General features: G+C 65.8%; 45 protein-coding genes and 2 pseudogenes (1 of these 47 cut by a window edge). 19 read left to right on the forward strand and 28 right to left on the reverse strand.

Translation table 11 applies throughout. The features are described 5' to 3' along the window. The 10 genes from ACI2KK_RS14540 to ACI2KK_RS14585 all read left to right on the forward strand — a co-directional run. On the forward strand, positions 1-188 hold the 3' portion of the coding sequence (locus ACI2KK_RS14540; protein ID WP_404669404.1) for a hypothetical protein. Its footprint begins 49 nt before the window's first position; only the last 188 of its 237 coding nucleotides appear in the window; its start codon lies off the left edge, out of view; the stop codon is at positions 186-188. Positions 189-386: 198 nt separating this feature from the next. Then, entirely contained in the window at positions 387-596 is a 210-nt protein-coding gene (locus ACI2KK_RS14545; protein ID WP_404669405.1) for a DUF1737 domain-containing protein, read from the forward strand. Between the two features lie 5 nt (positions 597-601). Continuing rightward, a complete protein-coding gene (locus ACI2KK_RS14550; protein WP_404669406.1) occupies positions 602-1,060 on the forward strand; it encodes a GNAT family N-acetyltransferase in 459 nt (152 codons plus the stop codon). A gap of 225 nt (positions 1,061-1,285) precedes the next feature. Then, a complete protein-coding gene (locus tag ACI2KK_RS14555) occupies positions 1,286-1,765 on the forward strand; it encodes a DUF2589 domain-containing protein (protein WP_404669407.1) in 480 nt (159 codons plus the stop codon). 18 nt (positions 1,766-1,783) lie between these two features. After that, on the forward strand, positions 1,784-2,413 hold the full coding sequence (locus ACI2KK_RS14560) for a DUF2589 domain-containing protein (protein WP_404669408.1): 630 nt from the start codon (positions 1,784-1,786) through the stop codon (positions 2,411-2,413). A gap of 74 nt (positions 2,414-2,487) precedes the next feature. After that, a complete protein-coding gene (locus ACI2KK_RS14565; RefSeq protein ID WP_404669409.1) occupies positions 2,488-2,760 on the forward strand; it encodes a hypothetical protein in 273 nt (90 codons plus the stop codon). Further along, positions 2,757-3,062: a hypothetical protein gene (locus ACI2KK_RS14570; protein WP_404669410.1), complete on the forward strand. Its 306-nt coding sequence runs from the start codon at positions 2,757-2,759 to the stop codon at positions 3,060-3,062. The genes ACI2KK_RS14565 and ACI2KK_RS14570 overlap by 4 nt, the downstream gene beginning before the upstream one ends. Before the next feature lie 246 nt (positions 3,063-3,308). Next, complete coding sequence (locus ACI2KK_RS14575; protein WP_404669411.1) at positions 3,309-3,707, forward strand: hypothetical protein; 399 nt, start codon at positions 3,309-3,311, stop codon at positions 3,705-3,707. A 137-nt stretch (positions 3,708-3,844) separates the two neighbouring features. Further along, positions 3,845-4,573: a glycoside hydrolase family 19 protein gene (locus ACI2KK_RS14580; RefSeq protein ID WP_404669412.1), complete on the forward strand. Its 729-nt coding sequence runs from the start codon at positions 3,845-3,847 to the stop codon at positions 4,571-4,573. Between the two features lie 97 nt (positions 4,574-4,670). After that, a complete protein-coding gene (locus ACI2KK_RS14585) occupies positions 4,671-4,970 on the forward strand; it encodes a hypothetical protein (RefSeq protein WP_404669413.1) in 300 nt (99 codons plus the stop codon). A 7-nt stretch (positions 4,971-4,977) separates the two neighbouring features. Here ACI2KK_RS14585 and glpT read toward each other — a convergent pair. From glpT to ACI2KK_RS14625, 8 genes and pseudogenes are all read right to left on the reverse strand, one after another. Beyond that, positions 4,978-6,326, reverse strand: a pseudogene (gene glpT, locus ACI2KK_RS14590) (glycerol-3-phosphate transporter); the annotation flags it as partial. Between the two features lie 172 nt (positions 6,327-6,498). After that, the gene (locus tag ACI2KK_RS14595) at positions 6,499-7,785 is read right to left on the reverse strand and encodes a PQQ-dependent sugar dehydrogenase (protein ID WP_404669414.1); all 1,287 of its coding nucleotides are present in this window, start codon (positions 7,783-7,785) and stop codon (positions 6,499-6,501) included. Beyond that, positions 7,782-8,186 carry a DUF2231 domain-containing protein gene (locus tag ACI2KK_RS14600; protein ID WP_404669415.1) on the reverse strand — a complete coding sequence of 135 codons (405 nt, stop codon included), beginning with the start codon at positions 8,184-8,186 and terminating at the stop codon, positions 7,782-7,784. Before ACI2KK_RS14600 ends, ACI2KK_RS14595 begins: the two co-directional genes overlap by 4 nt. Positions 8,187-8,285: 99 nt before the next feature. Next, complete coding sequence (locus ACI2KK_RS14605) at positions 8,286-8,810, reverse strand: hypothetical protein (RefSeq protein WP_404669416.1); 525 nt, start codon at positions 8,808-8,810, stop codon at positions 8,286-8,288. A gap of 76 nt (positions 8,811-8,886) precedes the next feature. Then, positions 8,887-9,192, reverse strand: coding sequence for an NIPSNAP family protein (locus tag ACI2KK_RS14610; RefSeq protein WP_404669417.1), 306 nt, complete (start codon positions 9,190-9,192; stop codon positions 8,887-8,889). A 61-nt stretch (positions 9,193-9,253) separates the two neighbouring features. Beyond that, positions 9,254-9,811: a lipocalin family protein gene (locus ACI2KK_RS14615; RefSeq protein WP_404669418.1), complete on the reverse strand. Its 558-nt coding sequence runs from the start codon at positions 9,809-9,811 to the stop codon at positions 9,254-9,256. 542 nt (positions 9,812-10,353) lie between these two features. Then, a complete protein-coding gene (locus ACI2KK_RS14620; RefSeq protein WP_404669419.1) occupies positions 10,354-11,940 on the reverse strand; it encodes a rhodanese-related sulfurtransferase in 1,587 nt (528 codons plus the stop codon). Beyond that, positions 11,937-12,539 carry a cysteine dioxygenase gene (locus ACI2KK_RS14625; protein ID WP_404669420.1) on the reverse strand — a complete coding sequence of 201 codons (603 nt, stop codon included), beginning with the start codon at positions 12,537-12,539 and terminating at the stop codon, positions 11,937-11,939. The genes ACI2KK_RS14620 and ACI2KK_RS14625 overlap by 4 nt, the downstream gene beginning before the upstream one ends. A gap of 276 nt (positions 12,540-12,815) precedes the next feature. Between ACI2KK_RS14625 and ACI2KK_RS14630 the strand changes: the two genes are divergently transcribed. Further along, complete coding sequence (locus ACI2KK_RS14630) at positions 12,816-13,769, forward strand: ABC transporter substrate-binding protein (protein WP_404669421.1); 954 nt, start codon at positions 12,816-12,818, stop codon at positions 13,767-13,769. A 131-nt stretch (positions 13,770-13,900) separates the two neighbouring features. After that, positions 13,901-15,220 (forward strand): LLM class flavin-dependent oxidoreductase, encoded by a 1,320-nt coding sequence (locus ACI2KK_RS14635; protein ID WP_404669422.1) that lies wholly within the window; start codon positions 13,901-13,903, stop codon positions 15,218-15,220. A gap of 537 nt (positions 15,221-15,757) precedes the next feature. Here ACI2KK_RS14635 and ACI2KK_RS14640 read toward each other — a convergent pair. The 4 genes from ACI2KK_RS14640 to ACI2KK_RS14655 form a co-directional block, all read right to left on the reverse strand. Beyond that, entirely contained in the window at positions 15,758-17,398 is a 1,641-nt protein-coding gene (locus ACI2KK_RS14640) for a methyl-accepting chemotaxis protein (RefSeq protein ID WP_404669423.1), read from the reverse strand. Between the two features lie 397 nt (positions 17,399-17,795). Then, entirely contained in the window at positions 17,796-20,207 is a 2,412-nt protein-coding gene (locus tag ACI2KK_RS14645; protein ID WP_404669424.1) for a TonB-dependent receptor plug domain-containing protein, read from the reverse strand. 34 nt (positions 20,208-20,241) lie between these two features. After that, the gene (locus tag ACI2KK_RS14650) at positions 20,242-20,736 is read right to left on the reverse strand and encodes a RidA family protein (protein WP_404669425.1); all 495 of its coding nucleotides are present in this window, start codon (positions 20,734-20,736) and stop codon (positions 20,242-20,244) included. Between the two features lie 20 nt (positions 20,737-20,756). Next, the gene (locus tag ACI2KK_RS14655; RefSeq protein ID WP_404669426.1) at positions 20,757-22,319 is read right to left on the reverse strand and encodes an NAD(P)/FAD-dependent oxidoreductase; all 1,563 of its coding nucleotides are present in this window, start codon (positions 22,317-22,319) and stop codon (positions 20,757-20,759) included. A 397-nt stretch (positions 22,320-22,716) separates the two neighbouring features. Between ACI2KK_RS14655 and tssI the strand changes: the two genes are divergently transcribed. The 5 genes from tssI to ACI2KK_RS14680 all read left to right on the forward strand — a co-directional run bounded on the left by tssI (position 22,717) and on the right by ACI2KK_RS14680 (position 29,296). Then, positions 22,717-24,678, forward strand: a complete 1,962-nt coding sequence (gene tssI / locus ACI2KK_RS14660; RefSeq protein ID WP_404669427.1) for a type VI secretion system tip protein TssI/VgrG — start codon at positions 22,717-22,719, stop codon at positions 24,676-24,678. Next, complete coding sequence (locus ACI2KK_RS14665; RefSeq protein ID WP_404669428.1) at positions 24,675-25,496, forward strand: DUF4123 domain-containing protein; 822 nt, start codon at positions 24,675-24,677, stop codon at positions 25,494-25,496. Before tssI ends, ACI2KK_RS14665 begins: the two co-directional genes overlap by 4 nt. A gap of 13 nt (positions 25,497-25,509) precedes the next feature. Then, positions 25,510-26,280: a hypothetical protein gene (locus ACI2KK_RS14670; RefSeq protein WP_404669429.1), complete on the forward strand. Its 771-nt coding sequence runs from the start codon at positions 25,510-25,512 to the stop codon at positions 26,278-26,280. Next, positions 26,255-27,112, forward strand: a complete 858-nt coding sequence (locus tag ACI2KK_RS14675; protein ID WP_404669430.1) for a hypothetical protein — start codon at positions 26,255-26,257, stop codon at positions 27,110-27,112. The genes ACI2KK_RS14670 and ACI2KK_RS14675 overlap by 26 nt, the downstream gene beginning before the upstream one ends. 87 nt (positions 27,113-27,199) lie before the next feature. Further along, positions 27,200-29,296, forward strand: a complete 2,097-nt coding sequence (locus tag ACI2KK_RS14680; RefSeq protein WP_404669431.1) for a lipase family protein — start codon at positions 27,200-27,202, stop codon at positions 29,294-29,296. A 393-nt stretch (positions 29,297-29,689) separates the two neighbouring features. On the opposite strand, the gene ACI2KK_RS14685 is transcribed toward ACI2KK_RS14680, so the two are convergent. From ACI2KK_RS14685 to ACI2KK_RS14735, 11 genes and pseudogenes are all read right to left on the reverse strand, one after another. Continuing rightward, entirely contained in the window at positions 29,690-30,775 is a 1,086-nt protein-coding gene (locus ACI2KK_RS14685) for an LLM class flavin-dependent oxidoreductase (RefSeq protein WP_404669432.1), read from the reverse strand. 156 nt (positions 30,776-30,931) lie between these two features. Then, positions 30,932-32,266, reverse strand: coding sequence for an LLM class flavin-dependent oxidoreductase (locus ACI2KK_RS14690; protein WP_404669433.1), 1,335 nt, complete (start codon positions 32,264-32,266; stop codon positions 30,932-30,934). Positions 32,267-32,525: 259 nt separating this feature from the next. After that, on the reverse strand, positions 32,526-33,353 hold the full coding sequence (locus ACI2KK_RS14695; protein ID WP_404669458.1) for an ABC transporter ATP-binding protein: 828 nt from the start codon (positions 33,351-33,353) through the stop codon (positions 32,526-32,528). Beyond that, positions 33,351-34,145 (reverse strand): annotated as a pseudogene (locus ACI2KK_RS14700) (ABC transporter ATP-binding protein); the annotation flags it as partial. The gene ACI2KK_RS14695 and the pseudogene ACI2KK_RS14700, both read right to left, overlap by 3 nt. Next, positions 34,142-35,056, reverse strand: a complete 915-nt coding sequence (locus tag ACI2KK_RS14705; RefSeq protein ID WP_404669434.1) for an ABC transporter permease — start codon at positions 35,054-35,056, stop codon at positions 34,142-34,144. The pseudogene ACI2KK_RS14700 and the gene ACI2KK_RS14705, both read right to left, overlap by 4 nt. Before the next feature lies 1 nt (position 35,057). Beyond that, the gene (locus ACI2KK_RS14710) at positions 35,058-36,008 is read right to left on the reverse strand and encodes an ABC transporter permease (RefSeq protein ID WP_217842825.1); all 951 of its coding nucleotides are present in this window, start codon (positions 36,006-36,008) and stop codon (positions 35,058-35,060) included. Beyond that, positions 36,005-37,624, reverse strand: a complete 1,620-nt coding sequence (locus ACI2KK_RS14715; protein WP_404669435.1) for an ABC transporter substrate-binding protein — start codon at positions 37,622-37,624, stop codon at positions 36,005-36,007. The genes ACI2KK_RS14710 and ACI2KK_RS14715 overlap by 4 nt, the downstream gene beginning before the upstream one ends. Before the next feature lie 155 nt (positions 37,625-37,779). Beyond that, positions 37,780-38,574 carry a class II aldolase/adducin family protein gene (locus ACI2KK_RS14720; RefSeq protein WP_404669436.1) on the reverse strand — a complete coding sequence of 265 codons (795 nt, stop codon included), beginning with the start codon at positions 38,572-38,574 and terminating at the stop codon, positions 37,780-37,782. Positions 38,575-38,591: 17 nt separating this feature from the next. After that, the gene (locus ACI2KK_RS14725) at positions 38,592-39,536 is read right to left on the reverse strand and encodes a D-isomer specific 2-hydroxyacid dehydrogenase family protein (protein WP_404669437.1); all 945 of its coding nucleotides are present in this window, start codon (positions 39,534-39,536) and stop codon (positions 38,592-38,594) included. Further along, positions 39,533-40,666, reverse strand: coding sequence for an acyl-CoA dehydrogenase family protein (locus ACI2KK_RS14730; RefSeq protein ID WP_404669438.1), 1,134 nt, complete (start codon positions 40,664-40,666; stop codon positions 39,533-39,535). The genes ACI2KK_RS14725 and ACI2KK_RS14730 overlap by 4 nt, the downstream gene beginning before the upstream one ends. A gap of 578 nt (positions 40,667-41,244) precedes the next feature. Next, positions 41,245-42,135, reverse strand: coding sequence for a LysR family transcriptional regulator (locus ACI2KK_RS14735; RefSeq protein WP_217842830.1), 891 nt, complete (start codon positions 42,133-42,135; stop codon positions 41,245-41,247). A gap of 326 nt (positions 42,136-42,461) precedes the next feature. Here ACI2KK_RS14735 and ACI2KK_RS14740 point away from each other — a divergent pair, with 326 nt between their 5' ends. Beyond that, a complete protein-coding gene (locus ACI2KK_RS14740) occupies positions 42,462-43,427 on the forward strand; it encodes an ABC transporter substrate-binding protein (RefSeq protein ID WP_217842831.1) in 966 nt (321 codons plus the stop codon). Positions 43,428-43,443: 16 nt separating this feature from the next. Next, positions 43,444-44,403, forward strand: coding sequence for an aliphatic sulfonate ABC transporter substrate-binding protein (locus ACI2KK_RS14745; RefSeq protein ID WP_404669439.1), 960 nt, complete (start codon positions 43,444-43,446; stop codon positions 44,401-44,403). A 212-nt stretch (positions 44,404-44,615) separates the two neighbouring features. Here the strand turns inward: ACI2KK_RS14745 and ACI2KK_RS14750 are convergent, their stop codons facing one another. The 5 genes from ACI2KK_RS14750 to ACI2KK_RS14770 form a co-directional block, all read right to left on the reverse strand. Continuing rightward, positions 44,616-45,185, reverse strand: coding sequence for a hypothetical protein (locus ACI2KK_RS14750; RefSeq protein ID WP_217885633.1), 570 nt, complete (start codon positions 45,183-45,185; stop codon positions 44,616-44,618). Positions 45,186-45,352: 167 nt separating this feature from the next. Beyond that, positions 45,353-46,366: an XdhC family protein gene (locus ACI2KK_RS14755; RefSeq protein ID WP_404669440.1), complete on the reverse strand. Its 1,014-nt coding sequence runs from the start codon at positions 46,364-46,366 to the stop codon at positions 45,353-45,355. A 167-nt stretch (positions 46,367-46,533) separates the two neighbouring features. Next, positions 46,534-47,874, reverse strand: coding sequence for a c-type cytochrome (locus ACI2KK_RS14760; RefSeq protein ID WP_404669441.1), 1,341 nt, complete (start codon positions 47,872-47,874; stop codon positions 46,534-46,536). Between the two features lie 9 nt (positions 47,875-47,883). Then, a complete protein-coding gene (locus ACI2KK_RS14765; RefSeq protein WP_404669442.1) occupies positions 47,884-50,136 on the reverse strand; it encodes a molybdopterin cofactor-binding domain-containing protein in 2,253 nt (750 codons plus the stop codon). Continuing rightward, the gene (locus ACI2KK_RS14770) at positions 50,136-50,591 is read right to left on the reverse strand and encodes a (2Fe-2S)-binding protein (protein ID WP_404669443.1); all 456 of its coding nucleotides are present in this window, start codon (positions 50,589-50,591) and stop codon (positions 50,136-50,138) included. Before ACI2KK_RS14770 ends, ACI2KK_RS14765 begins: the two co-directional genes overlap by 1 nt. Positions 50,592-50,880: the final 289 nt, after the last annotated feature.

The raw sequence follows: 50,880 nt of genomic DNA on the forward strand, positions 1-50,880 counted from the left end.
CCCTGATCCAGGCCACCGAGTTCACCCGCTGCGCCCTGGCCGTGGCGCACCAGTCCGCATTGGCTTCACCACCCCATTCACTGGGCTCCACTCTGGCCCTCACGGCAGTGCACGAAATCGAATGCCTGCGCACGCTGCTGGAATCGGCGCTGGCGCAAGTGCAACTGGAAGGTCAGACGCAGCATTGAGGCCGCGTTTACTTTTTTGAAGTGCGCCTGGCGCAGCGGCCTCATCGCTGGCAAGCCAGCTCCTACAGAGGGGCGCGTAAGCCTGCCAGGTAATCCAGTATCTACCAGCCAACTGAGCCAGCACGTGCCAGGCCGGGTATGCCATGATGCCCGGCCCCGGCGTATCAAAGCGCCCGCACCCAGACGAGGCCCCCGCCAATGCCCAGCACCCCACCCGACGGCCTGCCGGTCTACCGCCTGATCACCGGCAAGGACGACGCCGCCTTCTGCAAGCGCATCAGCGAGAACCTCGCTCTCGGCTACCAGCTGTACGGCTCGCCCAGCGTCACCTTCGATGCCGTGCAGGGCCACGTGGTCGCCGCCCAGGCCATCCTCTGGCCCGGCCATGGCACCCCCGCGCAAGGCTGAGCCCCATGCCCGCCACCCTGCACCGGGCTACCCTCGAGGACGCTGACGCCATCGCCGCGCTGGTAGCCGAGGCCTACAGCCCCTACATTCCCCGTATCGGCCGCAAGCCCGGGCCGATGCTGGATGACTACGCTCAAGTAGTGCGCGACGACGAGGTCTACGTTGCCCGGCAAGCCAGGCGCATCGTCGGCTTGCTGGTACTGCGCCACCAAGGCCGTGAGCTGCTGCTGGCCAATGTGGCCGTGTTGCCGGCCTGCAAAGGGCAGGGCATCGGCCGCCTGTTGCTGCAGGCCTGCGAAGCACAGGCACGGGCCGCAGGCTGCGAGGCCATTCGCCTGTATACCCATGCGGCGATGACCGAAAACCTCGCCCTCTACCGCAAGCTGGGCTACCGCCAGACCCACCGCGCCATCCAGGATGGCTTCCCCCGGGTATTCATGCGCAAAGCGCTGATCAGCGCCTGACCACGCAACCGACACGGCCGTGCTGCGCCTGCGGCGCTGGGGCCACTTGCAAGTATTTCCCTCTCTGACCCATCGCGCCACCCCGGCACTATAGCGATCGAACCCCCTTGGCCAAGGTCGCGAAGCTTTTGCGCGACTGTCCGCCCGGTTTGCCCATGGCCCTCTGTACGCGGGGCCAGCAGGTAAGCCGCACAGGTAATCTGACCCGAAAAAGGAGCGTCCGCCTTGGCGAACCAGTCCTTCCAGCAACTGATCCAGGGCATCGCCGGCGCGGTCGCCGAGGCGCAGGACAAGATTCAGCGCTTGCAGATGTCCACGGTGCGTCAGTACTTCGACGAGGACAACCGCCCGGTGTGCATCGATGTGCGCCTGCCAGTGCCCTCGGCGGTGGCTGGCGAGGAACGCCTGGTGCGGGTGCCTTTGCTGTCGTTGATCGGGGCCAGGCTGCTGGCCGTCAAGGACATGGAAATCGCTTTCGAGGTCGGCCTGAACGCGCAGACCAGCTCGACGCCGTCTGAGACCTGTGCCCAGAGCCTGGATGCCCAAGGCTGGCCGACTGAATGCCATAACCCCCTGAGTGTCGACCTTGGTGTCCGGCGCACGGGGGAAGGCGGGCCTCTGGCCCGCGTGACCCTGCGGGTCGAGACCCAGCCTGCGTCCGAAGGCATGGCCCGGCTCGTGCAAAACCTCGACAAACTGATCTGAAAACCAGGAGTAACAGCCATGTCCAATTTCGTAATGGGTAACCAGTTCCGCGGCCTGCCAATGGGCGATCTGATCGGTGGCCCGCTGACCGCTGCCTGCGATGCCCAGGTGCGCCTGGCCAACGCCACGGCCGAGTTCATCAAGGTGGTGGGTTTTCTGCCGCCGCAGGATGCTGAAGGAAGCGACCCCAACGGGGTCGGTGATGTCCGTACCGTGAGTTTTCGTTTCGACCGGCCCTCCGCTGCCCCGGCTGCCGACGGTGGCACGGCGATGGAGCGGGTAGAGCTGGAAGTACCGCTGCTGTCGGTGGTCAAGGTGCCGAACCTTGCCATCAACAATGTCGGTATCACCTTCGACATGGAGGTCAAGCACTCCGAGAACCTGCGTGATGCCAGCAGCGCGCAAGCGGCGATGTCTGCCGAGGCCAAGGTGGGCTGGGGCCCGTTCAGCGCCAAGGTGAACATTTCCGGCTCGGTGTCTTCGCACAAGGAGCACACCCGCTCCACCGACCATTCGGCGCGCTACCACGTCGAGCTCAATGCCACCGACAGTGGCATGCCGGAAGGCCTGGCACGGGTGATGGACCTGATTTCCCAGTCGGTCGCTCCGCGCGCCATCACCCAGCTCGGCGACAGCTCGGCCGCTTGATGCCAGCCACGCCGTCTCCCGGCCAGGCTCTGCCTGGCTGACGCCACCCGCCCTTGGCAGCGAGGCCCCACACGATGTTCGACCTCACCGATGTTGGCTATGTGAAGCGCATCGTCGTCGGCAGCACCGATCCGGAAAAGCTGACGTCGCAAGCGCTGATCCAGCAGCAGACCGCACTGCTCAACCGCTGCCTGAGCGAGCTGCCCAAAGGGCGCATCGTCGGTATCGAGAAATCCTTCAACCTGCTCAATATCGGCGAGCACCAGGTGGTGCTGCAGGCGCTGATCTACCACGTGGGTTTCGCCCGGCGGCCGTACTGGCTGGGTGATGAGCCGGAGGGTCAATGAGCGAGCACCTGGAGCAATTCGTGCGCACGCTCGACCAGGCCCTGCACCAGGCCCGCGACGCTACCGCCAGGCAATGGCCGGGCACCCGTGTCGGCTCGCTGGCGCTGGAGCTGCTGGCCACGGTGGAGCCGGGTGACTCGGCACAGACCCTGGCGCTGCGCCTGGGGGGCACCCCCGGGCGCAAGCAGGCGAGTTATGAACTGAGCATCGAGCTACCAGCCGACGACGGCGCCATCGTGGTGCGCGTCGATGGTCAGCCCATTGGGCATTTCACCAGGGGGGGCGATGGGCAGCAGGCATGACCCCACGATTCTGCTGCTGCTGACACCCGAGCAGAGCGTGGCGCTGCGCGCACTGCTCAAGGAGGCGCCCAGGAGCAGGCGTCGATGGCTGTCGATACGGCTGCGGCGCGCCCTTGGCCTGGCTCTGCTGGTAGGCCTGGTAGGGCTGGGCGGGTTGGCCGCACTGCACTTGGACACCCTCCCTGATTGGGCCGGGTGGCACTTGGCTGAACCGAATGACGCAACCTTCAATTATGGAGAACAACCATGAAACCAACACTGGCCTTGCTATCGGGCGCGATTGCGCTGGTAGCACTGACATCGGCCCATGCCGACAGGAAATACGAAGGCATCCTCGAGGACAACGGGCGCAATGTGCCGATACTGCTCAGCATCAGCCAGACCCTGAAGCTTGGCGAGAACGCCGGCACCATTCGCTTCAACGGCGACTGGAAGTGCGGCTTCGCGCTGGAGTTCGCCGGCACCGTAGGAAAGGTCAACAGCTACAGCCTGCAAGGCCCCGGGCCTGGCCGCTGCACAACGCTGGTCTCCGGTTACCTGCGCAAGCGCTCGGGCACCGATGGTCTGCAGATCGAGGTGCTCAACAAGGCCAACGACACGGTCTACGACTTCACCTTGCGGCGTGCGGGTTTGCGCGACGGCTGACGCCCTTCAAACCCTTTCCCTCGATGCACGGGCACGCCGCAGCGTTGTCTGCAGGCTGCGGCTTGCCCGTGCGCAGGAGTTGAATTATGTGCATCTTGCAAACCGTTGGACCCGGGGGCCGTAACACGACGGCAGATGTGAAGAGCCTGCAGTTGCTGCTCGGCCTGAGCCGCGGGCAGCACGGCGTGAGCCAGTCACTGGCCATCGATGGCGTCTGGGGGGCCACATCAAGCAACGCCCTGGCCAGCTTTCGCCAGGGCATGGGTATCGCTGAACAAGGGTTGTTGGCGCCAGCTGACGTGACCCTGGACGCCCTGCGTGCCGGCCTGCCGGACGGGGTGCCGGCAGCGCTGCTGTGGGCGGTGATGATCAACGGGTCCGCTGCCCGCATCGAGGCGTTCCACCAGCCCCTGCTGGCGGCGCTGGAACGCTATGGCATCGACACCCCCCTGCGCATCGCGCACTTTCTGGCGCAGGTCGCCCATGAGAGCGGCTGCCTGCGCTACACCGAAGAAATCGCCAACGGTCAGGCCTATGAAGGGCGCAAGGACCTGGGCAACCTGCAGCCGGGCGATGGCGTGCGCTTCAAGGGCCGCGGGCTGATCCAGCTCACCGGCCGTGCCAATTACCGCGCCTATGGCCAGCACTGTCAGCGTGACTTTGAAGCCGACGACCCGGCCCAGGTCAGCCACGAGCCGGCCCTTGCCGTGGATGTCGCCGGCTGGTTCTGGTGGCGCAATGGGCTCAACGAGTGGGCCGACCAGGACGATCTGCGCCAGGTCACCCGGCGCATCAACGGCGGCTACAACGGCCTGGACGATCGCGCATTCTACCTGGCCCGGGCCCGCTGGCTGTTGCGCGGCTGAGCGCAGCGCCTGGCGCTGGCAAGCTGGCGAGCAGAGCCTATTCTGCCTGTTGGAGCCGCACACCACTGTGTGGTTTCACCGACAGAAGGAACCTGCCATGTCCCATCTCGACGACGCCACCGACACCCTGCAGCGTTTCATCGACGAGGAAGCCACACCCGATGCCGTGGCGCACCTGCTGGAGCGAGCCCGGGCCACCTTGAGCAACCGCGTGGTAGAGGATTACCTGGGGGATGCCCACCGGGTCAGCTTCGATGACGAGGATGTCGTGATCGAACCCTACAAGGCTGGGCGTGGCCAGGCCTTGCACCTGCCGCTGAACGATTTCATCACCGGCCTGCAGGCCTGGCTGGATGCCCATGGGGGTATCCGGCCAGGCCCTGCGCAACGGCGCTGAGGGTCAGGCCAGCGTCTCTCGGGCAGCGCTTGGCGCATGGGTGTAGCGCAGGGTCGGTAGCAGGAAGGCGATCGCCAGCAGGCAGGCACTTACCAGCATGACGAAGCCGCCGTCCCAGCCAAAGTGGTCAACGGTGTAACCCATCGCTGCACTGGCCGCGACCGAGCCGCCCAGGTAGCCGAACAGCCCGGTGAAGCCTGCGGCGGTGCCGGCGGCTTTCTTCGGTGCCAGCTCCAGCGCCTGCAGGCCCACCAGCATGACCGGCCCGTAGATCAAAAAGCCGATGGAGAACAACGCGACCATGTCGATGGTCGGGTTGCCTGGCGGGTTCAGCCAGTACACCAGGGTGGCCACGGTCACCAGGGCCATGAACACGATGCCGGTCAGGCCGCGGTTGCCGCGGAAGATCTTGTCGGACATCCAGCCGCACAGCAGGGTGCCGGGAATACCGGCCCACTCGTAGAAGAAATACGCCCACGAGGTGGTGTCGACGCTGAAGTGCTTGGCCTCTTTCAGGTAGGTCGGCGCCCAGTCCAGCACGCCGTAGCGCAGCAGGTAGACGAACACGTTGGCCAGGGCGATGTACCACAGCAGTTTGTTGCGCAGCACGTACTCGACGAAGATCTGCTTGGCGCTGAATTCCTGCTCGTGGCTCTCGTCGTAGCCTTCGGGGTAGTCGTTCTTGTACTGCTCCACCGGCGGCAGCCCCACCGACTGCGGGGTGTCACGCATGGCGGCAAAGGCGAACACCGCCACCAGCACGGCCACGGCAGCCGGCACGTAGAACGCTGCGTGCCAGTCGTTGGTCCAGCCCAGGCCCAGCAGGAACAGCGGGCCGATCAGGCCGCCGCCGACGTTGTGGGCGACGTTCCACACCGACACCACGCCGCCGCGTTCCTTCTGCGACCACCAGTGCACCATGGTCCGCCCGCTCGGCGGCCAACCCATGCCCTGGGCCCAGCCGTTGATGAACAGCAGGGTGAACATGATCGCTACGCTGGAGGTGGCCCAGTGTGCGAAACCGAAAATGAACATCACCCCGGCCGAGATCAGCAGGCCGAAGGGCAGGAAGTAGCGGGGGTTGGAGCGGTCGGACACCAGCCCCATGAGGAACTTGGACAGCCCGTAGGCAATGGCGATGGCCGAAATGGCCAGGCCCAGCTGGCCGCGGGTGTAGCCCTCTTCCTCGATGAGGTAGGGCATGGCCAGGGAGAAGTTCTTGCGCAGCAGGTAGTAGCCGGCATAGCCGAAGAAAATCCCGGCGAAGATCTGCCAGCGCATGCGCCGGTAGGTGCTGTCGACGTGCTCGTCGGGCAGCGGCGCCTTGTGCAGGGCAGGGCGGAAAAAGGCAAACATGTGAAGCTCCCGATTGTTATAGGTATGCGAAAGCGAATATTACATTTTCGTTACAGAAAAAATATCGCTTCGATCGGGAGAATTTGTTGGTTTTTGAAAGGCCATCGCGGGGCAAGCCCGCTCCCACGTTGTTGTGCTACCCGTGGGAGCGGGCTTGCCCCGCGATGCGCTGTCACTGCACCCGCGTCACCCGCCACAGGGTATTGGCCAGGTCATCGGCAATGATCAGCGCCCCGCGCGGGTCCACCGTCACCCCCACCGGCCGGCCGCGGGTCTTGCCGTCGTCACCGCGAAAACCGGTGGCGAAGTCCACCGGTTCACCGGCCGGTTTGCCGTCCTTGAACGGCACGAAGATCACCTTGTAGCCCACCGGGTTGGGCCGGTTCCAGCTGCCGTGCTCACCCACGAACACGCCGTCTGCGAACTGCGGGCCCATGGCCGCCGTGGAGAAGTCCACCCCCAGCGCCGCCACATGCGAGCCCAGGCTGTAGTCGGGGGCGATTGCCGCCTTGACCTTGTCCGGGTTCTGCGGGCGTACCCGGTCGTCGACGTTCTGCCCCCAGTAGCTGAAGGGCCAGCCATAGAACGCGCCTTCCTTCACCGAGGTCAGGTAATCGGGCACCAGGTCCGGGCCCAGTTCGTCACGCTCGTTGACCACTGCCCACAACTGCCCGCTGCCGGGCTGCACGGTCAGTGCGGTGGGGTTGCGCAGGCCGGTGGCGTAAGGGCGGTGGGCGCCGGTCACCGCATCCACCTCCCAGACCATGGCGCGGTCCACCTCGGCCTCCATGCCGCGCTCGGTGATGTTGCTGTTGGAGCCGATGCCCACGTACAGGTGGCGCCCGTCGGGGCTCACTGCCAGCGACTTGGTCCAGTGGTGGTTGATCTCGGCCGGCAGGTCGGTAACCTTGGTCGGCGGGCCACCGGCCTTGGTCTGGCCGTCCTGGTAGTCGAAGCGCACCAGCGCGTCCTGGTTGGCCACGTACAGCTTGCCGCTGTCGAAGGCCAGGCCGTAAGGGGCGTTGAGATTTTCGGCGAACACCGTCTGCATTTCGTACTGTCCATCGCCGTCGGCATCGCGCAGCAGGGTCAGGCGGTTGCCACCCTTGACCTGGGTGTTGCCCTTGGCCTTGATCTGGCTGGCGATCACGTCCTTGGGCTTGAGCTTGGCGGCATTGCCACCGCGGCCTTCGGCCACCAGGATGTCGCCGTTGGGCAGCACCAGGGTCTGACGCGGGATCTTCAAATCCTTGGCGATGGCCGTGATGCGATAACCCTCGGGCACCTTGGGCATGTTGTCGCCCCAGGCCGCAGGCTCGGCGATTTTCATGCTCGGCAGCAGGCCGCGTTCGGGGGCCGGCAGTTTCGGCTCGGGGCCGCGGCTCTGGGTCGGCTCACCCTCGCCGCCGCAGGCGCTGAGCAGCAAGGCCATGCTCAGGGCGCTCAGTGCAAGCTTCATGGCGCCACCTCTGTACGCAGGCCCAACCAGGTAGCCACGCAGGCCAACAGGCTGACGATGACCGACAGCACCAGCCCGGCAGGCATCACCGCCCAGGCGTCCTTGGCGTGTTCGAAGGCGTTGACCAAACCCAGCAGCCAGGCAGCCAGCAGCAGCACGAAGTACAGCTTGCGCGCGCCGCGCAGCAGGCCAGCCAGGGCGAACAGCAAGGCCAGGCCGCTGAACAACAGGCCGCCGGCGATCAGCCAGGAGGCGAAGTTGCTCCATTGGATCTGAAAGCTCTGGTAGTAGGCGATGTCGCTGATCAGGCCGCCGAGAAACAGCGGCACGCTGCCGGCCAGCAGGGTCGTATGCAGCACACCAGGGGTGCGGTAGTAGAGGGGGGCGGTGGTGGTGGTCACGGGCACTCCTTATCGTTCGGCGATCCTTGGGGCGATGGCGCAAGTCCATCGGGCGCGCGCAGGCGCTCAGGTGAAGGATCACCAACCGGGAGTGTTGGTTCAGTCGGATGTGTCGTCGTCGCTCAACCGGCAGGTGGCGTTGCCCTTTACGCCGCTGGCATGGGCACTGACATGGCGTACCTTGAAGCCGGGTTCGCGCACCGTGGCCGCGGCGCTCCAGCCCTCGCCGTTGTCCATCTGGTAGCTGATCGATCCGTCGGCGTGCCATGCCACGCGCAGGCCGTAGCGGTCATTGCGGTTGGGGCCGGTCAGCGGCCATTCCCTGATCACTGGCTTTGCGTCGACGAGGGTACGCAGCGCGAACACTCGCTGGGTACCTTCCTCGACCGGGTAACTGGAAAGGAACAGCGTCGAGTCTTCCTTGTCGTCCTCGGCAGCCGCGAGAATCACCGAAGGCACCCACTTCTCGCCCCGGCGGTTCTCGTCGATGCGTACCTGGCAGGTCAGCTGACCCTGAGCGCCCACAGGCTCGCGCATGAAGGTCTCGAAGAATCCGTATTCGATATCGAAAGTAAGCTGCTTGTCCGGGCTGCAGCCCAGCATCAGGGCTACAGCGAGTGCCATGGAGCATTTGAATCCGTTCACGCAGAGTTCCTGAGTGTGACTGGGCGTTATTTACAGGGGCGCAGCAAAGCAGTTTTCAACCCAGCACCGGCCGCAGGAAGTTGCGCTCATAGCTGATGATGAAGCGCTGCTCGGTGGCCAGGGCAAACGCCGCAATGCACTCAGGGTCGCTTTCCGACGCCGTGCGATAGGCCTCGTAAGCCGCAAGGCTGGGGAAGCTGAACAGCGCATAGGCCACGTTGTTGGCCCCTTCGCTGGGCAGGAAGTAGCCGTGGTGGCTGCCGCCCATGCGGTTGACGATGGGGATCCACAGCTTGGCGTAGGCCTCGAAGGCCGGTACCTGGTAGGGGTCGATAAGGTACTTGAGGTGGCAGGTGACCATGTGCACGCAATCCTTTGGGTGAGCCGGGGGAGGCTCACCTTACAGGCAGTGCCGGCAGGCGTCACGGGGTATCGGGCTGGCGCCAGATCAGCTGGTCGGTGGGGTAGCCCTGCTTGCGCGCCAGCTGCAGCAACTGGTCGCGGGTCTGCTGGCTCACCGTTGGCGTGCGCGACAGCAGCCACAGGTAGTCGCGGTTGGGGTGGCCGACCAGGGCCACGCGGTAGTCGGGGCTTACGTACAGCACCCAGTACTCGCCCTTGGTCAGCCCTGGCGCCAGGCGGCTGAACCAGTTGTCGAAGCGCACCCAGAGCTTGTCGGTGCGGCCCGGTACCTGGGGCTCGGCGATGCCGTGGGCCTCGTTCCACTGGCCGTCCTGTTCCTTGCAGCGGTTGTTGACGTCGATGCGCCCGTCCTCGCGCAGGCCGTAACGGGCCTCGGACTGCACGCAGTTGCGCTGGAAGAACATCGGCAGGCGTGCCAGTTCGTACCAGGTGCCTTGGTAGCGCTGAAGGTCGACCTGTTGCGTATTGGGGGGCGGCAGTTGCTGGTCGTGGGAGCTTGAGCAGCCGGCCAGGGCCAGGGTGAGGCAGGACAGCAGCAGGGTGGTGCGCATGGCCATGGAAACCTCCTGGAAAGGGCAAGGTGTACAGGAGGTTGGATGCGCGGGCGTGGGGAAAGTTGTATGGAATAAAAAGGTGCAGTTGGGCGCGTGGAGGCGGGCATTGTCGGAGTGCCGAACCACCGCTGAGCAGGCACCGCTATGGATGGCACCGGCTGCGCCGGTGTTCGCGGCTAAAGCCGCTCCCACAGGGATTGCATAAGTTTCAGGCCAGTGCCGTACCTGTAGGAGCTGGCTTGCCGGCGATAGGGCCTGCACAGGCTAAAGCTGGCACCGGCTGCGCCAGTGATCGCCGGCAAGCCGGCTCCTACAGGGATCGCACCAGCTTTTAGAAACTGAGCAAGACAGTTGCTCCCACAGGTGCAGCGCTGCATTCAGAGAGTGCGCAGTCTTGTGGGAGCGGGTTTACCCGCGAAGCAGGCACCGCGCAGTACGGCACGGGCTTCGCCCGTGTTCGCGGTGCAAGTCGGGGTGGCGAACCGCCGGTCTCGCAGGAATCACACCTGCTTTTTGAGAGTCAGCAGGGCAGTTGCACCCCGCAGTCAGCTCAACACCTCAAAACCATGGGTCCCATCACGCTCCAGCTGGGCGATCAACCCGAACTCCCAGTCCAGGTAGCCCTGCATCGCCTCGCGCGGCGCGTCGGTGCCTTCATAGGGGCGGCGGTAGCGGTCGCTGCGTGGCACGGCCAGGTGCGTCTCGCCGCTTTCCAGCGCCAGCCCGGCGGCGATCCAGCGCGCGGTACCGCCTTCGAGCAGGTACACCGGGGTGCGGGTCAGGGTTTGCAGGTCGCGGGCGGCGAAACGCGCCAGCAGGCTGCTGCCGCAGGTCAGCACGTAGCGCTGCGCCGGTGGCACCTGTTCCAGCACCTCGGCCAGTTGCGCACGGATCGCCCAGTGGGCGCCAGGGATGTGGCGCTTGACGTAGTTGGCGCTGGTGGTGAAGTCCAGCACCACGGTGCCGGCTTCCTGCAGCCAGTCGGCCAGTTGCTCGACGCCGACCTCGCGGGCTTCGGGCAGGGCCGGCAACGGCGCCTGCCATTCACCGCGGGCACTGAAATCGCTGGCCGACAGCCCGTCCAGCACCGCCACCTGCCAGCCCATCTGCGCCAGCCACGAGGCGCTCATGTTGGCGCGCACGCCGTCGTCGTCCACCAGCACGATGCGCGCCCCGCGCACGCTGGCCACGTGGTCGGTTTCCTGTACCAGCTGGCCGCCCGGCACCGGGCGGCTGCCCGGCAGGTGCCCGGCGTTGTACTCCTCGGCGCTGCGCACGTCGAACAGGTAGGTGGTGCGGGCGGCTTCGGCCTGCCAGGCCGCCAGCCCGGCCAGGTCCAGGCGCTGCACCCCGGCACGCTCGGCCACACTGAGCGCCTGGCGCCCGGCGTTGGCCCGGGTGCCGGCGCTCACCTCGGCAAATGCCCGGTCCTGGCCGTGGGCCAGTTGCTGGCCGGCCAGGGTCCAGCCAATGGTGCCGTTGCGCAGCGCCGCCACCGGGTTGGGGATGCCGGCGTTGACCAGCGACTGGGTGCCGATGATGCTGCGGGTGCGCCCGGCGCAGTTGACGATCACCTGGGTGGACGGGTCTGGCGCCAGTTCCGCCACCCGCAACACCAGCTCGGCGCCGGGCACGCTGATGCCGCCGGGGATGCTCATGGTCTGGTATTCATCGAAGCGGCGGGCATCGAGCACCACCACGTTGGCCTTGTCGTCCAGCAGCGCCTGTACCTGCTCGGCGGCCAGCGACGGGGTGTGGCGCACGCTCTCCACCAACTCGCCGAAGGCCTTGCTCGGGACGTTGACGTCGCGGAAGGTTTCACCGCCGGCTGCACGCCAACCGGCCAGGCCACCGTCGAGCACGGCCACGTCGCTGTAGCCCAGCGCCAGCAGGCGCTGCGCCGCTACCGCAGCCAGGCCCTCGCCGTTGTCGTAAAGGGTGATGGCGGTGTCACGCCGGGGTACCCGGGCATAAACCTCAAGCTCCAGTTTGGACAGCGGAATGTTGGCGGCGAACAGCGGGTGGTCCTGGGCGAACGGGTCTTCTTCGCGCACATCGATCAGGGCCAGTTCCTCGCGGGCCAGCAGCGCACGGCGAATGTCGGCATAACGGCGGGTGGTGACGGTGCTCATGGGGCAGGGTTCTCTTTGGACAGGTCCCAGATGTTGGGCAGGCGGGTATTGGAGTAACCGGAGATGAACGGTTTTTCGCTGCCGTCCTCGGCGTACACCGCGCGCTTGACCGCGCCGATGTTGCCGCCGTAGACGTGGATGCTGATCGACACCTGGTCGCTGAAGGCATTGCTGACCTGGTGAATATCGCCAATGCGCGGCGACACGGCCTCCACCTGGCCCGGGGCCAGGCGCACCGGTGTGCCGTCGGGCTGCAAGGCGCCCTCTGCTGTGCGGGTGAAGCCCTGGGAGAACTCGGCGCCGCGCAGCATGCCGATCAGCCCCCACACCCGGTGGTCATGCACCGGCGTGCGCTGCCCGGGGCCCCAGACAAAACTCACCACCGAAAAGCGCTGGCGCGAGTCGCAGTGCAGCAGGTACTGCTGGTAGCGCTGCGGGTCGGGCTGGGCAAGTTCGTCGGGCAGCCAGTCGTCCTGGGCGACCAGGCTGGCCAGCAGGTTGTGCCCGCGGTCGAGGAGGGTGGCTTCGTCGGGGTGCTGGTCGAGCAGCCCGGCGAGGCTGTCGATGAAATGGCGCAAGCGCTCGGGGTTATGGCTCATGGTTCAGGCTCGGCGTACGGTTTCAGGTAACCCTAGCAAAGCCTTTTTGTATTCTCAAAATGCAAAATATTCATAAGCTAATATGCGAGTAGTGCATTTACGATGGCCATCGCAAAAGGCATGAGGTTATGCCTAAAGCGCATTTCACAGCCCTTGATACGATCTATAGATTATAAAAATAGATTAACTAAGACTCAAAAGCTATAAATCAATCGCCACGAGACCGCACGCGCGGATCGGCCTTACATGCCCCAGGCGGGCATCTGGAGACCACCCGTGCGTTACTTCAAGCAACTGGCTGCCACCGTGCTGGCCACCACCGTCAGCCTCACTGCCGCCGCCCAGACGCTGGTGGTCGGTGACCAGAGCTACAACGCCCAGGCCGTGATGGAAGCGGCCGGGGTGCTGGAGGACTTGCCCTACAGCCTGGAATGGAAGCAGTTCACTGCCGGCTCCCCGGTGGCCGAGGCGCTGAATGTCGGCAGCCTCGACATCGGCCTGCTGGGCGATGCGCCGCCGCTGTTTCTCGGCGCCCTCGGCGCGCCGATCAAGGTGATCGCGGTCAGCCGGCAAAACCTCGAAGGCGTGGCCATCCTGGCCCGCAAGGACTCATCCATCCACAGCCTGCAAGACCTGCGCGGCAAGCGCGCGGCGCTGTGGAAGGGCTCGTGGAGCCAGCAGTTGCTGTTCAGCGCCCTGGACAAAGCCGGCGTGCCGCGCGATGCCCTGGAGCTGCGCTACCTCAGCGCCCTCGATGCCTCCCACGCCCTGGACGGCGGCTCGGTAGACGTGATCGCCACCTGGGAGCCCTACGTCACCCAGCAGGAGCGCCAGGGCGCGCGGGTGCTGGCCACTGCCGAAGGGGTGATCCCGGCGCAGAGTTTCGTGGTGGCCAACAGCAAGGCGGTGGAGGCCAAGCGTGCGCAGATCGCCGACTTTTTGCAGCGCCTGAAAAAGGCCCGTGACTGGACCCTGAGCGACCCGGCCCACACCGAGGCCTACGCCGACGCCTGGGCCAAGCGCACCCGCGCCGACGGCGACATCGCCCGTGCCTGGTTCGCCCGCGCGCGCACCGACCTGGCGCCGCTGAACCCGCAGGTGATCGTCGATGCGCAAAAGACCGTGGACTTTTTCGCCGGCATCGGCCTGATCAAGGGCTACCCGGCGGCCAGCCTGTTCGACAGCTCGTTTGGGGCGGCCATTGAGCAACCGGCAGTCAGCCAGCATTGAGTCAACCCGCACCGGCCCCTTCGCGGGCAAGCCCGCTCCCACAGGATTGCACCCGGCCTGAAAATGGCCCGGCCCCTGTGGGAGCGGGCTTGCCCGCGAAGAAGCACACACCGATTTCACAGGACACCCCCATGACCCAACGACAGATCAAACTCGGCGCCCTGACCATGGGCTGCGGCGGCCCCGGCCGGCACAACCTGTGGCTCGACCCTGAGCTGCCGGCCGACGCCAGCGTCAACATCGACTGGTACATCGACATCGCCCGCCAGGCCGAAGCGGCGCTGTTCGACCTGGTGTTCATCGTCGACAGCCAGTTCATCACCCAAGGCTCCCCCTCGCACTACCTCAACCGCCTCGAGCCCCTGACCCTGCTCTCGGCCCTGGCCGTCAGCACCCGCCACATCGGCCTGGTGGGCACCCTCACCACCTCCTACAACGCCCCTTACAACGTCGCCCGCAGGCTTGCCTCGCTGGACCTGATCAGCAAGGGCCGCGCCGGCTGGAACGTGGTCACCAGCGGTGACGCCGGCACTGCCGGCAACTACGGGCTGGACGAGCATTACGACTATGACACCCGCTACGCTCGCGCCCAGGAGCACGTGCAGGTGGTGCAGGGCCTGTGGCAGTCGTACGAGGAGGGCGCCTTCCCCCGCGACCGCGCCACTGGCCGCTTTCTCGACCCGGCCAAGCTGCACGGGCTGAACCACAAGGGCGAGCACTTCTCGGTGGTCGGCCCGCTGAACATCCAGCGCTCGCCCCAGGGCCAGCCGGTGATCTTCCAGGCCGGCGACTCCGAGCAGGGCCGCGACCTGGGCGCCGCCACGGCCGATGTGGTGTTCACCCATGCCGCCAGCATCGAGCAGGGCCAGGCGTTCTACCGCGACATCAAGGCCCGCGCCGCAAAATTGGGGCGCGACCCTGAGCAGTTGCTGGTGTTGCCGGGGGCGGAAATCTACGTCGGTGACACCGATGAACACGCCCGCGAGATCGAGCGCCACTACCACCAGGCCGACCACAGCTTCGAGCTGGCGCTGAAGGAATTCGGGCGCAATTTCGGCTGGCACGACTTCAGCCAGTACGACCTGGATGCGCCGTTCCCCCAGCAAAGCCTGGAATACGCCCGCAGCAGTTTTTTCACCAATGCCAAGCGCATCGCCGACCAGGCCCTGGACAAGGGTTTCAGCCTGCGCCAGGCCGTGGAGTTCGGCCGCCAACTGCGCCCCGGTGCGTTCGTGGGCTCCGCGCAAAGCGTGGCGGCGAAGATGGCCGAATGGTTCGAGGCGCGGGCGCTGGATGGCTTCAACATCTACATCGGCCACCCCGGGCAGTTTCGCCGTTTCACTGAAGAAGTGGTGCCGCTGCTGCAGGAACGCGGGGTGTACCGCACCGCCTACGAAGGTACCACCCTGCGCGAGAGCCTGGGCTTGCAGATACCGCGCTTTGGCCGTTGACTGGCAGTGGAGTCGGCTTAGTTACTTGTAGGAGCCGGCTTGCCGGCGATGAGGCCAGTCGCCCAAACCCGGCTCTTGCGGCCTGTCACCGGGGCCGCTGTGCGGCCCAATCGCCGGCAAGCCGGCTCCTACAGGTACAACGTAGGCTTGAAGCTTATGCGATCCCTGTGGGAGCGGGCTTGCCCGCGAACACCGGCATAGCCGGTGCCAGGCACCGTGTCGACAGCTTCGCGGTGGTCCGGCACTCCGGTAAACCCGCTCCTACATCCCAAACCCAGCGCTGTGCCTGTGAGAGCAACTGTCTTGTGCCGCCTGAGCCGGCCTCATCGCCGGCAAGCCGGCTCCTACAGGTACAGCGCGGGCCTGGAGCTAATGCGGTCCCTGTGGGAGCGGCTTTAGCCGCGAAGCAGGCGCCGCGGTGGATGGCACCGGCTTCGCCGGTGTTCGCGGCTGAAGCCGCTCCTACAGAGTCTTCGTTGAATCAACCCGTTGTGATTAGCTCTGTAGGCCGGCCATTGCCCAGTCTGAATTCAGACCTCAGGTACGAAACGCACTCAAACCGCCTTTGAGCGCCCTGGCAGTACTGCCCAGCGTGGTCGCCGAATCATGGATCTCGGCAATCCCCTGCGAGGTATGTGCAAAGCTTTCATGCATGCCGCCAAGGCGCCCGGCAATGTCGGTGACTGCGTGCTGGATTTCTTCACTGCTGGTCAGTGCGCGGTCCATGGCGCCACTGACCTGGCCCATCTGGTGCACCAAGCCGTCGATGACCCCAAGGGTACTGTCGGAGCTCTGCGCCAGGCTGCGCGACTGTTCGGCGGTACTGCTCATGCGTTCGGCAATCTGGCGGATGCCGCTGGTGACGGCGTTGATGACCTGGTTGGCGTCGTTCAGCACCCCTTGGGTCTGCCCGGCCAGCTTGCGCACCTCGTCAGCCACCACCGCGAACCCGCGGCCGGCTTCACCGGCCCGCGCCGCCTCGATGGCGGCGTTGAGCGCCAGCAGGTTGGTCTGGTCGGAAATGGCGGCGACCATCTGCAGCACCTGGCCGATCTTTTCCGCTTCGCGGCTCAGGTGCTGCAGGTCGCTGGCAAGCTCGATGCTCGCCGAGGTGCTGCCGTGCACGTCGCCGATCAGGCGCTTCAACTCCTGGTGGGTCAGGCTCAGTTCGCTGACGGCGGACTTCAGGTCGATGCGCACGGTATCGGCCAGGCTCGAGGAGTTCTCGGCGGCCTGGCGAATGGACTGGCCGTGCTGGTTGATATCGGCCAACTGCCCACCCGCCTGGCGGATGCGCAGGTTTATTTCATCGGCCAGCTGCAAGAAGATTTCCGCCAGGCGCTGGTTGCTTTCGGCCATGCCGGAGGCATTGCCCAGGGTCTGGCGCAGGTCTTGAAGCAGGTTGGACAAGTGCTTGCCCATCTGGCCGGTTTCATCGCCGTTAAGCACCGTGACGGTGGTCGACAGGTCGCGCTGTTCGGCGATGTAGTTCAACTGCCCGGTCAGGTGGTGAATGCCCCGCACCAGCATGCGCGCGGCCAGCCAGGACAACAGCAGGCCCACCAGGAAAGACGCCGCGCCAATCAGCAGCAAACGCTCAAGGCTGGCCTGAATGGCCGCATTCAGTGCATCGAGGGTGACATCCACCCCCACGATGTATTGCTGGCCGTCGGCGTTGTGCAACGGCAGGAAGATCGAGCGGAAGCTGCCGAAGCTGTCGGTGTACTCGTCGAATTGCTCCTGGTTGCTGCGGGAGGCTTCGATCACCGCGGGGCTGGCGTCGCTGTAGTGCTCCAGGTGCTTGGAGTAGGTGCCGCCGGCAATGTCGCTGGCATTGGCGCTGTCGGCCAGGTAAGCCACTTTGCCCTGCCCATCGACCATCAGGCTGTAGGCATATTTGAGGTTGACCTCGCGCGCATACTCGCCAAGGTTGCGTACCTGGGCTTCGTATTCACCGGCCTTCAGGCCGTTGGCCTCACGGGTGCGGGTGAGGTAGTCGGTACCCAGTACCCGCGGCACGGCGTAGGCGACGGTGCGCAAGCGGTTGTCGATTTGCTGGCGAATATCTTGCGACTTGGAGTACTGGGCGTAACTGATGAAGGCGGTGATGCTGATCAGGTTGACCAGGGTGAGCGACAGTAACAGCTTGGTTTGCAGGCGGAGGTTGCCCAGGAGCATGTGAAAGAATCCGTTCAAAGGCTTGGAAGTTCAAGCAGGAGGGTGCTCTGGTTATCGAACGAATGGGGGAAAACATTAGCGGAAGTTGTCAAGAACCGGCACTGGGCGCAATCAGTCCAACCTGGGCATTTTGAAGTTCTCCTGTTGGCTGTTAATTATTTTAATCGGGTCAGGATTAATGCTCGCTATTTATGCCGCAGTAGGGGGCACAAAAAAGCGCCCTTAGTTGCATCCCTTTCAAGATTTTTGTCTTTTTGGATATTGCCGTTTCAGGTCACAGTTGCCGGGGCCGCGTTGCGGCCCTTTCGCGACACAAGGCCGCTCCTACAGGGATTCGCGTTCTTCTGTAGGAGCGGCCTTGTGTCGCGAAAGGGCTGCAAAGCAGCCCCCGGCACCCTCAGAAGTTATAAGTCACCCGCCCAAAGTAATACCCCCCGGTAAACCCGTACGGCGAATACACCCCGTACCCCTTGACCATGGTCTTGCTGCTCGGCGCCTGGCGCTCGGGGTACACATCGAACAGGTTGCGTGCACCAATCGCCAGTTCCAGGTCCTTGGTCAACTGGTAACCCACATCCAGGTCGGTGATCCAGCGCGCCTTGTACTCGCGGTCCAGGCTGCGGTCGCTGGCCGAGTTGACCTCGCGCCACGAACCATAGCGGGTCAGCCCCAGGTTCACCCGGTAGCGGTCCAGCCGCCAGTTGCCGCCCAGTATCAGCTTGGTGTGCGGCTGCACTTCGGTCAGCAGGTTGCGCGCCTGGCGGTCCATCAACTGGTAGGGCGTGCCGAGAATGTTCACGCTCTGCTTGTAGTCGAGAATCTCGGTGTCGTTCCAGTTGAACGCCGCCGTCCACTTCACTGTGCCGGCGCTGCCCAGGTCGTGGTCGTAGCTGCCCACCAGGTCCAGGCCCTTGGTGCGGGTGTCGGCGCCGTTGGTGAAGTACTGCCCGCCGGAGGTGGAGTCGATGCCGTTGGCCAGCAGCGCGGCGGTGACCTCGGGGCCGAGCAGGGTGCCGGTGAGGGTGATGCGGTCGCGCACGTTGATCAGGTAGGCGTCGGCGGTAAAGGCCAGGCGCTCGGTGGGCTGCCAGGTCAGGCCGAGGCTGTAGTTGGTCGACTTTTCCGGTTTCAGCGGTTCGGCGCCCAAGGCCTGGGCTGCGGCCGAGCCCACCGGCAGCACGCCGTAGTTGATCGACTGGTACACGCCGTTGACCACCCCATAGGTGGTGGAGCGGGCGCTGAACAGGCTGTTGGCCAGCGACGGCGCGCGGAAGCCGTTGCTCACCGTGGCCCGTACCGCCAACTGCGGGGTGAACTCGTAGCGGGTGGTCAGCTTGCCGCTGCGGGTGGCGCCAATGCCGCGGTCGTAGTGCTCGTAGCGCAGCGCGGCGCCCCAGTACCACTGCGCCAGCGGGTTGAAGCCCACATCCACGTAGCCGGCATAGCTGTTGCGGCTGGCACTGGTGGCCTCGGCCGGCGAAATGCCGTTGGTCACCTGGGCGCCGGACGAGGCGCAGTTGCCGGGCGCCGCGCAGTAGCCGCCGTCGGCCCAACTGGCCCAGTCGCCGTCCTGCACCTGGTAGCTGTCGCGGCGCTGCTCCAGGCCCCAGGAGAAGTCCAGCGGCTTGCTCAGGCCTACCTCGTAGCTGCGGTGCAAGTCGAGGTTGCTGGTCAGTTGCGAGCTGACCCAGGTGCCGGACTCGAAGTGGTTGGGGGTGGCCTCGCCCAGCGACGGGTTCTGGTTGTTCCAGGTGCCTTGTTCGGCAGTGTTGCGCCCGTAGGTGCTGGACAGGTCCCAGTCCCACTCGCCGGCCAGGCCCTTGGCGCCGAACGCCGCCTGGTAGTCGTATTCCTCGATGTACCAGGTGGGCGTGTAGCCGGCCGGGCGCCCGTTGGGCCCGGTGGTGATGGTATTGACGATGGTCGGCAGGCGGAAGTTCTGGCCCTGCTCGGCCTTGCGGTACGACCAGGTGCTGAACGAGTACAGGGTCAGGTCATCCTCCAGCGGCAGCTCGGCGTTGTAGCCCAGGGTCAGCAGGTTGATCTTCGGCGTGCCGTAGCCGCCGTAGGTGACCTTGCCGGCGCGCTCCAGCGCCTCGGCTTCGCTGTAGCCGTTGGCGCTGGCCTTGTTGTCGTCGTTCTGGCTGCGGGCATCCAGGGCAAGTTGCACAACGCCGTCGCGGCCGATTTCGAAGCCCTTGTTCAGGCTTTGCTGCACGGTCTGCTTCTTGCCGTCGTAACCCTGGCCTGCGGTGGTCACGGCGGTGCCGCGGGTGTCGGCCTTGAGAATGACGTTGATCACCCCGGCGATGGCGTCCGAGCCGTACTGGGCTGCGGCGCCGTCACGCAGCACCTCGACATGGTCGATGGCGCTGATCGGGATCAGGTCCAGGTCGCTGGGGGCGGCGCCGGCGTTGATGCCGCTGATGTTCAGGGTGGCGCTGGTGTGGCGGCGCTTGCCGTTCACCAGCACCAGCACCTGGGCGGCGTTGAGGCCGCGCAGGTTGGGCGCGCGGGCCATGCCGCTGGCGTCCCAGCCGGTTTTTTCCGGCAGGGTCAGCGACGGCACGCTGGCACTGAGGGCTTCCATCAGGCCGGGCTTGCCGGTTTCTTGCAACTGCTTGGCGCTGATCACATCGATCGGCACCGGGCTGGACGTCACAGTGCGTTTTTCGCTGCCGCGGTTGCCGGTGACGATCACCGTGCCCAGGGCCTGGGCGGCAGGTTCTTCGGCGCTGGCCGGGGCGCTGGGCAGCCCCGCGGCCAGGGCCACGGTCAACAGCGGGGCAGTGGTAAAGGCTTGCTTCATTACACGCAGTTCCTTGTCTGGCGGGGTGGCGCGCTCAGGGCGCCTTGGCCGCGATCGCGTCGATTTCCACCAGCGCGCCGGGCAGCGGCAGGGCTACTACCTGGAGGGCGGTGCGGGTCGGGGTGTTGGGCTGTTCGGCGGTGGCGAAAAACTCGGTGTACGCCGCCTGCAGGCCGGCAAAGTCGAGCTGGCCGCCGTTGGCCGGGTCGCCCACCAGAAACACCCGCAACTGCACGATATCGCCCAGGCCCAGCCCCTGGCTTTGCAGGGCCGTGCGCAGTTTTTTCAGCACCGAGCGGGCCTGGGTTTCGGTGTTGCCCAGGGCGGCGATGCTGCCTTTGGCGGCGTTGGGGTCGGCCACATCCGGCAGGGTGCCGCTGATGAAGGTCAGCTGGCTGCCGGCCGGCACCGTCACCAGTTGCGAAATCGGGAAGTTCGAACCAGGCGGCGCAACACGCTTGATGCCGTCGGCGTGGGCGTTGAGGGTCAGCGACATGAGCACTCCGGCAAGCAGAAGAAAACGAGGCATGGGTGGGGTTCCTGTGGGGGTCAGGCGGCAGCGCCGCGGGTGGTCTGGGCGGCATGCCGGGCGATCAGGCTGACCACCCGGCGGGCCGATTCGGCGGCGCTGTTCTGCCAGATGCCCACGCCGCCATGGGCCAGGGCGTCGCTGGCCAGCCAGGTGCGGCCCTGGGGCTGGTTGAGGGTGTCGTAGCCGGGCTGGGCGACCTCGTCGTGGACGATCCATGGCGCTTCGCTGAACGGCACTTTCGACCAGTTCACCACCAGCGGCCGGCCCAGCTTGTGGCTGTGGCCCGGGTGCAGCGATTCCACCGCCTGGCGCGACGAGGCAATCTGCGCCTGTAGCGATTTGCCGGCGAACTGCTGGGCCACGGCGCCGGTGTTGTAGGTGGCCACCAGCACGCCCTGGGCGCTGTTGAGGTGGTCGCTGGGGTACCACAGGGTGCGCGCCTCGTGGTTGATGTAGCTGAGCCCGCCGTAAATCTGGAAGTCGGTCTCCCAAAAGCGCGGCGACTGCCAGGCCACCTTGTTGGCCTTGTCGCCCTCGGCGCTGGCGATGGCCTGCCTGAACGGCGCGTCGAAGTTGTTCGGCAGCTTGGCCAGCAGCGGCAAGGGCAGGGTGACGATGGCGTAGTCGGCGTGTTCAACGTGTTGCTGGCCGCTTTTGCGGTCGCGCCACACCACCTTGGCGCCATGCTCGGCGGTCTCCACCCCCAGCACTTCGGCGCCCAGGCGCACGCTGTCCTTCACCTGGCGGTAGAAGGCCTTGGGGATCTGGTCCATGCCGCCCACCGGCTGGAACATGGTCGAGGAAAATTCCGGAATCTCGTCGAACACCAGCGGCAGCAGCAGGTTGCTGTCCAGCAACTGGTCCAGCGGCACCGGCTGGCGCTGCACCGGGGTTTGGTCGCCGGCCCCGGCAAAGCGCGTGTAGCCGGCGCGTACCGAGCCGCGGTACTGCTGCTGGCTGTCGAGGTCGCCGTACACCTTCAAAAAGTCCAGCAGCGCCTTGCGCTGGCCGCCGCTCAGTTCGGCATCCAGGCTGTTGCGGCTGACGCTGCGCGCCAGCAGTTCGCTGAAGTGCCCGCGGGTGTCGTTGACCGCCTGGCGCAGCAGCAGCGGTGGGCGGGCAAGGTCTGGCTGGGCCAGGGCGTTGCGGCTGCTGTTCACCAGCACCTGCAGCTCCACGCCAAGCTCGCGGCAGTAGCCGAGGATGGTCAGGTGGTGGCTGGGCAGGCGCGCGGCGCCGGCATTGAAGAAGTGCCCCTGGTCGAATTCGACGGTTTGCGTGGTGCCGTCGTTGTGCTCGATGCGGTCGCCCTGGCGCAGGGTCCACACCCGCCCGCCGACCCGCTCGCGGGCCTCCAGCACGGTCACGGCAAAGCCTGCCTTGCGCAGCTCGTAGGCCGACACCAGGCCGCTGATGCCAGCGCCGACAATCACCACGCGCTTGCCATTGCCGCCGTTGGCGGCCAGTTGCAGGGGTTCGAAGGTGGCGGCCAGGGCGTTGTGCCCCAGCGCGCCCAGCGCCGCCGAGTAGCCGCCGATGGCGGCCATGCGGGCGATCAAGTCTCTACGGGAAAGTCCCATGTTGCGTCTCCGTTCAGGTCTCAAGCGAAGGTGCGCAACAGGGCAGACGTACCCCTGGCGGGGGCCCGACGACGTTGGCGCACATCCATTTGCCTCCGCCAGGTCGGGGTCGGTTTACAGAACTTAATGGTCTTTATGAGGGTTGTGAAAGGCTTTTTTGTTCTAAGTTAATATGCTGTTTAGTGATTAAGTTTGTTTGTATAAATGCATATTTGGCATGACTTTGTGCGACGACTGAAACATTCGGCCAAGGCTGACATTTCAAAGGGAATCGCCCCACTTTCGCGTCAGAAGGGTCCTACAACACGGGTTTTTTTGTTCTTGCTAGCGTTCGCCCCTTGCCACCTCGGCAGGGCCCGAACCCCGCGCCGCTGCCGCGCAAATACAAGGACAAAGGATGTTCAACCCACTCAGCGCACAACGCCTGCGCCTGCACGCCGACGCCCTGCCGCGTGACGTGCAGGTGCTTTCCTTCAGCGGCAGCGAAGGCATCGGCACCCTCTACAGCTTCGATATCCAGCTGGTCAGCGAAAACTTAAATGTGGCCCTCGAGGCGCTGCTCGGGCAGCCGGCGTTCCTCGCCTTCGACGCCGATGGCCGGGGCATACACGGGGTGCTGGCCGAGGCTCGCCAGGGCGCAATCGGCACCCGCCTGGCCCACTATCAGGTGCGCCTGGTGCCGCACATGGCGCGCCTGGCCCTGCGCCAAAACTACCGCATCTTCCAGCAGCGCAGCGTGGCGCAAATCATCGCCCAGTTGCTCGAAGAGCACGGCCTGCTCGGCGATGCCTTTGCCTTCCAGCTCGAAGCCGACTACCCGCCGCGTGACTACTGCGTGCAGTACGGCGAAAGCGACCTGGTCTTCGTCGAGCGGCTGTGCCAGGAGGAGGGCATTCACTACCGCTTCGAGCATGCGCCCGGTGGCCACCGGGTGTTGTTCAGCGACCACCAGATGCACTTCCCGCACTTGCCCGCCAGCCTGGCCTTTGTGCCGGGCAACGGCATGCACGCCGATGGCCCGGTGGTCAGCGCGTTTGCCATGACTGTGCAACGCAGCGTCGAGCAGGTGATGCTGCGCGACCATGACTTTCGCAAGGCCAGCGTCGAGCTGGCCCATGCCAGCCGCGCCGGCGACGCCCCGGCGCTGGAGCACTACGCCTACCCCGGCGGCCTGCTGCAAACCCTCGACCAGGCCCGCGGCCGCGTGCAGGCCCAGCGCGCCCTGGAGCGTTGCCGGGTTGGCCGCTGCCGGGCCGACGGCAGCAGCGACGCACCGGCGCTGGCCAGCGGCCGGCTGCTGACCCTCACCGGCCACCCGCAGCAGGCCTGCAACCAGATGTGGCTGGTCACCCAGGTCACCCATACGGGGCACCAACCCCAGGTGCTGGAAGAACAGGCCAGTGCACAGGAGAGCGACCATTACGCCAACACCTTCAGCGCCATCCCCTGGGATGCCACCTTCCGTTCGCCGCTGATCCACCCCAAGCCCCGCGCACCCTCCAGCCAACAGGCCCGGGTTACGGGGCCTGCGGGCGAGGAGGTGTATTGCGACGCCTTCGGCCGGGTCAAGGTGCAGTTCCCCTGGGACCGCGAAGGCCAGGGCGACGAGCACAGCAGCTGCTGGCTGCGGGTGGCCTCCGGCTGGGCCGGCGATCGCCATGGCGCCCTGGCCATCCCGCGGGTCGGCATGGCCGTGCTGGTGAGCTTTCTCGACGACGACCCCGACCAGCCGGTCATCAGCGGCTGCCTGCCCGACAGCCTGCACATGCCGCCCTACAACCTGCCCGAGCACCACAGCCGCACCGTGCTGCGCAGCCGCAGCCTGGGCGGTGGTGGCGGCTACAACGAACTGGCCATGGACGACCGCGGCGGCCAGGAGCTGTTCTACCTGCGTGCCCAGCGCGACCTGCAGCAGCGCGTCGAACGCAACAGCCAGCTGTACATCGGCGGCCTGCAGCAGGCCGTGGTGGTGGGCGAGCGCAAGACACTGCTGCACGCCAGCGACCACCTCACCGTCGAGCAGGCAAGCCACACCCAGGTCGGCACGCTGCTGCTGCAGCACGCCGGCCAACGGGTGCAGATATCGGCTGACGGCGACGTGCTGGTGGAGGGCGGCAACAGCATCACCCTCAAGGTCGCCGGCCAGCACCTGCTGGTGAATGCCGGCGGCATCTTCACCAGCAGCCCGATCCAGCTCGGCGGCGCGCCGGCCGCCAGTCTGGCCAACACCCCCTCCTTGCCACCTGCGCCAAGCCAGCTGGCGCTGCTCAAGGCCAGCCAGGCCGCCGGCAGCGACTACTGCCCGTTATGCCAAAGCTGCCGCGACGGCCAGTGCCTGCCGGCCGGAGGTGGCCGATGAGCCCGCTATCCCCTTGGCAATGGCTGGCGCAGCAGCGCGCTGCGGGCCACGACATCGCCGTGTTGCTCGAAGCGGGCAGCGAAGCCGGCCAACGCTTGATGGCCAGCGTGCCAGGCGAACGCTGGCAACTGCTGTACCTGCAAACCGACGCCGCCTACCTGGCCGACCACGGCCCGGCGTGCTGCCTGGTCGGCGAAGCTGAATTGCCGCTACTGCAACCCCTGCTGCAAGCCCCTGGCGAACACTGGGGTTGGCTGGCCAGCCTGGCCCCGGGCGAGATGCCCGCCTGGGTAGCGCACTGGCGGGCCCGCTTGCTGCTGGGCCAGCCCCCGCAGCAGGCGCTGTACCGCTTCCACGACAACCGCGTGCTGGCCCGCGGCCTGGCCCTGGCCCAGAGCACCCTGCCGGCCTACCTCGGCCAGGCCATCAGCGTCTGCTACTGGCAGGGCGAAACCTGGGCCAGCGCAGACAACCCCCTGCCCGGCGCCCACCCCGTTCCCACCCACCCCGCCTGGCTGCAAGCACCGCCGCCGGCAGTGGACGGTCCCATCGCCGTGGCCAATGCCCACCGCTACCTCTACAGCCAGCACCTGGAGGCTTACCTCAAGCTCGCCGAGCAGCAGCCACCGCTGGCGTGGTTGCAGCGGCAGTTGCAGCGCGGGCAGGGGTGGGGGTGGCACACGCAGAAGCAGATCGAGTTCTTGCTGGTGAACAGCCTGCGCTTGCCCGGGTTTGAGTTGCCGGAAGGGTGTGAGCCTTGGCCGGGGGAATTGCCGGCGGTGCATATGGAACGGTTGCGGCGGCATTTGCTGGTTTGAGAGGGGAGAAGGTATGAAAGTTGGATTCAAGGAAAGTTGTTTGTTGGTGAGTGTTGCGGTGTTGGTGGGTTGTGGTGATAAAGAATCCAATACGTTTACGTTGGTGGGTGAATTGCCGCCGAACTTTTCCTACTCTGCAAGTACCCGGTACGTCCCTGATCCTAAAACAAAATGCGCGGTTACCGATTGGCGGCGAACAATGCCGGCATATAACAAGAGGTGGCGCGAAAAATATGACCCGGTGGCTGTTGTAGAGATTCGTAAGGTGATTAAGGGGTGTCAGATGATCCTGCGGTACATAAAAATAACTATAAATGCGACGGATGGAGAGTCAATTCGAGATCAGCATGGTGATGCTGCGAATATTGGTGTGTACGTCGAATTTCCCGATAAGCACTTGCGAGCTATGAGGTTTGATGCTGGGGGCGTTTTCTTTGGTGAGTGTCAGTGGTTGTTTCGCACGGTAGGGGGTTTTCGAATTATTAGGAAGTTTCTCGATTGCAAGAAAGATAATGGACGTGGCGAGAAAGGGGGGGAGCCACTTGGTGCCTACACGCTAGATCAGTTGTCGGGGAAAATAATTCGGATGAATGTCCGGCTCGCTGTCGAGGAGCGGCCTTATTCTAGAGATGCTTGGGGTCGGTTTTCGGACGGGTGGAGGAGATGTATGGGCAAGGGAAAGCAAGATGTCAGAGGGTATTGTCGAGGTAACTACGCTGACTTTAGTGATTTCATAATGCTGGACGGTCGAGTTCGTAATGTCTATCCCAGTTGCAATGAGTGAGCGTAGGTGTTTTGGTGCAATCCAGTACGAAAAGGGGCTGGTAATGCCAATGATGGTGAGAGCAAGGTGTTTCTATTTGCTTGTAATGCTTCTCGGATTTTCTCTGCTTGTCGGATGTTCAGATAAAGAAGCCAATACATTTACCTTGGTCGGTGAGTTGCCGCCAGGTTTCGCATACTCAGCAGGCGTGTGGTATGTCCCTGACCCTGAGAGGAAGTGTGAAGTGACAGATTGGCGGAGAACGATGCCGTCGCTAAATAGGAAATGGCGTCAAGACTATAACCCTGTAGCGGTCATCGAAATTCGAAAGATCATAAAGGGCTGTCACATGATTTTGAGCCGAATCAAGATGGAGATTCATGCGGCGTATGGAGATAAGTTTCACCAGGTTAGTTACGACAATGCGAGCATTGGTGTGCTTTTGGATGTGCCTGAGGAAGCGCGGCGTGTGATGACGTCTGAACGCGAAGATACGTTTTATGGGGAATGCCAATGGCTGTTTCGTACTGCCGGCAAAACGCGAGTGATATGGAAGCTTCTTGATTGTAAGAAAGATAATGAGCGAGGTGAGAAAGGCCGAGGGAAGCCGTTTGCGTTGTATGCGTTGGATCAACTTCCGGGGCTTACGGTAAGGATGAATGTTCGGTTGGCTGAAAAAGAGCGGCCCTCTATCGGTGATACATGGGTTGAGTTTGCCAGCGGATGGAAACGCTGCCTCGGTGAGGGGATGGAGGATACATATGCGTTCTGTCGTGGCAATTATGAGAATTTCAGTGATTTCATTATGCCTGATGGAAGAGTGTGCAATGTCTATCCACACTGTGAGGAGTAAATTATGAGTGTCGGTACAGGCTTTGGTAAGGATGGTTTGGGGATGTTAAACAGCCAGCTTTTAGTTTGCCCTGAGCGAGGAGGTGGGGTGACGTTTCAGCTGGTTGATGAATCGGGGGATGGCTCCCCATATCAAGGATGTTTCTATGAGGTCATCGATGTAGAGGGTGAGCTTTATAGTGGTTGTCTAGATGTTGAGGGTAAGGGTGCGGTAGAGGGATGTTTTGTTGGGCCTGTCTGTTTGCGATTTGATAGTGAGTATTTTGGCTCTGAGAAATATTACACGCTGTTGAAGAAGCGCGAACATTACCCGCTGAAGCTTACTGAGTTACAAGTTTGCGCTGAAAGAACGCTTCACTTACATCTGGACGCCTCTCGTACCAAAAGCAACCCGGCACAAGCACATGCGGATTGTTTCTACCAAGTGGAAGTTCGTGAACTGGTACGCCACAACAGTCATTTACCCCCATTGTCCAAGCGTGCCTTCCCACCGCAGTCGGCCATTAATGTAATCATGGGTGCCCATGGTGAATGGGGCGTTGGCCTGATGCCGGGCAAGCACACCGTTCTGGAAGTTCGCCCATTGCGGGCGCTCAGGCCCATGCTGTCCACTGCGCCTGAATTCTGTGTCTTGAACCTCTACCAGCTATCCCTGATGGCAACTCTCAGCTATAGCCCGTTCGGGCAGGACCCGGAGGAGCACCCGGTCATGGCGCCATCGGTAACCTTCCCCAATGTGCCGAGCATGGGCAATTGGTTCGGCGAGGCGTTGGCCAATTCGCAGGAGATCTGGCGTGTAGATGCTGCCCAGCAGCAGGCGTGTTTCCCTCTTTATGAGGATGTGCCGTATTCGGAGCGTTGGGAGATCGTGCCTTTTGACCCGAAGTTGTACTCGGCAAACGACCCGGCACTTGGGGAGCAGCAGGAAAACCCAGCCAATATTCACTTCCTCGACGATAGAAACCTCCATGACTCCACCGATACACAGGCCTACATTACCCACAATGCCGAGGTGATGGTCGTCGCCATTCGAGGCACCAATGAACTCATGGCAGATGTATGGCGCGATCTCGATGCACTTCAGGTGCCCTTTGCAGAGGGTGAGGGGCGGGTGCATCAAGGGTTTTACGAGGCTGCACAGAGGGCGTTCGGCTTCGTCTCCAGCTACAGGGCCAGGTTCCAGCAAAACCAACAACTGATCATCTGCGGCCACAGCCTCGGCGGTGCTGTAGCACTGCTCCTCGCCGAAATGCTCCGCCGCACCGACCCAACCCTAACCCTGCAGCTCTACACCTACGGCGCCCCCCGCGCCGGCGACACCACGTTCATGCAAGGCGCCGCCGACCTGGTCCACTACCGCATGGTCTACGACGACGACCCTGTCCCCAGCCTGCCGGCGCCGTGGATGAATACCCGCTGGGATGTGGTCGCCAAGGGGGTGACAGACACCGCCGTGAAGTCGGGGGTCGGCCTGGGGCGCATCGTTTCGGGGCTGATCAACTGGGACGGCGAAGACTTCGAGCACCATGGCGAGTTGCGCCACTTCATGCCGGTGCCGTTCGCCAAGGGCGAAACCTCGGCCATTCTCTGGCGCCCGGGCTGTCGCACCCTCACCGACAAAGCCCTGTGCAGCCGGGTGCTCGACCAGGCGCATGGCCTGCCTGCGCGGGGCAGCCTGTTGCAGCAGGTGGCCAAGGCCACCGACCACAAGATGCTCGACAGCTACATCCCGGCCTGCTGGGCGACCCTGCGCCGCTACCAGCAGGCGCTGGAAGCTGGCATCGCGCCGGTGTCGGAGCGTGAGCGTGCGGCTGTGCAGGGCATGATTAGCGATGTCGACCGGCAACTGGAACGCCATGCCCTGCGCATTCAGGAGCGTGCCCGGCACTCGCCGGATGACGCCCTTTACCTGCACCTGCTGCGCGAAGACAAACGCCTGCTCAAAGAGACCCAACAGCGGCTGGATACCTTGGCCGGGGTGCCGGTCAGTGAAGCGATGGTGTACGGCAACCAGGCCGGTACCGGGCAGTTGGCCGAGGCACTGGCGCGCTGGCATGGCCATGCGCCGAACAACCGCGCCGAACAGATGGCGCAGGCGCCGAAGGAGGTGATCGATACCAGCCCGGTCGGCAGGCCGGGGCCGGGGTTCGACGAGATCATGGCTTATGTGAACAGGCCTTGGTGATCGGGCCGTGGAGATGGGGTGTGTCGTATGGCGCTATCGCCGGCAAGCTGGCTCCTACAGGTACGGCACTGACCTGAAGCTGATGCAATCCCTGTGGTGAGCGGCCTTGTGTCGCGATTGGGCTGCGCAGCAGCCCCGGCGATTTTGCATGAGGTCGAGCCCCTGGGGCTGCTATGCAGCCCAATCGCGACACAAGGCCGCTTCCCACAGGGATCGCGAAGCCTTCAAACCTGTGGGAGCGGCTTTAGCCGCGAAGCAGGCACCGCGCTAGATGGCACCGGCTTCGCCGGTGTTCGCGGCTAAAGCCGCTCCCACAGAATCTTCGTTAAATCAACGAGTTGTGATGTGTTCCATAGGAGCCGGCTTGCCGGCGATAGCGCCCTGCCAGGCGAATCAGGCCCTGCGTTGCTCACGCCCACCTTCCACCAAGGCGCGAATCCGCGGTATCAGCTCCTGCCCGTATTCCACCGCATCACGCAACTGATCGAAGCCACGGAACAGGAAGGTACTCACCCCCAGTTCGTAATACGCCAGCGCCGCCTCAGCGACCTGGTCCGGCGTCCCCACCAGCGAGGTGGAATTCCCCGCGCCGCCCCCTAACGCGGCGATTTCGGTCCACAGCCGGGTGTCATGCACCTTGCCGGCCAGTTGCACCAGCCGCTCCGAGCCCACGTTGCTCTTGCCGAAATTCTTCTCGCGGCGGTTGCCCTGGCGGATGCCGATGCGTTGCTTGGCATCGCTGAGAATGCGCTCGGCGCGGGCCCAGGCTTGGTCCTCGGTGGCGCCGAGGATCGGGCGCAGCGACAGGCTGAAGCGGATGTGCTTTTCGCGCCCGTAGCGGGCGGCGGCCTTGCGCACCTGGGCGATGCGCTCGCGCACCTGCTCCAGCGGCTCGCCCCACATCATGTACACATCGGCATGCTTGGCGGCCACCTCCACCGCAGCGTCCGAGGCGCCGGAGAAATAGATGGGCAGCTTGCCCACCGGCTTGACCAGGGTCAGGTTGTCTTCCACCCGGTAATGCGCGCCCTGGTGGTCGAAGGGTTCGGTCTGGGTCCAGGTGTTGCGCAGCACCTGCAGGTACTCGTCGGTGCGGGCATAGCGGGCGTCCTTGTCGAGGAAGTCGCCGTCGCGCTGCAGGTCGCCGCTGTCGCCGCCGGTGATCACGTTGATCGAGGCGCGGCCACGGCTGAGCTGGTCGAGGGTGGCGAACTGGCGGGCGGCGAAGGTGGGCGCCTGAAAGCCCGGGCGGTGCGCCACCAACAGGCCGATGCGCTCGGTGAGTGCGGCCACGTAGCTGGCCAGGATCATCGAGTCTGGCGCGCTGGTGTTGACCGCCAGCAGGGCCTTGTCGAAGCCGCCGTATTCCTGGGCCTGGGCGAAGGCCTTGATGAATTCCAGGTCCAACAGCGGGCCACGCGGGGCCTGGGATTCGCTGCTTTCCTGGGGGCCGATCAGGCCGATGAATTCGAGGGTCATGGGGCAAAATTCCTTTTAGGTGAGGGGCGGGGCTGCAGTGCAGCCCATCGCGGGCAAGCCCGCTCCCACAGAGGAGCGGGGCCAGATCATGGGAATGCGGTTACCTGTAGGAGCGGCCTTGTGTCGCGAAAGGACCGCAAAGCGGTCCCGGCTATCTCAAGCCACAGCGCTTTGGCTACGGCGTACCGTGTTGCGGTTCTCTGGCACCGCCAGCCCGAAGTTGTCGCGCAAGGTGCTGCCCGGGTACTCGCTGCGCACCAGCCCCCGCTCTTGCAACAGCGGCACCACCCACTCGGTGAAGTACTGCAGCCCGTCCGGCAGCAACTGGTTGATGATGAAACCATCCGCCGCCCCCTGCTCGAACCAGTGCTGCAGCGCATCGGCCACCTGCTGCGGGGTGCCGGTGAAATCGCGCCGTGGCCGCGAGAAGCGCAGTGCCAGCTGGCGCAGGGTCAGCCCCTCGTCGCGGGCCAGCTGCTTGAGCTGGTCGGCGGTGCCCTTGTGGCTGTTGTCACCCAAGGTGCCCAGGTCGGGGAAGGGCGCGTCCAGGTCGTGCTGGCTGAAGTCGTAGTCGTTGAACGGCCGGCCCAGGGCGACGATGGCGTCCTCGATGCTCACCAGCTCCACCGCCTGCTGGTAACGGCTCTCCACCTCGGCTTCATCGCGCCCGACAATGGGCCGGATGCCCGGCAGAATGAACAGCTGCTCGGGGTCGCGACCGTGCTGCGCGGCGCGCTTTTTCAGGTCCTGGTAATAGGCCCGGGCATCGGCGAACGACTCGGGGCTGACGAAGATCGCATCGGCGTTTTGCGCGGCGAAATTGCGCCCGTCGTCCGACACCCCGGCCTGGAAGATCAGCGGCTGGCCCTGGGGCGAGCGCTGGATGTTCAGCGGCCCCTTCACCTTGAAGAACTCACCCTGGTGGCCAAGGGTGTGCAGCTTGTCGGGGGCGAAGTATTCGCCGGTCTGCTTGTTGCGGGTGAAGGCGTCGTCCTCCCACGAGTCCCACAGCCCCTTGACCACCTCCACATGCTCGCGGGCGATGCGGTAGCGCACGGCGTGGGGCGGGTGCTCGGCCTTGCCGAAGTTGTCGGCGGTGCCCGACAGCCACGAGGTGACCACGTTCCAGCCGGCACGCCCGCCGCTGATCAAGTCCAGCGAGGCAAACTGGCGCGCCACCTGAAAGGGTTCGCTGTAGCTGACCGTGACCGTGGCCACCAGGCCGATGTGCTGGGTGACCGCCGCCAGCGCCGAAAGAATGGTCAGCGGCTCGAAGCGGTTGAGGTAGTGGGGGCTGGAGCGAGCGTGGATGTGCAGGCTGTCGGCGATGAAGGCGAAGTCGAACTTCGCCGCCTCCGCCAGTTGCGCCTGCTGCTTGTAGAAACCGAAGTTGACGCTGGCATCGGCCAGCGCCTCGGGGTGGCGCCATTCGCCCCAGCCGTGGCCGACACCGTGGATCATCGCGCCGAGTTTGATCTGTCGCTTGCTCATGGGGAGTCCTTCTGCAATCAGGTTGTGGAGGCCTCCGCCGGGTGTGGGGTCGGACTGGTAAGAGGGGACGTTAGCGTGGGGGAGAGGGGCTTGTGAAAGGCTTTGTGGTTCTAAGCTAATTATGTGTTTGTTTAATAATCTATTTGTTCAATATGCGCATATTTGTTTTAGGCCAATCGCCGGCAAGCCGGCTCCTACAGCTAATCGCGCTCTCCTGTAGGAGCCGGCTTGCCGGCGATAGGGCCCGACCAGGCGCCCTCTAAACCGCCACCGGCAACACACTGCGCGAATACCCCGGTATCGCCGCAATCAGCTCACGGGTATAGCTGCTGCCCGGCTGCGACAGCACCTGAACCGCCGGCCCCTGTTCCACCACCTGCCCGCGGCGCAGCACCAGCACCTGGTCGGCCATGCTCGCCACCACCGCCAGGTCATGGGACACCAACACATAGGCCATGCCCAGCTCGCGCTGCAGCTCGTCCAGCAGCGCCAGCACCTGCGCCTGCACCGACACATCCAGCGCACTCACCGGCTCGTCCAGCAGCAACACCTCCGGCTCCAGCGCCAGCGCCCGGGCTATCGCCACCCGCTGGCGCTGCCCGCCGGACAACTCCTTGGGCAGCCGGTCGAGAAACTGCACCGGCAACTGCACCTGGGTTATCAGCTCCCGCGCCCGGCGCTCCAGCGCCTGGCCCTTGAGCAGCCCGAACGCCACCAGCGGCTCGACGATGCTGTCGAACACGGTAAAGCGCGGGTCGAGGGCGGCGAAGGGGTTTTGCTGCACCAGCTGGATACGCCGGCGCAGGGGCCGGAACGCCCGCCAGCTGTGGCTGGTCACGTCGATGCCGGCAAACTCTACGCTGCCGCTGCTGGGTTTTTCCAGGCCCAGGGCGATGCGCAGCGCAGTGCTTTTGCCCGAGCCGGACTCACCGACAATGGCCAGGGTCTGGCCGGCATGCACTTCAAGGTTCAGGTCATGCAGCGCGGTAAAATGCGCGTCCTGCCCCGGCAGGGCAAAGCGTTTGCCCACGTGGCTCAGGCGCAGCAGCGCCAGCCCTTCGGCCACCCTCGGCCGGTGCCGGGGCACGAAGGCGGGCGCGGCATTGAGCAGGTCGCGGGTATAGGGCTGCTGCGAGCCCCACAGCACCTGGCGCGGCGAGGCATGCTCTACCAGTTGCCCGTGGCGCATCACCAGCAGGCGGTCGGCACGGTCACAGGCCATGCCTAAGTCATGGGTGATGATCAGCAGCGAAATACCGCGCTCGGCCACCAGCTGTTGCAGGTGGTCGAGGATGCGCCGCTGCACCGTCACATCCAGCGCGCTGGTGGGTTCGTCGGCGATGATCAGCCGCGGGTTGCCGGCCAGGGCGATGGCAATCAGCACCCGCTGGCGCATGCCGCCGGACAACTCGTGGGGGTACTGCCGGGCGCGCAGCGCCGGGTCGTCCAGGCCGACCTGGGCCAGCAGCTCCTGCACATCGGCGTCCAGCCCCGGGTAGCGGCGCACGCCCTTGGCCAGCAACAGCGCCTCGGCAATTTGCTGGCCGATGCGCAGGGTGGGGTTGAGGCTGACCATCGGGTCCTGCGGCACCAGGCCGACGGTGCGCCCGCGCAGCTGGCGCCTGGCCCGTTCACTGGCCTTGGCCACATCCACCCCGGCTACCCACAGCTCGCCCTGGTCGACCTGGGCATTGCCCGGCAACAAGCCGAGCAGGGCGTTGGCCAGGGTCGACTTGCCCGAGCCGGACTCGCCGACGATGGCCAGGGTCTCGCCCTGTTGCAGGCTGAACGAAAGCCCCTGCACGGCCTGGGTGCGCTGCCCGGCAAAGCGGTAGCTGACACTGAGGTCGCGGACCTCGATCAAGGGTGGCTGGCTCATCGGGCATGCTCCTCGACGCTGCGCGCCAGGTGGTTGAGGCTGAACACCACCGCCACCACGAACAGCCCCGGCAGCAGGGACACCCAGGGTGCGGTGATCAAAAAGTGGCGGCCGTTGGCAATCAGCGTGCCCCATTCCGCCGCCGGTGGCGCGGCGCCAAAACCCAAAAAGCTAAGGCCGGCGGTAGCCAGAATGGCCGCGCCGAAGTCCAGGGTGGCGAGCACCGCCACCGGCCCCCAGGCGTTGGGCAGCACATGGCGCAGCAGCGTGCGCGCCCAGCTGGCACCGCCCAGGCGCGCGGCCTCGACGTAGGGCAGGGTTTTGATGCGCAGCACTTCGGCGCGGGTGGTGCGGGCAAAGCCCGGGATGATGCCCACCCCCACGGCGATGGCCACCGGCACCGTGCCAAAGCCGATGGCGGTGACGATGGCCAGGGCCAGCAACAGGCCAGGCAGGGCCAGCAGCACGTCGATGATGCGCATCAAGGCCGCGTCCAGGCGCCCGCCGGCAAAGCCCGCCAGCACCCCCAGCCCGAGGCCGCCGGCCAGGGCGATCGCCACTGCCAGCAGCGCCGCCAGCACGCTCAGCCGCGCGCCGTACACGACCCGGGTGTACAGGTCGCGGCCCAGTTCGTCGGTGCCGAACCAGTGCACCAGGCTCGGTGCGCTGAGCTTGTCGGCCGGGGAGGTGGCATAGGGGTCGAAGCTGCTCAGCAGTTGCGGCACCAAGGCTGCCAGCAAGGCGAACAGCACCACCAGCAAGGCCAGGCTGAAACCCGGCCGGCGCAGCAGCGGCGCTGCCGCCTGGTGCAACCGTTGCCAGCGGGTGCGGCGTTTCCAGCCTTTACCCGGGGCGGCAAGGCCCCCTGTAGGAGCCGGCTTGCCGGCGATGAAGCCCACATCGATAGTCATCTCAGCTCACCTTGGCCGTATGGGTAATCCGCGGGTCAAGCCACGGGTAAAGCAGGTCGACGATCAAATTCACCACCACAAAGGCCGCCGCCGACACCGCGACAATCGCCAGCACCACCGGAATGTCCTGGCGCAACACCGCCTCCTGGGCCAGGCGCCCGACGCCGTTGCGCGAAAAGATGGTCTCCACCAGCACCGCGCCGGATACCGTGTTGCCCACCTGCAGCCCCACCAGGGTCAGCAGCGGCAAAGCCGCGTTGCGCAGCCCGTGGCGCGCCTGCACCTGGGCGCGGCTCAGGCCCTTGGCAAAGGCCGTGGCGATGTAGGGCTCCTGCCACACCCCGGCAAAGCCGCGTTGCAGCACCTGGGCGTACACCGCCGCACTGGGGATGGCCAGGGTCACCGCCGGCAGCACCAGGCTGGCAAAGCCCTGGCTGCCGGTGGCCGGGAACCAGCCCAGGCCAAAGGCGAACACCTGGATCAGCAGCAGGCCCATCCAGAACACCGGCACCGAAAAGCCCAGCGACGGCAGGCGGGTGAGGGCGCTCTTGAGCGGGCGCCATTGCAGGTAGGCGGTCAGGTAGGCCAGGCCCACCCCGGCCAGCAGCGACAGCACGATGGCCAGCCCCGCCAGGGCCAGGGTTTGCGGCAGGCGCTCGGCCAGCAGCGCGGTCACCGGCCGGCCCAGCGACAGCGACTGGCCCAGGTCGCCATGTATGGCGCGCCAGAGCAGGTCGAAGTACTGCTCGAACAAGCCCTTGTCCAGCCCGTAGTAGGCGCGGGCGCGGGCCAGGTCCTCGGGCGACAGGCCGTCGGCCTCCATGCCTGATGCGCTGAGCATGATCGCCAGGGTATCGCCCGGCAGCAGGTAGAGGATGAAGTAGCTGATGGTGTAGGCGCCCCACAACACTAGCAGCGCCTGGCCGATGCGGCCGATCAGATAGCGTTTCATGGCTGGCCGACCTGGATGTCACTGAGGAAGGCAAAGCCTTCGGCGGTCCAGCGGAAGTCCTTGACCCGTGGCGCGGTGGCCGCCTGCCACACCCGCTCGTACAGCGGGAACGCCGAGGCCTCGTTGACCAGCAGGTCCTGCAACTGGCCATAGGCGTCGGCGCGCTGGGTGTCGGCGGTGGCGGTGATGCCCTGGTCGAACAGCGCCTGCACCTTGGGCAGGGTGTGCGGCTCGTAGCTGTTGGTGGCAAGGGTTGCGCTGTTGGCCGCGCGCGGGTCGAGGATGGTCTGCAGGATGATCGGGTCGGCGCGGGTCATGTAGGTCGAGGTCAGGTCGTAGTTGCCCGAGGCGTTGCCGGCCACCCATTCGGCGCGGGTCAGCACGTTCAGCTTGAGGTCGATACCCACCTTGCGCAGTTGGTCCTGCACCAGTACGTCGCCTGCGCTTTCGGCGGGGCTGATGTTGTAGCGCAGGGTCAGGCGCTGGCCGTTCTTGTGCCGGTAGCCGTCGTCACCCTTGTGCCAGCCGGCGCCCTCGAGCAGTTGCTCGGCGCCCTTGGGGTCGTAGGCGAGCTTGTCGGCCTGTGGCTTGAAGTACGGGGTGGTCACGTCGTACACCCCGCTGACTACTGGGAACTCGGCGTTGTACACGGTGTGCGCGTAGCTTGTGCGATCGATGGCCTTTTGCAGCGCCAGGCGCACCTGGCGGTCGCCCAGCAGGCGGTCGTTGCGGGTGTTGGGGTACAGGTTCAGCGCCGGGCCCGGCAGCGAGCGGCTCTGGATGGTCGCGCCCTTGCTCTGGAACAGCTTCAGGTCCACCTCGGAGAACGGGTTGCGCGGCCACAGGATGTCGGCCTTGCCCTGCAGGAACAGGCCGTTGCGCACGCTCTCTTCGGCGATGTAGCTGATCTCTACCGCGTCCAGATGCGCGGCGCCCGGGTTGTGCACGTTGGCCGAGGCCCAGGCGTAGTCGGCACGCTTGACCAGCCGTGCGCCCACTTCGGGGGTGTAGTGCTCGAGCACGAACGGGCCGGTGCCGATGATCTTGCCCAGCGAGCGCTCCTGGGCGCTGAGCTTGTACGAGGCCGGGGCCAGAATCGCCAGGTTGGTGGTGGAGGTGGCCTGCAGGAAGCCGGCATTGGGCTTGGCCAGCACCAGGCGCACGGTAAAGTCGTCGATCACCTCGGCGTGGTCGTAGCCGGCCAGGTAGGTGGCGCCGAAGGTGGCCGGCAGCTGGGTGGCGAAGGCCTTGTTGCTGTCGAAGGCGGCCTTCACCGCATGGGCGTCGAAGCGCTCGCCGTTGCTGAAAGTGACGTCCTGGCGCAGGTGGAAGGTGTAGCTCAGGGCATCGCTGCCCACCTCCCAGCTTTTCGCCAGCCACGGGATGATGCGGCCGCTTTGCGGGTCTTGGTCGGTCAGTGATTCGGCGACGTTGCGCAGCAGCACGCGGTGTTCCAGCCAGTAGACTTGGAACGGGTCGACACTCACCAGGGTGGTGTTGTCGCCCCAGAAGGCGATGTTGAGGGTGTTGCTGGTGGCGGTGTTGTCGGCGGGGGAGCAGGCATTGAGTGCCAGGGCCAGGGCGCCGAGGGCGAACAGGCGGTGCAGTGGGGGCATGGGGTCATCCTTCTAGGAAATTGGGTGACCTGCGCCGGCCTCTTCGCGGGTAAACCCGCTCCCACAGGTAGGGCGCTGGGCCTGAGGACTGTGGGGTCCCTGTGGGAGCGGGTTTACCCGCGAAGAGGCCATAACAGGCGACAGATACCTTTCAATCAGTCCTGGTACTCAAGCCCCTCCCGCTCCAGTTGGCGGATCAATGCATCCCAGTGCCGCTGGATCCCCTCACCCTTGCCATCGGAGAACCGCTTCGATTGCTCATGCACCTTGGCAATCGCCGCTGGCGAGGCATGCAGCAACTGGTCATTGCCGCCAGCCTGGGCCGCCACCTGGATATTGCAGGCCCGCTCCAGCCCGTGCAGCTCGCGGAACGCATGCTCCACGCTGACGCCCCCGGTCAGCAGCCCGTGGTTGCGCAAAATCAGGATGTTGCTGTCGCCCAGGTTGGCCACCAGCCGTTGTTGCTCGTCCAGGTCCAGGGCCACGCCTTCGTAGTCGTGGTAAACCACCCGGCTGTAGTAGGCCAGGGCGTGCTGGGAAATCGGCAGCAAACCGTCGCGCTGCGCCGAAACCGCCGCGCCGTCGCGGGTGTGGGTGTGCAGCACGGCGGCGAGGTCGGGGCGGGCACGGTGGATGGCGCTGTGGATCACGTAGCCGGCCTGGTTGATGCCCAGCCCCAGCGGGTCGTCGATGAGGGTGCCGTCGACATCCACCTTGACCAGGTTGGAGGCGGTGATTTCATCGAACAGCAGGCCGAAGGCGTTGATCAGGAAGTGCTCGTCCGGCCCCGGTACCCGCGCCGAGAAGTGCGTGTAGATATGGTCGGTCCAACGAAACAGTGCGGCCAACCGGTAGGCGGCGGCCAGCTTGACCCGCACCTCCCATTCTTCGGCGCTGACCCGGTCGCGCACATGCGCGGTGATGGGGGTGACGGCAGACAGTGAGGTCATGGTGTGTTCTCCGGTAATCAGTAGCCGCGTGCGCTGTCGACCAGGTTGGCCAGCGGCGCCTGCTCGCGGTAGCGGTGGAAGTTGGCGACGAAGGCGTCGAGGAAGGCCGGGTAGCCGTCTGCAGAAATGGCCGAGGTGTGCGGCGACAAGAACACCCGGGGGTGCTGGTACAACGGGTGGCCGGCGGGCAACGGCTCGGGGTCGGTGACGTCCAGGCTGGCGCGGCCCAGCAGGCCGCTGTCCAGGGCCTCGAGCAGCGCCTGTTGGTCGAGCAGGCCGCCGCGGGCGATGTTCACCAGGTGCAGGCCGGGGCGGGCGTGGGCCAGCACCTGGCGGTCGATCAGGCCGCGGGTGGCGGGGGTGAGCGGGGCGGCCAGCACCAGATGGTCGCTGCCGGCGAACAGCTGGCGCAGGTCCTCGGCGCGCTCCACGCCGGCAATGTCGGCGATGGGTTGGCCGGGGCGGCTCAGGGCCAGGACCCGCATGCCCAGGGCCACGGCCTTGCGCGCCAGGCTCTGGCCAATGCTGCCAAAGCCGAGAATGCCCAGGGTGCGGCCACGTACCGGGGCCAGCGGGGTCAGTTGCCAGTCGGCGTGCTTCACCCACAGGCCGGGCAACTGCTTGGCGGCGGCGAACACCAGGGCCAGGGCGAACTCGGCCACCTGCTCGGCGTTGGCGCCCTTGCCACTGGTGACCGGCGGGCCCTGGAACACCCAGTCGGGGTAGAAGTCGATGCCCGAGGACACCAACTGCACCCACTTCAGGTTCCATGGCCAGCCCGGCGGCGGGGTGTCGACTCGCTGCCCGCGGATGTTCACCGGGCGCAGGATGAACACATCTGCGGGCACTTCGAAGTTCAGTTTGCCGAAGGGCACATCGACCACCTCGTGGTCCACCAGGCGCTCGCGCAGGGCCTGGTTGGCTTGAGGGTCCAGCTGGCTGGCGATGATCGAATGGCTCATGCGGTCACCTGCGTCAATGCGTTGCGCCCGGCCTGGCCGAACACCACGTCGTCCTGGGGCGTATGGATGCGGCTGCAGAGCACGTCGCGGTAGTGCCGCTCCAGCGGGTTGCGCCGCGACAGGCCGGGGTTGCCGGCGGCCTCGATGGCCAGCTCCACGGCCTGGATGGCGTTGGCGCTGACCAGGTGTTTGATCTGCCCGGCGTGCTGGGCGGCGATGTGCCCGGCGGCGGCAGAATCCAGCAGGCTCTGGTTGGCGAACAGCAGGGTGTCGATGCGCCCCAGCACGTCCTGGAAGCGCGGCAGGCTGGCCAGTGGTGCGCCGAGGTTGGATGGCGCGCGCTGGTTCAGGAAACCCACCAGCCAGTCCCGCGCGGCGCGGGCCACGCCGTCGTACACCGCCGGCAGCAGCACCGCCATCCACAGCAGGCTTTCGCCGTCCAGCTCTGCGCGCGGGGCGCTGGCGGGGCTGACGCTGACGGCGTGGTCGAGGGGGATCAGCACCTCGTCAAAGCGCACCTCATGGCTGCAGGTGGCGCGCATGCCCAAGTGGTCCCAGTCTTCGACGATGCTGATACCGGGGGTGTCGCGTTGCACCAGAAAGCCGCCCACCAGCGGGTCGGCGTCATCGCTGCGGCCCCACACCAGGTACCAGCTCAGGCCGTGGCTGCCGGTGGAGTAGATCTTGCGCCCGCTCAGGCGCCAGCCTTCGGCGGTGCGCCGCGCCACGGTGGCGGGCAGGCCGCCGCGGGCTGGGGTGCCCAGTGCGGGCTCCACGCGCAGGGCGTTGATCAGCGCGCCGTGCTGCACGGCATCGCGCGCCACCTGCGTGCGCAGGTGTTCGGGCCAGCGGGTTTCGTCCTGCAGGCGAAAGTGCTGCAGGTACTGCATCACCAGAATCAGCGCGGTGGCCGGGTCGCCCTTGCCGACCGCGCCGATCACCCGGCGCGCCGTGGCCAGGTCGGCTCCGCCGCCGCCGAGCGCTGTGGGCACGGTCAGTGCCAGCAGGCCGTGGCGCTGCAGCAGGTCGAAGTTGTCCTTGGGGAACTGCGCGCTGCGGTCGTAGCGCTCGGCGTTGGCCGCCAAGGCCTGGGTAAGCTCGGCCAGGGCGGCGTCGGAAGGGTGACTCATGGGGGTTCATCCCTGAATGACGGTGGGTTGCTAAGACCGTATTCGTATGAATGAACGCTGTAAAAGTCTTTTTGGTTCTATGCTAATTATCAGTTTGTGGAATTTATATTTTGTTTTTATATGCAAATATTGCATTTATTGCTGCGTGGGCGTGCGTTTCGAGTATCCCTTTCAAGGTCTTTGAGTCAGCGCGTGTTGGGGCCACCCAGTGTTCGCCGAAGGGTTTGCAGCGCCTATCAGATCGAGCGCCGCCCGCGCGGCGCTTCGCGGGTAAACCCGCTCCCACAGTTTGTTTCGGGCCAATTATTCCTGTGAAAGTACCACTGTCCGCTTTGGTGCATGCCTTGAGTCATGTGGAGCGGCGGCAACGCCCACGCTGAAACCGCGTCGTACCAACAAGGCGGACCTGGTGATGGCACAGGACAGACTGGCACGAAACAAACTGTGGGAGCGGGTTTACCCGCGAAGCGCCGCGCGGGCGGCGCTCGATCTGATAGGCGCTGCAAGGGTTGTGGCGAACACCTAGAGGCCCTGACGCAACTTCCGACGAACACCTGGCAGCCCTAACGCAACCCCCTTCACCCCAACAACCGATGCCCGGCCACTTCACCAAACAACTCCACCGGCCCCTGCAAATTGCCCAGGTAGCGCGGGTGGAACAGCCACAAGTCCACCTGCGGCTTGAAGTCACTGACGTTCAGCACCTCCAGTTCATCCCGGTGCCGGCTGGCCAGCAGCAGCGGCTCGGGCACTAGCCCCAGGCCCTGGCCGTTGGCCACCAGTCCCAGCTGCAACTCGGTGCCGAAGGTTTCCAGGTTGATCGACAGGCTCAGCCCCTGTTCGCTCAGTGCCCGCTGCAAGCCGGCGCGAAAGCCGCAGCCGTCGGGGTTGAGCACCCAGCCACGGGTGTAGCAGTCCTTGAGCTTGTAGCTGCGCTTGCTGGCGCTGCCCTTGGCCGCCACCACCTTGAGCGGCATGCGCGCGATCGATTGGCTGGCGATGCCTTCGGGGAAGATCTTGCCCGGCGGGAACAGCGCCGCGGCGGCGTCCAGCTCGCCGTTTTCCATGCGTGCGATCAGGCTGCTGCCCCAGCCGCTGCTGACCTGGGTGCGCAGCGGCGGGTAGGCCTCGCGGATGCGCGCCAGGGCATCCAGCAGCACCACGTCGCCGAGGGTTTGCGGCACGCCCAGGCGCAGGGTGCCGGAGGGCGCGCCGTCGTTGGCCACCAGTTCGCGCAGCGCGTCGATCTCGCGCAGGATGGCCTTGCATTGCTCGTACACCCGCAGGCCCATGGGCGTGGGCTTGAGCGGCTTGGTGTTGCGGTCGAGCAGTGTGGCGCCGAGGTCTTCCTCGAAGTTCTGCACCCGCCGGGTGATGGCCGGCTGGGTCAGTTGCAGGGCCTCGGCGGCAAGGTTGGTGGACTGGCAACGGATGACCGCCACGAAGGCGTCCATGTCATCGATTTTCATGATCGGCGCTCGCAGGAGTGAACGGGAAAATAAGCCGTTAGCATAATCTGGCTTGCAAGTAATGCCAAAATTTAAGCATCGCTGCCCCCTGTAGGAGCGGCCTTGTGTCGCGAAAGGGCCGCTTAGCGGCCCCGGCAATTTTGCATGATGCCAAGATCCTGGGGCCGCTACGCGGCCCTTTCGCGACACAAGGCCGCTCCTACAGAGTTTTGTTAAAATTGCATATTAGGTTATTCCTAAAATCACTTTTGGTTATTAAAAACTTCTCGCTAAAGTCTGCCGTCACGGGCCGCACGATGCGGCCCGCCCAGACCCCGAGGAGCGCCATGTCCATCCGTTCGAAGTTGCTGACCCTCGCCGCCGCCATGCTGCTGGCCAGCCAAGCCGCTGCCAGCGAGCGCCTGACCCTGCGCATCGGCGACCAGAAGGGCAACATGCGCGCCCAGCTGGAAGCCGCCGACGCCCTGCGCGATCTGCCCTACGACATCCACTGGGCCGAGTTCCCCGCTGCCGCGCCCCTGGCCGAAGCGCTCAACGCCGGGGCCATCGACGCCGGTATCATCGGCGATGCGCCGCTGTTGTTCGTGCTGGCCTCCGGCGCGCCGGTCAAGGCGATTGCCGTGGACAAGTCCGACCCCTACGGCACCGCGCTGCTGGTGCGCCCCGACGCGCCGCTGCACAGCGCCGCCGACCTCAAGGGCAAACGCATCGCCACCGGCCGCGGCTCGATCGGCCACCACCTGGCACTCAAGGCGCTGGACCAGGCCGGCCTGACGGAAAAGGACGTGGAGTTTCGCTTCCTTGGCCCGGTGGACGCCAAGATCGCCCTGGCCAACGGCTCGGTGGACGCCTGGTCGACCTGGGAACCCTACACCGCGCTTGCCGAACTGAGCGGGCAGGGCCGGGTGCTGGTCAACGGCCGCGGGCTGTCCAGCGGCAACAGCTTCCTCGCCGCCACCGACAAGGCACTGGACGCACCGGCACGGCGCGCAGCCTTGCAGGATTACCTGAACCGCCTGGCCGGGGCGCAGGTGTGGGCCAACCAGCACCTGGACAGCTACTCGAAAACCCTGGCCGCGATCATCGGCTTCCCCGAGGCCGCCGCGCGCTTGCAGTTCGAGCGCCGGCAGTTGCGCTGGCAGGTCATCGACCCGCAGACCGTGGCCGAGCAGCAGGACACCGCCGACTTCTACCAGGCCCACGGCCTGATGAACCAACGCCTCGACGTGGCCCCCACCTTCGCCACCGGCTTTACCGTACCCGGCGCCGCCAAGCTGGCCGCGCAACCCTGACCCTGGAGACTCCCCCATGTTGTTGAAACCTGTACGCCGGCTGGCCCTGGCGCTGCTGGCCGGTACCTTGCTGCCAAGCCTGGCCCACGCCGAACAGACCCTGCGCATCGGCTACCAGAAGTCCTCCACCTTGCTGACCCTGCTCAAGGCCCGCGGCACCCTCGAGCAGCGCCTGGGCGCCGAAGGTATCCGCATCAGCTGGCACGAGTTCCCCAGCGGCCTGCCACTGCTCGAGGCGCTGAACCTGGGCAATGTCGATGTGTCGGCAGACGTCGCCGACACGGTGCCGGTGTTCACCCAGGCCGCCGGCGCCAAGCTGACCTACTTCGCCCGTGAAACCCCGTCACCCACCGCCCAGGCGATTCTGGTGCCGGCCGATTCGCCGCTGAAAACCCTGGCCGACCTCAAGGGCAAGCGGGTGGCGGTGACCAAGGCCGCCGGCAGCCATTACCTGTTGATCCAGGCCCTGGCCAAGGCCGGCTTGAGCTTCAAGGACATCACCCCGGCCTACCTGATCCCGGCCGACGGGCGCGCGGCGTTCGAGAACCGCAAGGTGGATGCCTGGGTCACCTGGGACCCGTACGTGGCCAGCGCCCAGCGCCAGCAGAATGCGCGCATCCTCGCCGACGGCAGTGGCCTGGCCAGCTATCAGCGCTACTACCTGGCCGGCAGCGACTACGCCAAGGCCCACCCCGAGGTGCTGCAGCAGCTGTACCTGGCCCTGCGCGAGGCGGGTACCTGGGCCAAGGCCAACCCGGCGGCGGCGGCGCGCATTCTTGGCCCGCAGTGGGGCAACCTGGACAGCGCCACGGTGCAGCAGGCCAATGCCCGGCGCAGCTATGATGTGCAGCCGGTGAAGGTGGATAACCTTGCGGAGCAGCAGCAGATTGCCGATGCGTTTTATCGGGAGGGGTTGTTGCCTAAAGCGGTGGATGCCAAGGCGGTCAGCCTGTTCGAGCCGCGTTTGGCGCAGTGAAACCATGGGGCTGCTGCGCAGCCCTTCGCGGGTAAACCCGCTCCCACAGGGAACGGTGATCGTTGTGGGAGCAACTGTCTTGTGCTGCCTGAACCGGCCTCATCGCCGGCAAGCCGGCTCCTACAGGTACGGCACTGGCCTGAAGCTTATGCAGTCCCTGTGGGAGCGGGTTTACCCGCGAAGGGCCGCACAGCGGCCCCAAAGCAAAGGGGTCAGCGCGAGGTTTCTACTCGCAGCACTTCGGTGTAGATCGCATCCACGGTCTGGTCGACCTTGAGGTTTTTCATCCGTGCCTGCAGCTCGGGGTCTTCCACCTTCACTACCTGCAGCTTGCCTTCGGGCGGCAGCAGGCTGACTTCGTGGGTCTTGAGGTCGATCTTCTTGATCTGCGAGGTCACCTTCACCTGGCGGAAGGCTTCGCCGCCGGGGTTGGGGTTGTCGGCCTTGGCGCGGATGGTGCCGGTTTCCTCGCTGGCCTTGGGCGCACCGCCAACGTCGGTGTTGAGCACATAGGCCACGGCGCGGGTGACGTAGATGTCGACCTGGTCACCGACCTTGAGGTTGGGCAGGGCCTTGGCCTTTTCCGTGAGCTGGAAGGTCACATCCTTGTCGTGGGGGCCCTTGACCGTCACCTGGCGGTTGGCCAGGTCGATGGCGGTCACCTCGGTTTTGACGTGGCTTTCAAGGGCTTCGCTGGCAATCGGCAGTTGCGCTGCGTGGGCGGTGAAGGTTGCGGCAGACACTAACGAGGCTAGAGCGATGGCGCGGGTGAATGGAGTCATTGGCCTGTCTTCCTTGTGATCGATACCGTTTGGGTTATGGCGAGCACAAGCATAGACCGGGCTGGTCGAGGGGCAAGATGCACTTCGGGGCTTTGTGCTGCCTTTGCGGGCCCTATCGCCGGCAAGCCGGCTCCTACAGGTACGGCGCAGGCCTGAGGCTATGCGGTTCAGGCGGTTGACTCCCTGGCCCCCTTGGCCTGCGACACATTGACCGCCCCCGGCAAGGCCACCGCGTTCTTTGCCGCCAGCACCTCGGCCATCACGCTCACCGCGATCTCCGCCGGGGTCTTGCTGCCGATGTAGATGCCGATCGGCCCGTGCAGCCGCTCGAGCGAGTGCTCGGTTTCGCCAAAGTGTTCGATCAGCCGCTCGCGGCGCAGTTGGCTGTTGCGCCGCGAACCGATGGCGCCGATGTAGAACGCAGGCCCGTGCAGCGCTTCGAGCAACGCCAGGTCATCGAGCTTGGGGTCATGGCTGACGGCGATGATGCAGGTGCGCGCGTCGCTACGGAAAGCGCGCACCACATCGTCCGGCATGCCCTTGAGGTGCTCGACGCCGGCCACTGCCCAACTGGCCATGTATTCCGGGCGCGGGTCGCACACGGCCACCTTGAAACCGTTGAACAGCGCCATGGTGGCCAGGTATTCGGCCAGGGCGCCGGCGCCGATCAGCAGCATGCGGTAGCCGGGGCCCAGGGTGTTGAGCATGCGTTGGTCATTGCAATCAAAGGGCTGCGGGGTGGCGCTGACGCTCAGCGTCGCCGCACCATCGGCCAGGGCCAGCTGGCGTTGTACCAGTTGCCCGCTGTCGAGCAGGGTCAGCAGCTGTTGCAGGCTGGCGGCACTGGGGCTGAACTCGAGGATCAACTCCAGGGTGCCGCCGCAGGGCAGGCCGAAGCGGTGCGCCTCGTCGGCGCTGACGCCATAGCGCACCCGCTCCGGCGGGCCATCGGTGAACCCTTGGCCGCCGTAGGCGCTGGTGTGGCGGTGCACCAGGTCGTCCTCGATGCAGCCACCGGACACACTACCCACCACCCGGCCATCGCTGCGCAGGGCCATCATCGAGCCCACCGGGCGCGGCGACGAACCCCAGGTGCGGGCCACGGTGGCCAGCAGCACGCGGTGGCCGGCAGCGAGCCAGTCGTGGGCGGTGCGCAGCACCAGCAGGTCGATGCTTTCCATGGTGAGCGAACCTCGTTCAGTCAGTTGCAGGGCGTGCGATTGCCGCTTGATGCATGCCCTGTGGGAGCGGGTTTACCCGCGAAGGCGTCGGTGAGGCTGATGCAGCATTCGCGGGTAAACCCGCTCCCACAGGGGCATGTATCAGGTCGGCAATCCCATGCTCCTGCTCAACGCATATGCAAAATGATCGGGCTGCTGCTGGCCGGGTCGGTATGCCCGCGCAACTTGCCCACCGCCTGCGCACTCACCGCGCTGCCCTGGTTGCCCCAGGTGGCGCGGGCAAAGCTCAGCACCTCGGCAATTTCCTGGTCCGACAGCTGCTGACGGAACGCCGGCATGCGGTAGGCGTCCGGCACCCCGGCGGCGACGATGCGCTGCGAGCCGTTCAGGGTGATGTTGATCGCCGAGGCGTTCTCGCCGGCCAGCATCGAGGTGGCCCCGGCCAGCGGCGGCATCCACTCGGCCTGGCCCTTGCCGTCCAGGCCATGGCAGCTGGCGCAGCGGGTCACGTAGGTGTGCGCACCCGGTGCATCCAGCCGCTCGGCAGCGGACACCGCCTGGTACTGCCACGGCGTGCCGTCGCGTTGCGGGTCGCCGGGCAGCGACTTGAGGTAGCGGGCGATGGCGGCCAGGTCGTCGTCGGCCATGAACTGGGTGGAGTTGTTGAACGCCTCGGTCATCGAGCCGTACACCACCGCATGTTTGTTACGCCCGGTCTTGAGAAACTGCACGATGTCCTGCTCGCTCCAGCGGCCCAGCCCGGTGTTGGGGTCCTGGCGCAGGCTGGGGGCGTACCAGCCGTCCAGCAGGGCGCCGGCGAGGAACGGCGTACCGCCTTCGTCCAGGGCCTTTTCGTTGAACGCAAGGCCGCGTGGGGAGTGGCAGCTGCCGCAGTGCCCGGGGCCCTGGACGATATAGGCGCCGCGGTTCCACAGCGCGTCCTGGCCGGTTTTCTCGGCATAGGGCGTGGTGGGGGCAAACAGCCCGTTCCACAGCGCAATGGGCCAGCGCAGGTTCAGCGGCCAGGGGATGCTGCTGGCGATGTTGGGCGTGGCTGCCGGCTGCACGCCCTGCATGAAGAACGCATACAGCGCGCGCATATCGTCATCGCTGAGCTTGGCGTAGGACGGGTAGGGCATGGCCGGGTACAGCCGGCGCCCGCCCGGGGCCACGCCGTGGCGCACGGCGCGGTCGAAGTCGGCCAGGCTGTACTGGCCGATGCCGTGCTCGCTGTCAGGGGTGATGTTGGTGGCGTGGATCGCCCCCAGCGGCGTGGCCATTTCCAGCCCGCCGGCGAACGGCGCCTGGCCCGGCAGGCTGTGGCAGGCCACGCAGTCGCTCAGGCGGGCGACGTACTCGCCCCGGCTGACCAGCGCGGCGTCCACCGGGGTGTCGGCCTTGAACGGCGTGGCAGGCTCGCGGGTGACGTACCAGGCCAGCAGGGCGGCGGCGACCAGGCAGGGCACGGCCAGCCAGCCGGCGGTTCTTGCGAAGCGGCGGTTGCTCATGGGCGGCCCTCAGCTGAAGGTGTGGCGGTCAAGGGGCAGGCTACGCACGCGCTGCCCGGTCAGGCGCGCCACGGCGTTGGCCACGGCCGGTGCCACCGCTGGCAGCGGCGGCTCGCCGATACCGCCCATTTTCTCGCCGCTTTCGACGATGCGCACATGCACCCGGGCCATGCGCTGGGCCGGCAGTATCGGGTACAGGTCGTAGTTGCGCGCCCGCGGTGCGCCGTCGAGCCACACGGCTTCTTCCAGCAGGGTTTGCGACAGCCCCAGGGCCACCGCGCCGTTGACCTGGGCTTCGATGATCGCCGGGTTGACGATGCTGCCAGGGTCGATGGCCTGCCAGATGTCGTGCACCTTCACCTGGCCGTTTTCGATGGACACTTCGGCGATTACCGCCGCATGGGAGCCGAACGGCGAGGCCATGGCCACGCCGCGGGCGCGCTTGCTGCCGTCCTCGGCGGTGAACGGGCCGGGCTTCCAGCCGCCAGCAAGTTTGGCCACCGCCTTGAGCAGAGTGGTCAGGCGTTGGTTGTCACGCAGCAGGTGCAGGCGTAACTCGTACGGGTCCTTGCCGCCCTTGTCGGCCAGCTCGTCGAGGAAGCTTTCGTAGAAGAAGTCGTTCAGCGAATTGCCCACCGAACGCCAGTAACCGAGCATCGCCGGGCCTTTGACGTAAATCTGCGCGATGCGCTTGTTGGGGATGGCGTAGGCCTTGCCGGCCAAGCCTTCGATGGCGGTGGGGTCGATTTTCTCGCCCTGCTTGCCGGCCAGGGCTTCGGTGGGGCCTTCGGTGGCGCTGACCGCCTCGATGGCCACCGGCATGCCGTCGGCGTCCAGCCCTGCGCGGAACTTGACCACCGCCACCGGGCGCAGCACGTCGCGCAAGAATTCTTCTTCACGGGTCCAGATCACTTTGACCGGGCGCCCGACCGCCTTGGCCAGGGTGATGGCCTGGGGGTAGGGGTTGGCTGAGTCGTAAAGGAAATGCCGGCCGAAGAAACCGCCCAACAGCGGCGAGTGCAGGGTGATCTGCTCGGGGGCAAGGCCAGTGCGCTTGGCGATGTCGGCGCGGAACATGTCTGGCGCCTGGTTGGGCAGCCACACCTCAAGGGTGCCGTCGGGGTTGAAGCGCGCGGTGGCCGAGGGTGGCTCCAACTGGCCGTGGTTGAGGTACTGGTTGCGGTAGCTGGCCTCGACGGTGGTCTTGGCGCTGGCCATGGCCGCGGCCAGGTCGCCTTCGTGCTCGTCGTCGCGGGCCGGGCCGGTCTGCGCGGCCAAATGGTCCAGCCAGCCCTGGCTGGAAAAGTCCTTGGGCATGGCGCGTACGGTGCTGCCTGCGCCGGGCTCCTGCCAGTCCACCTGCAGTGCCTCGACCGCGCGTTTGGCGTGCCACCAGCGCTCGGCCACCACGGCCACTGCGCCGGGCAGCTGGTGCACCGAGTGCACGCCCTTCATGGCCTTGACCTGGGCTTCGTTGCGCAGCCCGGCCACGGTCATGCCCAGGCGCGGCGCATGTTGCACGGCGGCGTGGAGCATGTCGTCGACCTTGATGTCGATGCTGTACACGGCCTTGCCGGTGGACTTGTCGTAAGCGTCCACCCGGCGCACCGGCTTGCCGATCCAGCGGAACTGGCTGGGGTCGCGCAGCTTGACGCTGGCAGGGTCCGGCACCGGCAGGTCCATGGCGCGGCCGGCCAGCTCGCCATAGGCCAGCGAGCGGCCGGAGGCTACGTGCAGCACCTTGCCGGGCTCGGTGCTGAGTTCTTCGACCGGCACCCCCAGTTGCTCGGCAGCGGCCTGCAACAACATGGCCCGGGCCAGGGCGCCGAGGCGGCGCATGGTCGGGTAGCTCATGCGTACCGACATGCTGCCGCCGGTGATGCGCAGGCCGTTTTCCATCACCACGTAGGTTTCACCGGGCGGGGCGCTGTCGACCAAAAAGTGCGCCGGGTCCACATCCAGCTCTTCACCGACGATTTGCGCCATGGCGGTGTAGGTGCCCTGGCCGCCCTCCATGAACGGGCACAGCAGGCGCACGCTGCTATCGGGGCGAATTTCCAGAAACGCCGGCACCTGGGTGCCGCGCTCGGCGCTGGCCGCAGCTGCAGCGGCCTGTACCCGGGGTACGCCCAGCGGCAGGCCAAAGCCCAGCACCAGGGCGCCGACGGCGGTGCCGGCCAGAAAGCGCCGGCGCGACAGGTTGACGGTTTCGCCGGCGGGCAGGTCAAGCAGGTCGGCGGGGGAGTCGAGACGCGCGTTCATCAGGCGTTGCCTCCTTCGGCCAGTTCGTGCACTGCGGCATGGATGGCGTTGTAGGTGCCGCAGCGGCACAGGTTGACCATAGCCGCCTCGATCTGCGCGTCGCTGGGCTTGGCGCTGTGCTTGAGCAACGCGGTGGCGGCCATCACCTGGCCCGACTGGCAGTAGCCGCACTGCGCCACCTGGTGCTCGACCCAGGCCTCGACCACGCGCTTGCCCACCGGGTCTTGCTCGATGGCTTCGATGGTGGTGATGTCCAGGCCGACCACGCCGGCCACCGGCGTCACGCAGGCGCGTACCACGTTGCCGTTGACCAGCACCGAGCAGGCGCCGCATTGGGCCAGGCCGCAGCCGTACTTGGTACCGGTCAGGCCAAGGTCGTCGCGGATCACCCACAGCAACGGCGTATCGGCGTCCGCCTCGACCTGGTAGGTCTTCTGGTTGATGCGTAGTTCCATGGTTCACCTGCTGATCATCGGTTGATGTGTCGTTGTTTTATGCACGCCGTGCAGCGAGGCACGGAGCGGGGGTCATGAAACTTTAGCTTGCAGCTGAAACGTTTCCTATCGGGGGGATGGAAGGCGCGGAGGATCAGGCAAGGATTTCGGGGGATCGGGATAGGGCGGGCAAGGCTGTAGGAGCGGGGGGGGGGGGGGGGGGGGGGGGGGGGGGGGGGGGGGGGGGGGGGGGGGGGGGCGGTGGGTGGGGGGGGGGGGGGGGGGGGGGGGGGGGGGGGGCGCCCCGGCG

The sequence above is a fragment of the Pseudomonas sp. NPDC089406 genome, from assembly GCF_044900265.1.
In the GTDB taxonomy this organism is placed as follows: Bacteria; Pseudomonadota; Gammaproteobacteria; order Pseudomonadales; family Pseudomonadaceae; genus Aquipseudomonas; species Aquipseudomonas fakonensis.

Bases quoted from the DNA above. Each gene is read 5' to 3' on its own strand.
- ACI2KK_RS14735 (WP_217842830.1), bottom strand. From the start codon at position 42,135: ATGAAAATCGATGACATGGACGCCTTCGTGGCGGTCATCCGTTGCCAG.
- ACI2KK_RS14635 (WP_404669422.1), top strand. From the start codon at position 13,901: ATGACCCAACGACAGATCAAACTCGGCGCCCTGACCATGGGCTGCGGC.
- ACI2KK_RS14730 (WP_404669438.1), bottom strand. From the start codon at position 40,666: ATGAGTCACCCTTCCGACGCCGCCCTGGCCGAGCTTACCCAGGCCTTG.
- ACI2KK_RS14720 (WP_404669436.1), bottom strand. From the start codon at position 38,574: ATGACCTCACTGTCTGCCGTCACCCCCATCACCGCGCATGTGCGCGAC.
- ACI2KK_RS14545 (WP_404669405.1), top strand. From the start codon at position 387: ATGCCCAGCACCCCACCCGACGGCCTGCCGGTCTACCGCCTGATCACC.
- ACI2KK_RS14595 (WP_404669414.1), bottom strand. From the start codon at position 7,785: ATGAAGCTTGCACTGAGCGCCCTGAGCATGGCCTTGCTGCTCAGCGCC.
- ACI2KK_RS14575 (WP_404669411.1), top strand. From the start codon at position 3,309: ATGAAACCAACACTGGCCTTGCTATCGGGCGCGATTGCGCTGGTAGCA.
- ACI2KK_RS14710 (WP_217842825.1), bottom strand. From the start codon at position 36,008: ATGAAACGCTATCTGATCGGCCGCATCGGCCAGGCGCTGCTAGTGTTG.
- ACI2KK_RS14670 (WP_404669429.1), top strand. From the start codon at position 25,510: ATGAAAGTTGGATTCAAGGAAAGTTGTTTGTTGGTGAGTGTTGCGGTG.
- ACI2KK_RS14550 (WP_404669406.1), top strand. From the start codon at position 602: ATGCCCGCCACCCTGCACCGGGCTACCCTCGAGGACGCTGACGCCATC.
- ACI2KK_RS14620 (WP_404669419.1), bottom strand. From the start codon at position 11,940: ATGAGCACCGTCACCACCCGCCGTTATGCCGACATTCGCCGTGCGCTG.
- ACI2KK_RS14745 (WP_404669439.1), top strand. From the start codon at position 43,444: ATGTTGTTGAAACCTGTACGCCGGCTGGCCCTGGCGCTGCTGGCCGGT.
- ACI2KK_RS14765 (WP_404669442.1), bottom strand. From the start codon at position 50,136: ATGAACGCGCGTCTCGACTCCCCCGCCGACCTGCTTGACCTGCCCGCC.
- ACI2KK_RS14640 (WP_404669423.1), bottom strand. From the start codon at position 17,398: ATGCTCCTGGGCAACCTCCGCCTGCAAACCAAGCTGTTACTGTCGCTC.
- ACI2KK_RS14570 (WP_404669410.1), top strand. From the start codon at position 2,757: ATGAGCGAGCACCTGGAGCAATTCGTGCGCACGCTCGACCAGGCCCTG.
- ACI2KK_RS14605 (WP_404669416.1), bottom strand. From the start codon at position 8,810: ATGGCACTCGCTGTAGCCCTGATGCTGGGCTGCAGCCCGGACAAGCAG.
- ACI2KK_RS14685 (WP_404669432.1), bottom strand. From the start codon at position 30,775: ATGACCCTCGAATTCATCGGCCTGATCGGCCCCCAGGAAAGCAGCGAA.
- ACI2KK_RS14755 (WP_404669440.1), bottom strand. From the start codon at position 46,366: ATGGAAAGCATCGACCTGCTGGTGCTGCGCACCGCCCACGACTGGCTC.
- ACI2KK_RS14690 (WP_404669433.1), bottom strand. From the start codon at position 32,266: ATGAGCAAGCGACAGATCAAACTCGGCGCGATGATCCACGGTGTCGGC.
- ACI2KK_RS14650 (WP_404669425.1), bottom strand. From the start codon at position 20,736: ATGCCTCGTTTTCTTCTGCTTGCCGGAGTGCTCATGTCGCTGACCCTC.
- ACI2KK_RS14740 (WP_217842831.1), top strand. From the start codon at position 42,462: ATGTCCATCCGTTCGAAGTTGCTGACCCTCGCCGCCGCCATGCTGCTG.
- ACI2KK_RS14610 (WP_404669417.1), bottom strand. From the start codon at position 9,192: ATGGTCACCTGCCACCTCAAGTACCTTATCGACCCCTACCAGGTACCG.
- ACI2KK_RS14625 (WP_404669420.1), bottom strand. From the start codon at position 12,539: ATGAGCCATAACCCCGAGCGCTTGCGCCATTTCATCGACAGCCTCGCC.
- ACI2KK_RS14655 (WP_404669426.1), bottom strand. From the start codon at position 22,319: ATGGGACTTTCCCGTAGAGACTTGATCGCCCGCATGGCCGCCATCGGC.
- ACI2KK_RS14585 (WP_404669413.1), top strand. From the start codon at position 4,671: ATGTCCCATCTCGACGACGCCACCGACACCCTGCAGCGTTTCATCGAC.
- ACI2KK_RS14675 (WP_404669430.1), top strand. From the start codon at position 26,255: ATGTCTATCCCAGTTGCAATGAGTGAGCGTAGGTGTTTTGGTGCAATC.
- ACI2KK_RS14560 (WP_404669408.1), top strand. From the start codon at position 1,784: ATGTCCAATTTCGTAATGGGTAACCAGTTCCGCGGCCTGCCAATGGGC.
- ACI2KK_RS14760 (WP_404669441.1), bottom strand. From the start codon at position 47,874: ATGAGCAACCGCCGCTTCGCAAGAACCGCCGGCTGGCTGGCCGTGCCC.
- ACI2KK_RS14615 (WP_404669418.1), bottom strand. From the start codon at position 9,811: ATGGCCATGCGCACCACCCTGCTGCTGTCCTGCCTCACCCTGGCCCTG.
- ACI2KK_RS14715 (WP_404669435.1), bottom strand. From the start codon at position 37,624: ATGCCCCCACTGCACCGCCTGTTCGCCCTCGGCGCCCTGGCCCTGGCA.
- ACI2KK_RS14565 (WP_404669409.1), top strand. From the start codon at position 2,488: ATGTTCGACCTCACCGATGTTGGCTATGTGAAGCGCATCGTCGTCGGC.
- ACI2KK_RS14665 (WP_404669428.1), top strand. From the start codon at position 24,675: ATGAGCCCGCTATCCCCTTGGCAATGGCTGGCGCAGCAGCGCGCTGCG.
- ACI2KK_RS14705 (WP_404669434.1), bottom strand. From the start codon at position 35,056: ATGACTATCGATGTGGGCTTCATCGCCGGCAAGCCGGCTCCTACAGGG.
- ACI2KK_RS14725 (WP_404669437.1), bottom strand. From the start codon at position 39,536: ATGAGCCATTCGATCATCGCCAGCCAGCTGGACCCTCAAGCCAACCAG.
- tssI (WP_404669427.1), top strand. From the start codon at position 22,717: ATGTTCAACCCACTCAGCGCACAACGCCTGCGCCTGCACGCCGACGCC.
- ACI2KK_RS14645 (WP_404669424.1), bottom strand. From the start codon at position 20,207: ATGAAGCAAGCCTTTACCACTGCCCCGCTGTTGACCGTGGCCCTGGCC.
- ACI2KK_RS14770 (WP_404669443.1), bottom strand. From the start codon at position 50,591: ATGGAACTACGCATCAACCAGAAGACCTACCAGGTCGAGGCGGACGCC.
- ACI2KK_RS14750 (WP_217885633.1), bottom strand. From the start codon at position 45,185: ATGACTCCATTCACCCGCGCCATCGCTCTAGCCTCGTTAGTGTCTGCC.